Origin of the sequence: Mesorhizobium sp. WSM4906 (assembly GCF_029674625.1) — a bacterium.
Lineage (GTDB): Bacteria > Pseudomonadota > Alphaproteobacteria > Rhizobiales > Rhizobiaceae > Mesorhizobium.
Map to the genome: position 1 here is coordinate 2,960,189 of NZ_CP121355.1, position 56,754 is coordinate 3,016,942.

The window sequence follows — 56,754 nt, forward strand, 5'->3', positions numbered from 1 at the left end:
TCGCCCAGCAGCGCATGGACTTCGCCCTTGCGCAGCGTGAAATTGACGTTCCTGAAGGCGGCAACGCTGCGGAATTCCTTGGTGGCATTCCTGAATTCGACGATGTCGGTCATGACCGGGTGCCTCGCGAAAGGTCCAGGCGGAGCAGGGTGCCGGCGCCGCGCGAGGCGGCATAGAGAAAGCCGTCCATCTCCACAACGGAGGCGATGCCGTGCATCTTTCCGTCGGCACGTGAATGATAGCTCGCGACCGGCGACAGATCGGCATCGAGGCGCACGACCATGCCGTAGGAGCGCGACGGCGCCCAAGGCTTTATGATGCCCATCTGCCGCACGGAGCCGGCCTGCAGCGGCTGTTCCTCGTTGCCGCTCTCGGCAAAGTCCGGGCCGATCCAGGCATCGGGCGGTATGGTCGCCATCATCTCCATGCGGTAGTCGGCCTCGGTGAGCACGAGTTCGGTCAATTGCCGTCGCGGTGCGAACAGGGCGAGCCAGTAGCTGCCATCCGATGATGGAGCGAGCCGGGCAGGGTAAGCGGGCAGTTCGCCCAGCAGGCTCCGAGGGGCTGCGCCGGGCGCCACCGCAACGATCCGGTGCCGCCAGCTTTCCGCCACGGCGACGGCGCCATCGGGCGTATGGGCCAGGCCGTAGGGGAAGGCCAGCCCGCTCTGCACGACATCGGTCTTGCCGCTGGATATGGCATAGCGGATGAGCTCGCCGGTTGTGCCGTGGCTCATCAGGTCGCGCTTCCAGTCCGATATAGGGTGCTGGCGGGAGCCGATGGCGAGCAGCAAGGCATCCTCACCGTCGAACAGGCCGGCGTTGACGCAGGACGTGTATTCGCGCGGAAGGTCGAGCTGTCGCTGCTCGCCCGTCGCCCTGATCAGCTTGAGGCCGGTGGCCTCGACCGCGACGGCGACATCGCCTGTGGGGGAGGCTGCGGTCATCGTAACCGGTCCGTCGAATTGCCGCACGAGCGTAGCGGATTTCGTCTGCAGGTCGATGCGGAACAGGCTGTTGCCGCTGCTGCAATAAAGTCCGGCCGGCGATGCCGCGAGATTGTCGATAGCCGGCAGATCCAGCAGATGTTCGGTCGTATCGAGCAGATTGTTGGGCTTGTAGACGCCGTCCATGGGAGGCACCCTCAGCACATCCTCGTCGCCACGGCCGAGAAAAGCGGAAATGCGGGAAAAGATGCTCATCAGTCCTTCCCCCAATAGTCCTTGCGCGCCGTCCAGCAGGGATCGGCATTCGGCAGGCGGATGCGGCCGATGCGATTGTTGGAGACGCCGCCGAGATAGAGATAGCCCTTGTGCTCGCAGGTCGAAGTGATCGAGGGATGGTTTTCGCCGGCGCGATCCCAGAGCACGTCGAGGATTTCGCCACTTTCGGAAATCTGCACAACGCAGCCGCGATTGACATTGGGAAACAGCCATTCGTCGGCCGCGATCCGCCTGGCCATCCGTTTGCGAAAGCCGGGTTTCTTCATCGCGAGGTCGAACGTCCGGGTCCGGAGACCGAGGAGCGCCACCCAATAGGCGCCGTTCGAGCCGCGATTGATGTTGTCAGGATAGCCGGGCAGGTTGGCGACCAGCACTTCGCGCTTGCCCTTGTGCGGGCCGTCGAACCAGTAACGCGAGATGCGGCAGGCCCAGGTCTCGGCGAAGATCAGCGACTGGCCGTCGCGGCAGATGGTGATGCCGTTCGGGAAGATCAGGCCGCGCAGCAGGGTGCGGGTCCTGCCCGTGCGGGGATCGTGGCAGATCAGCCTGCCATTGCCGCGACCTTCGAGCGCGTCGACCACCCAGTCGGACATTTCGTAGCGGATCGTCGCCTCGCTGAAGAAGATGCGGCCATCCGGCGCGACATCGAGATCGTCGGGCAGCCTCAGGCGGGAATCGTCAATCACCGACAGCCAGCTGCGGTTGGTCTCGTCGGTGACGCGGTCGATCTTGCCGCCCGGGCTGACCTTGTAGACCCCCATGCCGCCGACGCAGGTCAAAAGGTCGCCATTCTGCGCAAAGGACAGGCCGAGCGGATGGCCGCCGATGCGGGCGAAGATCTCATGTCTCCGGTAGTCGGGCGCGAGGAAACGGACGATCGTGCCGTGACGCGTGCCGGTATAGAGATGGTCGTTGCGGTCGAGCACCACGTCTTCCGGCCCTTCGACATCGCCGAGACCGATGATCTCGACATCGGCGAGCCGGTCGTTGAGGGCGAAGGGGTCGTCGGCGGCTTTCCGCCGCTCCGGCAATTCGAGATAGGTGGGCGAGACATAGACCTTGCTCAGGATCTTGCCGCGGTTTTTCACCCATTTCGCGTCGAAGAGCACGGCGAGGATCAGGATCAGGCCGAGCAGCAACTGGTTGACGGAGCCGGGCGTCGACAGCCGGATGAGGCCGTTGGTGAGGATCAGCACCAGGATCGCGCCGATGATGGCGCTGCCGACCGAGCCGCGTCCGCCGCCGAGCGACACGCCGCCCAGCACGACGGCCGTCAGCACCTGGATTTCGAGGCCTACGCCGGTGTCGGCGCCGGTGCTGCCGAGCCGGGCGGAGAACAGGAATGCCGCCACCGCCGTCAGGATGCCTGACGACACATAGGCCATGCAGACGGTCCGCTTGACGTTGATGCCGGCGTTGTAGGCCGATTTACGGGCGCCGCCGACGGCTCTCAGCCGCCAGCCGGGCCTGAGCCGCGACAGCGTGATGTGGATCGCGACGGCGATGACGACGAAGATCAGGAAGGAAACGGGCAAGCCGTGGAAATCGCCGAAGCCGAGCGTGTCCCAGACTGGCGACTCCGGCGTGTTGCCGACGATGGCACTGGCAAGCCTCGGGAAGATGATGTCATAGATGGAGCGGTAGATGACCAGCGTCACAAGCGTGGTGATGAAGGCGCGGAGCCTCAGATACCCGATCAGCACGCCGTTGAGCAGGCCGCACACGAGCCCGGTCACCAGCGTCATTGCTAGCGCCACCGGGAAGGGCAAGCCGAGCACGTTCATGCCGACCAGGGCGGCGAGCACGCAGAGCGCGAACATCGAGCCGACTGAAAGATCGATGCCGCCGGACATGATGACGATGGTGAGCGCCAACGCCACCAGACCGAACTCCGCCAATTGCCGCGAAAGATCGGCGATATAGGCGGCGTTGAGCAGGCCCGGAATGACGGAGGCCATGATGATTGTCACCACCAGCAGGGCGGCGACGGGAATCGCGCTGTCGATCCAGCTCTTCGACAGGATTTCTCCGACCAGGCGGCCGGAGAAATACCTGTAGCGCAATTGTATCAGCGTCTTGCTTTCTGCCATGCTCGCCTACTTCAGCTCATCAAGCGTCCAGCAATTGCGCTGGTTGACGTTCGCCTTGGTGATGAGCGTGAGGGGATTGAAGTACATCGTCTTTGTCTCGCCGGCCGGGCTGTCCGACATCAGCAGGCGGGCGATCTCCTGATTGAGCAAGTCGCCCTGCAGCGGCACGTTGTAGCTGATGTAAAGATTGAACAGGCCCTTGGTGACATTGTCGCAGCCGACTTGATTGCCGCCGCCCGAGGTGACGAGGAAGACCTGGTCGCTTTTGCCCGCTTCCTTGATCGCCGAGGCCGTGCCGGTGTCCTGATTGTCCCAGATACCGATGCCCCCGCAGAGGTCGGGATGCTGCTGCAGCACGGTCGCCATGATCGAGCGCGCCTTTTCCGGATTGTATTCGGTGGCCTGCTGCGACACGACCTGGATGTCGGGATGCTGGCTCAGCACCTTGTAGATGCCGTCGAGCTGGAAGACATCCGACGCCGCGGTCGGCACGCCGGTGTCGATGGCGATCTTGGTGGAGACGCCTTTGCCCTTGTCGCACTTGTCGACGATCGCCTCGGCTGCCTTCTGGCCGATCTCGGTCCAGTCGGCGCCGACATAGGAATCAGTCGTGGTATTGGATTCGAGATTGATCTGGACGATCTTGATTCCGGCAGCCTGCGCCTGCTTCAAGAGCCGCGCATAGGACTGGATATCCGGATTGTGGATGACCATCAGGTCGGGCTTTTCTGTGATCAGCGACTGGATCGCCTTGGTGCCGGCGTCGGTGCTCCAGGCCGGATCACGGATCTCGAACTTGTAGCCGAGACGGTCGGCCTGCTTGCGCATCTGCGCCGCCCAGCCCTCGGTCAGGTCGAAGCCCATGGAAAGCGGCACGAACACCACTTTCTTGTCCTTCATCGACGTGTGGAACGTGGTGCTGCGCGGGTTTTCGAGACCCCTGTCCTGTGCGGCGGACCAGCCGAGCCCAGCGGCGACCATGACGGCTGCGAGGGCGATTGTCTTCAAGGCACGTTGCATATTCTCCTCCCTAGTTATCTTCAGCTACAAAGATCAAAGGTCTCCGGCCTGCGACGTCTGTTCGTCGCGTGGGTTGACAATGGAATCGGCCACGATTGCCAGAAGCAGAACCACGCCTTTCACGAGGTTCTGGATGGTGTAGTCGATGTTCATGATCGTCATGCCGTTGAGCAGGATGCCGACGAAGACCGTGCCCAGAATGACGTTTCGAATGCTGCCGTGGCCGCCATTGAGGCCGATGCCGCCGAGCACGACGACCAGCAGGATGTCGTAGATCATCGTCGAATTGAATAGCCGGGCATTGATCGCATTGGCCGACGAGGCGAGGATCAGCCCGGCGACGAAAGCGATGAAGGCGCTGATGGCATACTGGGCGACGATCATCGGCCGCATCGGGACGCCGGTGGTGCGGGCCGCATTCGGATTGTCGCCCATCGCATAGATCATCCACCCGAAGCGTGTTCGCGACAGGATGAACTGGAACAGCGCACACAGCAGCAGGAAGGCGATCACGGTGACGGGAATGCCCAAGACGTTGCCCTGGCCTATCAATGCGAACCAGTCGGTGTTGACGGGCACGTTCTGCATTTCGAGCGCGAAGAAGAAGGTGCGGCCGGTTCCATAGATTACTGAACCCGCAGCCAGTGTGGCGAAGATCGGCGGCACGTCGCCGAAGGCGATCAGCGCGCCGATGATTACGCCGGAAAGGATGGCAAAACCTGCGCCGATCAGAAGCGCCAGAACGAAGGGATAGCCGGCGGCGGTGATCACGAAAGCCCAGGATACCGAGACGACCATGATCGCGATCATCGACACGTCGATGCCGCGCGCGATCACCACCAGCGCCATCCCCAAGGCGAGGATGCCGAGGATCGAGACGCTGCGCACCAGCACCAACAGATTGCCGGCGCTCAGAAATCCCGGCAGCAGCACCGAGAACAGCACGAAAGCAATCACGGCGAGCGTGAAGACGATGCCTTCCTGCGTGGCAATGATCCCGCGAACGAAGCCTGTCTTCGATGGATTGGGCTGATCGGAGCTGGCGACGGACATCGAACTCAGCCCCCGAAAAGCTTGGCGATCGCCGGCACACTGAGAAGTGCGGCATAGTACCCCATGAATTGCATGCCGGTGTTGAAGCCGATGATCCGGTAAAGCAGTCCGCCGACAAGACCGATCGCGAGGATGACAGCGAGCGCCAGCAGCCCGCCTTCCCACAGCCCGATCACCAGGACCAGGCCGACAAAGGTCCCGATAATCGCTTCATGGCTGACGTAGCGCGACACGAAGGCGGCGGCGGTGCGCGCATGGTTCATCGCGAAGGGATAGGCGATCAGCGCAGCGATCGCGACACCGATCAATCCATAGACGAGAAACTCAAAGGGCGTCAGGAGATTATGGAGGTTATTCACGGCACCGGTCGCGGCATCCACCGTGAAACGGGGGGCTGCGTTGTAGAGTGGCGCGGCCGGGCCTGCGGCGACCGGGCTGAGCGGCAGGCCGAAGGCGACCAATGGGATGAGGGCTTCTCGCACGTCGACCAGGAGATGGACGATCACCATCGGACCGCGAGGGGAGGACCTGAAGACATGGACCTCGACGTCACGGCAACCGCCGCCAAAGCCGACGAGGATAGCGTCCTTCGCATTGGCGCAGTCGACAATTCGATCCTTGGCAGCCAGGATATTGATGCGGACTCCATGTGGATCGCGGATCTGCGCCCTCATGACGGGCGCCGTGCTCGAGGTCGTGAACCCGCCCCCGGAACGCGCGATCCGTGCCATATAAGACGCGGCCGCCACCACGGATGGCTCTTCAACCGCCATCGGGATCAGGTAGTCGCGTCCGTTGACCTGGAAATTCGTGGCAATGCCGAGCGGCAACGCGAAGGTGCCGATCACGTTTTCGATCATGCCATTGGCCCGATGGATGTCGAGCGCGCCGTCCCCGGAAAGGGTTGCTTTCTCGGCATCGGAGAGCGAGACAGCCGCGGCAACTGCCAGCCGTTCGGCAGGCGAAAGGTTGCGCATATTTTCAAGTCGCGAATTGATGGATGGGCGCTGTACGCCCTTGTTCACGTCGGCCAAAGCCGCCTCCCACGTGAATTTTTTTGGATCCTCTTGATGGAGTTATCACCACTTTGGTACCCTAAAGAAAAGGTACACTTTAAGAATATTGTCTGAAATTGTACCCATGGGAGGGATGTGTTTGAGGAACGCGATAGCTGCACCCGCTAGAGGGCCCACCTTGGCGGAAACGGTCGTGGCGAAGTTGCGCGAAGACATTGTCTCCGGCGCGCTTCCCCCCGGAAGCCGCCTTCTTTCCATCCGCAAAGCCGCCGAGGCTTTTCAGGTTTCCAAGAATACGATCGTCGAGGCCTACGACCGATTGGCGGCCGCCGAATTGGTCGCGGCGCGCAAAGGATCCGGCTTCGTCGTGGTCTTCGCGCCCGATGGAACACAGAGACCGAAACATGTCACCGAAGCCGTAGATATTGCTTCGCTCCTCAGCGCGCAGCTCGACCAGGACTTTCAGATCCGTGTCGGTGACGGTCGGCCGCCGCCGTCATGGACCGAGCAGTCGGAGATCAGGCGGCATCTCGCGTCTCCAGGGCGAAGCTTGCTGGCCGAGTCGGACGCCTATGGCTCGGCGCTTGGCTTTCAGCCGCTCCGCCAGCAGATCGCAAGCCGCCTTGGGGCACAGCACATCGACGCTCGTGACGAGAACATCCTGACGACGTTCGGCGCGAACCACGCGCTCGATCTCATCATCCGCAGCATGCTGGTCGCCGGCGACGCGGTCCTCGTCGACGAGCCAGGCTATTATCCTCTCTTCGCCAAACTGGCCTTGGCCCAGGTCCGGATGGTCGGCATACGTCGAAATCCGGACGGACCTGATATCGCGGATCTCACCGCCAAGCTGATATCCGAACGGCCAAAGCTGTTTTTTACCCAGTCGCTCGGACACAATCCGACGGGCGGTTCGATCGCCTTGCCAGTCGCCCACGCAGTGCTCACGGCGGCACTGCGATACAACCTGGTCATCGTCGAAGACGATCCATTCGCCGATTTGCCGTCCCCGTCGATTCACAGGCTTGCGACGCTTGATCAGCTGAACAATGTCATATCCGTCGGTACGTTTGCGAAGACGCTGTCCGCCAGCCTGCGCTCCGGGTTCATCGCCGCCCGTCCGGACAGGATCGCGGCGCTTGCCGAACTCAAGATGCTTACGACAGTCAACAGTTCCGGGCATATTGAACGCCTGTTGCACCGGTTGATAGCGGAAGGCCACTACGACCGGCACCTCAAGCGCCTATGGCAGCGGATTGAAAGCGCCTCCAGCAAGGTTCAGGAGAAACTCCATCTTGGTGGCTGGGCGACCTATTCGGATCAAACCACAGGCTATTACCAATACCTGCTTCTGCCTGAAGGTGTCAGCGACCTAGATCTGGCCCGGGACGGCGCCAAGGAGGGCATCTTCATCGCACCCGGAAGCGTTTTCTGTGTCGACAAACAAACCCCGCTAGCACGGGGGATCCGGATCAACGTTTCGCGTGCCGATGATCCTCGCTTTTACGATTTCCTTCTGCGCAATTTATAAGCTCCGGAAAATGGCCGTCGAGCTCCGCCCCTCGTTGCTCGGCTCGACGGCCCATGCGCGAGCTTGGGAGGATGCGCGCACATCGAGTATAAGCGACAGCCGGCGCAGCGGACACAAGCGTGATTGGCATAGTCCAGAAAAAAGCACCTCAGATTGGTAAAGTGCTTTGATCCGAACTCTAGTGATCCACGGTTTGCTTCCTGATCCCGTTCGATGAGCCGGGACTCCGATCATCACCCATGCGAGCGAGAATTGCTGTAGGAGAGATACCTACCGCAACTTCACAACGAACTCGTTTAGACTTACTGTTTCTTAAATTCTTGCGCCTGCCAGATATCTCGCATTTTTGAGTACGCTTTTTCGTTGATCTTCTTCGGGGGGAAGAATGTTTGGACGATCCACGCTCGTACTTGCCTGCATCGCTTTGAGTTTCGGCGTCGCCAACGCGGCGGATTCCCGTTGCGTGGTCACGAGCTACAATCCGGTCAAGGGAATTCCGCCGGGTTACGCGGAGAGCCAAGGCTTCAAGGGCCGCTTCGATTATCCGAAAACCACCAGTGAGCAGCCGCCGGACTTTCTCGCGAACAAGGACTTCAGGGCCGACTGGCGCGGATACATGAATGCCGTCCTTGATTATGCCTTCGAGGGCAATGAAGACGGTACGGAAGCTGGCGTCCCGACCTCCTTCCGTCATCCATGAAAATACCAAGCGCAAATGGTATCGATGGACCGGGGAGACTCGGGACGGGAGTTTCTGCACGGTCTGACCTCCGAGCGTCCGACACGGCCCAATCAGCTTGGCGATGGAGTTCTGGGAGGCGACCCACCAACTGCTTCATGAGTTGGAGCGCAGCGTTCTCGCTTGCGGTCTAGAAGAGCGTCTCCGCAACGTTTCATCGGAAGAGTGTCCGGGATCTGGAAGTTGCTTCTTTTCTCTCCAAGTAGGTCCAAAACCGAGTTTGCGGCATGGCGTCCCAACGGACCGTTCAATCGGCCCTTCCAACCCATTTCGGGACGACCGTCCCAGCCGTAGGTGACGCCCTTCAGCTGGGCGTTGACGACGCTCTCCTTCAGCGCGTCGTTTGCCGTCGCGTTTGCGTCGTCGCCCCACATCAGCCCAACCGGTTTCAGTCGGCGCCAGGGATCCGATGACGCCACATCAGCAGCGTAAACGAATGTCCCGAAAACCCAACCGCTGGGTCCAGCTCTTGGATCACGAACCGCAATATCGATCTGAAGGAGATGCAGCGGCTGAACGCGCTTTGTAGGGTCGGCAGTGTTCCATCGCCGCTCCGGTCAAAATGGTCCCTCTCCATGCGGCGCATCATCCGGCACGGCTTCATGCGCCACGAGCTCCCTGTCGAACTTGAGGACGGCTCCATCGTGGCAAGCACGTCATCCGCCAGCCAGCATAGGCTTGTCTGGCCGCCGCCGAGCTTCTTCTCCGGCAGCAGGTTCGTCTCGCGCAGATTGTCCGGCACCATCTTCTTGTGGCCGCGGCGAGTCTGGAGGAACAGCCGGTCCGCGGTTATGGGCGACGGGATGTCCTCTTCCAGCACGATGGGTGTCGGCGATCGGGTCACCGACAGCAGCGCCTACTCCCTTGCCGCGCATGGGTGAGCACGCACGGGCGCTTCGCATAGCCAGCAAGACCTCTACGGTCGAAATGGCTGTTCAGAGTGCGCCTGCCTTTGGCGAAGCAAATCGTTGTTGACAGGCGTCGGCCCTTCCATATAGTCTTGGTATATACCAATGATCGCGACCGAGGGGAGGACGTCTCTACGCTCGAAAAGCACCGCAGAGCGGGAAATCCCGCCTGCAGGAGCATCTCGACTTTGCCCCGTCGCGCAGTCGAGCTTCGCATCGGCAGTTGTCCTCGCGGTCCATTGGTATATCCCAAAGGGCGGTCGGATCTCGCTGCGCGAAAAGTGAGTCGCGTCGTTCGTGGGAGCCCGGGATCTTTGAGCCAGAAGCCCGTTGGTGAGCATTTCACTGGTATCTACCAATCGGTAATGCCGTAAACAAGAGGGAGACTGGAATGAATATCCCACACAAGAGGTTCGCGGTGATTGCCGCTGCGGCCGTCATGATCGCCGGAGCGGGTTTGCCCGCACGAGCGGCGGACGTGGTGATTGTCGCAAACGGTGGCCCGCCCCAGGACGCCCACCGCCAAGCGATGTGGCAACCCGCCTCAAAGGCCCTCGGAATGACATTCGACGAGGACACTTCCCAGAGTTGGACCGAGGCCAAGGCGCAGGTCGATTCTGGTTCCGTCACCTGGGACATAGTGAACTTGAACATGGGCGAGGTGCCGCAGGCGGTTGCGGCGGGCATCTTGGTCAAGCTGCCTGCGGACATCGTTGACCGGACCCACTACGCTCCTGGTTCCGTGAACGACTACTGCATGGGAAACACAGTGTTCTCCATGGTCATCGCTTACAATACAGCCAAGTTCGGGAACAACGGGCCGAAGAACATGGTGGACTTCTTCGACGTGACGAAGTTTCCTGGCAAGAGGGCGCTGCTCCGCAGCCCGAGAAGCAATGTTGAGGCTGGTGCTCTCGCGTTGGGCCATTCTCAGAGCGAGCTATACAGCTACCTGCAGACGGACGATGGGCAGAAGGCTGTGCTCGACAAGCTCGCCGATCTGAAACCGACTGTCACTTGGTGGGACAGCGGTTCCCAACTAACTCAACTTATCAAGGACGGGGAAGTCGACCTGGCTTACGGTTTGGATGGTCGCATCAATGCGGCGATCGATGCCGGCGCGCCGTGGAAGATCGTCTATCAGGACGGGCTGCTCAGTGTTGATTGCTACGCAATCCTCAAGGGAAGTCCGCATCCCGAAAACGCTCTCAAGTTCCTCAAAGAGATCCTCAAGCCTCAATACACCAAGGACATGGTGAAGTACGTCGCCTACGGCCCCGCCGACCTGACGGCCTACGACGGCATGGACCCGAAGGTCCTTTCGAGGTTGACTCTGGCGCCGAAGAATCTGGTCGGTCAGTATCCTCAGGATGTGGACTTCTGGGGAAAGAGCGGGGCCAAGCTGTCGGAAGCGTTCGACGCGATGCTTGTGAAGTAGTGAAGACGGCCTTGGTGGCGGAGCTTCCGCCACCAAGGCCAACTCTAAAAAGCAGCCAAGTCTCGAGCACGCCCACCAAACCTCAAGTGCCGAGATAGATCACTTCATCGCCGCGGTCCTAGTCGTCTCGAACAGCGTCGGTCATGGTCCCGCGTCAGGAGACCGGCGACGAAGGGGAGGGAACCGTCAGGCGCTCGCGCAACAACCGGATACCGCAAGTGCTCAGGTCCAGGGCGACGACGTCTACCACCCTTCGAAGGCGTCCCCGATCGGCGGAAGCGAGGTTCGGGGCGACTGGCCACGCGTCGAAGCAGACGACAGCATGTCAGCCTGGATACGCCGCTAAAGCACCTTGCTAAGAAATGCGAGTTGCTCCCGCTCCTGGAATGAGCCGCCACCTTCATGATCATTGAAGGTGTAGGACTTGATCTCCTTGTCGCCCGCATAGGCGTTGAACGCCGCGTAGACCGTTGATGGCGGGCAGACCGTGTCCATCACCGCCACGGAGAACAGGGCTTTGGCCTTCGCTCTGCGCACGTGGTTGACGACATCAAAGTAGTTGAGCGTGGCGAAGGCAATTTCCACCATATCGCGGTGAACGGAGAGGTAGCGTGACACTTCGCCATAGGGATCGCGCGGCGCGAGTCCGACGGCTCTCGGAAAATCGCAGAGGAACGGGACGTCGGCTACCACCGCGTTGACGCTGGGATCGAGGCTCGCAGCGGCCAGCGCCAGCGCACCCCCCTGACTCCCGCCGGCTGTCGCAATCCGCGCCGGATCAATCTCGGCTCGGCTTCGCAACGCCTCGATGGCGCGCACGGCGTCGGTGAACACACGTCGGTAAAAATAGGTCTGCGGGCTCCCGATCCCTCGCGTCATGAACCCCGCATGCGACGAGTCCGACCCGATGGGATCGGGCGTTGCACCGACCGACCAGCCACCGCCCTGGCCGCGCGTATCCATCACCAGCAGCGGCCGCCCGGAAATAGGCCATAGCAAATGGTCCTGCGGGAAACCGCGGCCGCCGTTGTAGCCGATGAACTTCACCACAGCACCAGCGTCAAATGCGTTGCGCGGCTTGATATACCACCCCTTGATCGGATGCCCGCCCCAGCCGGCGAAGGTTACATCGAACACCTCGACTAGCGGGAGTCCGGCATCAACTAGCTCGAACGTCGCGTTAAGCGGCAGCGATCTCGCCTCAGCTAGGGTGGTCGACCAAAACGCGTCGAAATCGGTTGGTGGCACGATGCTGCTGCAATAGGACGGCAGGTCTGCGGCATTGAAATCGAAGAACGGCATTCACTTCTCCAAAATCGGTTCGGCAACCAATCGAGGTTGGCAGACCCCGAAAGTCACAATCAGTTCTGACCGCGGGCGCCCCGGCGCGGATGGCCGATGGGGGCAGCGGCTCGACGGGGCTTCAGCACCGCCCCCGCCCCGTCGGCAGCGCCGAGAAGTAACCGGAAGCTGAGAAATCATCGCCATGACGAACGTTCGCGACGCATCCTCCTAGGCCGACGTCCGGGCGAGCCCGTCACCAATCCATCACCACCTTACCCGAACTGCCGCTCCGCATCGCGTCGAAGCCAACCTGAAAATCGTCGATCCCGATCCGGTGCGTGATCAGTCCCGACACGTCGAGTGGCCCCTGAACGAGCGCGATCATCTTGTACCAGGTCTCGAACATCTCACGGCCGTAGATGCCTTTGAGATGCAGCATCTTGAAGATGACCTTGTTCCAGTCGATCTCGAAGCCGGTAGGCGCGATGCCCAAAATGGCGATCTTGCCGCCATTGTTCATGGTGTCGATCATGTCGCGGAAGGCGGGTGCGGCGCCTGACATCTCCAGGCCGACATCGAACCCTTCGCTCATGCCGATCGAGGGCATCACGTCGCGCAGCAGCTTCTCCTTCGAAGCATCGACGACATGCTGCACGCCGAGCTTGCGCGCCAGGTCCAGCCGGATCGGGTTGATGTCGGTGATGACGACTTTTCGCGCGCCGACGCACTGCGCCACCAGCGCGCCCATGATGCCGATCGGGCCGGCGCCGGTGACCAGCACGTCCTCGCCCACCAGATCGAAGGACAGTGCGGTGTGAACCGCATTGCCCAGCGGATCGAAGATCGCCGCGATCTCATCCGGCACGTCATCGGGGATCGGCACGACATTGTGCTGCGGGATGACCATGTACTCGCCGAAGGCGCCGGGGCGGTTGACGCCGACGCCCAGTGTGTTGCGGCAGAGATGCCCTCGCCCGGCGCGGCAGTTGCGGCAATGGCCGCAGACGATGTGACCCTCGCCCGAGACGCGCTGGCCGACCTTGTATTCGGTGACCGCGGCGCCGAAATCGGCGACCGTGCCGACGAATTCATGGCCCGTCACCATCGGCACCGGCACGGTCTTTTGCGCCCACTGATCCCAATTGTAGATGTGGACGTCGGTGCCGCAGATCGCGGTTTTCTTGACCTTGATCAGCACGTCGTTGGGGCCGATCTCCGGCACCGGCACCTCTTCCATCCAGATGCCGGGCTCGGCCTTGGCCTTCACCAGCGCCTTCATCATGTTGGACATTCTTGTGTTCCTTGAATCGCTTGATCCGGTACCGTTTTTCGGTGCCAGCCGGTCACGAAATCACGCCCAGTTCCTTGCCAACCTCGCCAAACGCTTCGACCGCGCGGTCGATGTCGGCGCTGGAATGGGCGGCCGACATCTGCGTGCGGATACGCGCCTGACCCTTCGGCACCACCGGGAAGGAGAAGCCGATGACATAGATGCCGCGCTTCAGCATGCGCGCGGCCATCTCCTGCGCCAAGGCGGCGTCGCCCAGCATCACCGGAATGATCGGGTGATCGGCGCCGGCAAGCGTAAAGCCGAGCTTGCCCATCCTGGAGCGGAAGCGATCCGCATTGGCATATAGGCGCTGGCGCAAGGCGTCGCCGTGGCGGATCAGGTCGAACACCTTGATCGAGGCGCCGGCGATAGCCGGCATCAGCGTGTTGGAGAAGAGATAGGGCCGCGAGCGTTGGCGCAGCCAGTCGACCACCTGCCTCTTGCCGGACGTGTAGCCGCCGGAGGCGCCGCCCAGCGCCTTGCCGAGCGTGCCGGTGATGATGTCCACCCTGCCCTCGACACCGCAGTGCTCGGCCGAGCCGCGGCCGTTCCTGCCAACGAAACCGACCGCGTGGCTGTCGTCGACCATCACCATCGCATCGTATTTCTCGGCCAAATCGCAGACGCCGCGCAGATTGGCGATGATGCCGTCCATCGAAAACACGCCGTCGGTGGCGATCAGCCGGAAGCGGCAGTCCTTCGCCTCCTTCAGCCGGGCCTCGAGATCGGCCATGTCGTTGTTGGCGTAGCGGAAGCGCTTGGCCTTGGAGAGCCTGACCCCGTCGATGATCGAGGCGTGGTTCAGCGCGTCGGAGATGATGGCGTCCTCCTCGCCAAGCAGCGTCTCGAACAGGCCGCCATTGGCGTCGAAGCAGGAAGAGTAGAGTATGGTGTCCTCCATGCCGAGGAAGGACGAGATCGTCGCCTCGAGCTCCTTATGCTCTTCCTGCGTGCCGCAGATGAAGCGCACCGAAGCCATGCCATAGCCATAGCGGTCGAGCGCATGCTTTGCCGCGTCGCGCAGGTTCAGGCTGTCGGCGAGGCCGAGATAGTTGTTGGCGCAGAAGTTCAGCACCTTTTCGCCGCCGACCTCGATCTCGGCGGACTGCATGGAGGAAATCACCCGCTCGGATTTGTAGAGCCCGGCCGATTTCAGGTCTTGGAGCTCGCTGTCGATATGGGAAAGGAAAGTCTGACTCATGCGCACATCCGCTCCTCGGTGGACGGATCAGGACTCTGATGCGCGTACAGGATCTCGTTGTAGGAGCCGACAATGCCCAGGTTTAGCGAGCCGTTGACGCCGAGCTTGTCGTCATCTGCCGGCGAGGAAACGGCAAAGCTGTGGGCCAGCTTCCCATAAACGAGGACAGAACGGTATGCACCGGTCTGTTTGGCCTCATCGAGGCGACGGAGTAGAGCGCTGCGCATGTCGGCGCTACGTGCCGCGACACGATCGGTCAAGTTCTGATCGCCTTGACGGTGGGCATTTGAGATTCTCCGTGGACAGCAGCAAACGGTCAGATGCCCGGCTTCAAGTAGTTGCCAGCAGGAGCTGCTTTCATGAACTGCGGCACCGGAGACGCCTCGCCAATGTAGACGCGGGCAGGTCGCGTGACGATGAATGCTACGTACTCTGCAACGTCCTCGGGTTGGAGCAGTTTCGAGTGATCATCGACATGGTTTTCGGCTCGCTGTTGAGTATCGACGGCTCCCGGGCAGAGCGCGGTGGCCTTGACGCCGAATTCGATTCCTTCGGAATCGGTCGTCTGGGTGAAGCCAAGCATGCCAAACTTCGACGCGGCGTACGCGCCGAATTTCGCAGAGGCCACTTTGCCGGCACGCGAGACGATATTGACGATATGGCCGCTTCGGCGGTCACACATATGCTGAAAGAAGGCTTGTGTACAAAGGAATGTGCCCTTGAGATTGATCGCCATCATCCAATCCCAGTCTTCCTCTCTTATGTTGGGAATGGCGTTGTGGATCGCCACGCCGGCGTTGTTTACCAGGATGTCCACCGCACCGAAGCGATCGAACGCAGCCTGCGCCAAGGCCGTGACCTGAGATTTATGCTGGATGTCGGTAAGGACGGCCAGCGCACCGGGACCACTCGCCCGGACCTCTGCTGCCACTGCTTCGATCTGGTCCATTTCGGGCGCCGCGAGAACGATGTTACAACCTTCCCTGGCGAGTGCGAGAGCGGTGGCGCGTCCGATACCCCGGCCAGCGCCTGTGATGACGGCGGTTTTGCCTTCCAATTTCACGAAAGATCACCTTTAACGTTGAGATCCCTGTTGCGGCCGTGCTGCAGGGGGGATGTTGAGGGTTAGTCCTGAGCGTCACAGTGATAGCGGCGAGGTTGGGTGCGAACTGCATCAGCGCTATTCAATGCTCCTTTGTCATTGGTATATACCAAATTGTCAAGGGCTTTGCTGCCAAATCTCGCGCACCATGGCTATCAGCGCGGCGCCGGTTGGGCCAAGCGCCTCGCTGGGGCGCTTCATTGGACTGGAGCCTGCACCAAAGTGCTCCGAATGGACCTTCTCCACTGTTTGGTTTATGCCAATGCCGGTTGCTCCGACCGTATTCAGGAATATGGATTGCGGCGGGCTTTGTTGCCCCAGCGTGCCGCCAGCTCTCGGCGGTTGGATAGCCCGGGCTGCCGAAGAAAGATAAGCTTATGGAAGACGCTACTTTGGACAGCGCCCCGTTCTACGTCAGGATCCAGAAAGATCTACTCAAGCTCATCCATGACAAAGAGGTTGAGCCGGGCGGACGCTTCCCCTCCGAAAGAGAGCTTTCGGTACGTTTTGGAGCCAGCCGGATGACCATGCGCAAAGCAGTTGATCATCTTGTGCAGGCGGGTGCGCTCGAGCGACGCGGCACGAGCGGTACGTACGTTCCCGACCATTTGTTTGACCGCCCGTTGAGCGACCACTCGCCATACAGCATCTCCGACGTCGTAAAAAAGGCCGGTCACACCCCAGGATCGAAGTTGCTGTTCTTCGAGCGACGGGAGGCCGATAACCTCGTTGCGTCAAAGCTCGGTCTGGACCTGGGCGATCCAGTTATCGCCATCGAGCGGCAACGGACAGTCGATGGAGTGCCAGTCTGTCTCGAATTCAGCCACATCCCAGCACGTCTCGTGCCAGGGTTGTCTGCAAGCGACCTGCTGGAGAACAATTCCCTCTATAAAGTTTTTCGGGAAACATTCCACGTGGTCCTGCATAGTGGTACCGGGAGCATCGGCATCCACTACGCCACGAAAGCGGAGGCAGAACTCCTTGACCTAAAGCCGGGGGCCTCTGTGCTCTTGTTTGACGCTGTGACGATAACGAGTGACGGCCACCCTTTTGAGTATCTGCGCTCTCTAAATCATCCTGATCGCGTAAGCTTCACAATTAACCAACCGCCGGGGAAGCCGGACGCTCGCCAGGGCAATCCCCCCATCCGCTGGATGTTCAACAGCTAGCCGGAACCAGTTCACGCTTCCTTTTAGGCTGTACGATGTCAAGCACTGGGAAGTGAACGCCTTAGACTCTGTGAGAGTTATGTATGCCGTTGGTGCAGGGCGCGGCCTCACATTTTCGGCAGACTGACAGCGCATTAGACGAGCCTGTCAAACGCGCACGCGTTCGGCAAGCAGGAGTATGCGGCTTGGAACCTGGAGACGCTGCCGCGCAAGCCAATCGGCACTGCACGTTTAAGGCGGCAACCCTGGCCAGCGCCGCAGTCAACCACCATCGACATCTACGCCGAACAAGCTTGTTTCAGCTCGGCCTTCTCGTTGCCGGAAAATCGTTGTTGACAGGCTGCGGGCCTCATGCATAACATTGGTATATACCAATGGCCGCGGGCTATGGAGGAGAATATCTCTACGCTCGAAAAAGAGCCAGCGCAGCAGGTATCAGCTCGCAGAAGCATTTCGATTTGAACGCCTCGCGCCGTCGAGCTTTGCATCGGCAGGCATTTCGGCCACCGCTGGTACATTCCAGCGGCAGGGGAAACTCGTTGCGCCGGAGAGCGGCTCACGTGGTTTGTGGCGGCAGGAGTTCTCGCGGGCGAAAGCCATTTGGTCGAGCACTTCACTGGTATGTACCGTCCGGTAATACCGCAACAGGAGGGAACTGGAATGAATAGCCGACGTCACAGGTTCGCGGTTATCGCCGCTGCCGCCATCATGATCGCCGGAGCGGGTTTGTCCGCACGAGCGGCAGACGTGGTGATTACCGGAAGTGGTGGCCCACCCCAGGATGCCCAACGAAAAGCGATGTGGCAGCCTGCCGCAAAAGCTCTCGGTATCACCTTTGACGAGGACACGTCCCAGGCTTGGACTGACGCCAAGGCGCAGGTGGATTCAGGTTCCGTCACTTGGGACATCGTAAACTTCAACATGGGCGAGGTGCCGCAAGCGGTTGCGGCGGGCATTTTGGTCAAGTTGCCCGCAGATATCGTCGACCGGACCCAGTACGCTCCGGGCTCCGTAAGCGACTACTGCATCGGAAATTCCGCCTTCTCAGAGGTGATGGGATACAACACCGCTAAATTCGGCGACAAGGGTCCTAAGAATATGGCGGAGTTCTTCGACACGAAGAAGTTCCCGGGTAAAAGAGCGATGACCCGTGCCGTGAAAGGCAACGCCGAGGCAGCTGCCCTGGCGCTGGGCAAGCCTCAAAACGAGGTTTACAGTTTCCTGGCTACGGACGAAGGCCAGAAGGAAGCGCTTGATAAGCTCTCGCAATTGAAATCGTCTGTGACCTGGTGGGATAGCGGCTCTCAACTCACCCAGCTGATCGTGGATAAGGAAGTTGACTTGGCCTACGGTTGGGATGGTCGCCTCAATGCAGCCATCACCGCAGGTGCTCCGTGGAAGATCGTCTATCAGGATGGAATCCTCCAGACGGACTGCTATGCGATCCTCAAGGGCAGCCCGCACCCCGAGAACGCCCTTAAATTCCTCAAGGAAATTCTCAAGCCTGAATACAGCAAGGATATGGTGAAGTATGTCGCCTATGGCCCTTCCGATCTGAGGGCCTACAAAGGCATGGACCCGGCTGTCCTTTCGAAGCTGACCCTGGCACCGCAAAACCTAGTCGGGCAGTACCCCCAGGATCCCGCCTTCTGGGGGGCCAACGGCGCAAAGCTGTCGGAAGCATTCGACGCGATGCTTCTGAAGCAGTGAAGATTGGCCTTGGTGGCGGAACCTCCGCCACCAAGGCACCACAAACCTCAAGTCCGGACGAAGCTTCAGAGCCATGCGGCGGGACGGTCCAGAGGGCTTGACCTCACCGAGTTCAGGCATGGGCATCTAGCAGGCGCAGCGCTGCATCGGGCATGCACCAGGGTTGGAACGCATAGGCCCTGAGACAACTTCGAAGTCAGGCTGAAATCAGAACTTAAGGGGATCGACTGACGATGGCCAACAACAGACCAGTTATTCTTATTTCCGGCAGTGACGGTGGTATCGGCTCGGCGATAGTCAGCGAATTGATGGAGCGCGGCTATCGGCTCAGCCTGGGTGCGATGAATGCTCGCGCCCTCGTTGAGAAATTCGGACCAGAGACACCCGACCGCATCTACCAGTCATTCGATGCTTTCGACCGCTCCAGTGCTAAGTCTTGGGTTGATCGAACAGCTAAGACATTTGGACAGATCGACGGGGTGGTGAACGCTATCGGGCTTGGTCTGCGTGTCACCATCATGGACGACAACGATGAAGACCTGGATAAGCTCTGGGAGGTGAACGTCAAGACGCCCCTGCGCCTTGTCCGGTTATGCATGCCGTATCTAGAGGCTTGCGGCAAGGGCCGTGTGGTCAACCTTGTTTCACTGGGTGGCAAGCGAATTAAGAATGTCACGGTCGGCTATGGCACGACGAAATTCGCCGCCATGGGGCTGACACACGCGATCAGGACTTATGGTTGGGATAAAGGAATTCGGGCAACAGCGCTTTGTCCTGGGTGGGTAAAGACGAGCATGAGCGTCAAGTCGCCCACCCTAAAGATTCAGCAGGACGAGATGACGGATCCGTCCACGATAGCCCATCTCGTCAGAACGGCGATCGAGCTTCCGAACAATGCTGCAATGGCCGAGATGGTCGTCAATTGCGAATTCGAAGATATCTTCTGATTTCAATAGTCGAGGATACAATGGAATATCGTCTACTCGGCCGTTCGGGCCTAAAGATCTCAACCGTCACAATGGGAACGATGACCCTAGGTGGCGTGGGTTGGGCGAAGAAGACCGGCGACTTGGGGGTCTCGGATGCCAGGCGACTCGTCGATCTCTGCATCGACGCAGGCGTCAATCTCATCGACACCGCCAATGTCTACTCCAACGGAGTAGCTGAAGAGATTATTGGAGAGGTCCTGGGTGGCAAGCGAAAAGGGGGCGTCCTTCTTGCCTCCAAGGCACGCTTCCAAATGGGTAACGGATTAAATGATGTTGGCTCCTCACGCCATCACTTGATCGCTGCATGTGAAGCAAGCCTGAAGCGGATGAGAACGGACGTCATCGACTTGTATCAGTTACATGAGTGGGATGGGCTGACGCCATTGGAAGAAACGATGGAGGCACTTGATACGCTGGTGCGTGACGGGAAAGTCCGTTACATCGGGTGCTCCAATTTCTCTGGCTGGCACATCATGAAGGCGCTAGGTGTCAGTGAGCGGGACAGACGTCATCGCTTCGTAAGCCAACAAATTCACTACACGCTTGAGTCTCGCGACGCCGAATACGAGCTCCTTCCAATTTCGGTCGACCAGGGACTAGGCGTTCTCGTATGGAGCCCACTCGCCGGCGGCCTGCTCTCCGGCAAACATCGCCGCAACCAGGCGGCGCCACAGGACAGCCGGCAATTTGCTGGCTGGACCGAACCTCCAATCCGCGACGAGAACCGTCTATGGAATATCATCGATGTGCTGGTGTCGATTGCCAATGGGCGCGGTGTATCCGCCGCTCAGATCGCACTTGCATGGTCGCTTGGGCGAAAAGCCATTACGTCGGTCGTGATCGGCGGGCGTACTGATGCACAGTTCAAAGACAACCTGGCTGCGGCCGAACTAAAGCTGACAGCAGACGAGAGGAAGGCTTTGGACGAGATCAGCATGCCACCGGTAATCTATCCGTATTGGCATCAGAGGAACGAGGCCAGCGATCGACTGAGCGAGGCAGACTTGACGCTCCTAGGTCAACATCTTCTTTCTTAGTGCACGGTTGATTAGCTTCGTCGGCCGAAGAAGCAGATGGGTTGTGCTGCAAAACCGCCCGATCTCTTCATGATCCCGGGTGCCTGACTTACATGCGGGTGTGGGCCTGCTGCTTGATCGAGACGATCCATTGAACTGGTAGTGACATGTAGGGGCGCTACGCAGGGCAAGCTCAGCAGACCCTCGACCAAGAGTACCGGGAACATGACGCGACGCGACACAGTAGCGGCGGCGGTGCTATAGCGATCCTAACGAAAGTACTCAGCTGGTCTACTTGAAAGGAAATCTTTGCCAAGACGCACGGGACTGGCGTTATTCGGCCTGATCAACATCCTCCAATGTTACCAGAGCTTTCAACAGGATTGCCGGGATGACAAATTCGTCATTGACACCAGTCACGGCTTTCTCTAGATTGGTATATACCAACTGGCGCAACGCGGCGAGTGGCAATATCGGAGGGCGCATCTCGCCCAACGAGGAAGAAAACGCCGTGCGGTGGCAAAACCAGCAGGTAGCGGGGATGAGGTCGGCGCGGACTATCGTGTCGGACCCTCATCTCCAACTTGACACGACTTTCAATACAGCAGCGGCGCATCCTCCCGTGCCTCTGCGAAATGTGGCCGGCGAACTTTTTGTTCGTCGGCCACCCCATCATTCTGCGGCTGGGCGCACTAATGGACGCTAACGAGAGTTCAGAACACTACGCATACAGCGCTGATGTCGCGTCCAAGTCGCTTCCGATCTCCATTCGGTCTGTGAACAAGGCTTACGGCGCGGTCGCCGCGCTTAAGGACGTCAACCTCGACATCAAGAGCGGGGAGTTCATGACGCTGCTCGGGCCGTCGGGATCGGGCAAGACTACCCTTCTGATGGTTCTCGCGGGGTTTGTGCGTCCGCAAGCGGGATCTGTGATGTTTGGGGATGAAGAGGTCATCGCAAAGGCGCCTCACGAGCGAGGTATAGGGATGATGTTCCAAAACTACGCTTTGTTTCCCCATATGAGCGTGGCAACAAACATCAGCTATCCACTCAGGATTCGTAAATGGTCCAGGGAACGGATCGATGCCGCGGTAGACGAGGTGCTCTCCACGGTCCAACTGTCCGGGTATCAATCGCGCCGCATTTCCGAGCTATCCGGGGGGCAGAAGCAGCGCGTTGCGCTTGCTCGGGCCGTGGTGTTCAAGCCCAAGATTTTGCTGATGGATGAGCCGCTATCGGCACTCGATAAGAACCTGCGGGAGTTGATGCAGCTCGAACTACGCGGCATGCATGAACGCCTGGGCATGACAACGGTTTTGGTGACGCACGATCAACGAGAAGCCCTGACGATGTCAGATCGTATCGCCGTCCTGCGTAACGGCGAAATCGCGCAGGTCGACAGTCCCTCCGCCCTTTATAACGCGCCAACAACAGCATTCATCGCGGGTTTTCTGGGCGAGTCTGCATTCCTGGCAGTAACGTCGCGCGACGGCATGCCCTTTTACCGGGAGCAACCGATCGTGGTCCCTGACGGTAGTGCTGTTTTGGAAGACGGCTTCCTGGTGCTGAGGCCTGAGAAACTCGAGGTGGTCACTACGCATATACGACAGCCGGAATATAACTACTTTGAGGGATCACTGGAGCGTGTTCTTTTCCAAGGCGAGAGTAGCGTGGTCTTCGTTCGCTTGGCCAATGGCGAGCGCGTTGCTGTTCGGCGTCATTTGAATGAGGGAAACAGCACTGGTCTTCCTCCGGCAGGTAGCCGTGTCGCGCTTAGCTTGCATAAGAACGATAGCCGGATCGTTCGCGACGACTTGAAGCGCTGATATGACGACCGCTGCTTCAACCGCGACCACCGACTTCAACGTCGAAGTCCTACGCAGTGCAGAGGGACGGGAGCGCCGGATCCTTCTGTCGCTCACTCTGCCGGGCATCCTGCTTGTCGCATCCGTTATTCTGCTGCCGCTTTGCGTAATGCTGTATGAATCTTTCATCGGGGAGAGCGGTTCCTTCAGTGTGGAGAACTACACAAGGCTGTGGACGAGCCCGGTCTATGGACAGGTCTTCGAACTGACCTTCAAGGTATCCTTGTTTACCACCTTGCTGGTTGCGATCATCGGCTATCCACTGACGTATGCACTCTCGCAGTTGCCCGAGCGCTCGCAGAACCTGGCCCTGCTGTGCGTCCTGCTACCGTTTTGGACGCCGGTACTCGTACGCACCTACGCCTGGTTGGTGCTCCTCCAAGACAACGGCCTGATAAATAAAGGACTCACGGGGCTTGATTTGATCTCGCAGCCCTTGCCGCTCAGCCACAACATGACCGGCGCGCTCGTTGGAATGGTGCAAGTGATGCTGCCTTTTCTCGTGCTGCCACTCTTCGCGTCGATGAAGGCGATTGACCCCAACCTTATGGCTGCCGCGTCCAATCTCGGTGCCAAGCCTTCTCGAGCTTTCAGGGACGTCTTTTTCCCATTGTCACTGCCTGGATTCCTTTCGGGGCTCTTGATCGTCTTCGTCCTCTGCCTTGGGTTCTATGTTACTCCGGCAGTTCTGGGTGGCGGCCGCGTGATCATGGCTGCGATGCGTATCGAAGCCAATGTCCGGGCCTACTCAAACTGGGGCGCCGCTAGCGCGCTTGGAATTGTCCTTCTGCTTATCACTGTCTTTCTGATCCTCGTGGCTGGCTTCGTCGGTCGTAAGGCAGGCAAGGGGATGTTCCGATGAAGTGGCTGCTGCAACCGGCGTCTCTAACCCAGGTCACACATTTGCAGCGGCTTTGGTTGTACGCCCTTACAATTCTGACGCTAGTATTTCTCGTCGCGCCAACGTTGATCGTCATTCCGATGTCCTTTTCGGGGTCGAAGTTCCTTCAATTCCCGCCTAAGGACATTTCTCTCACCTGGTACGTGAACTACTTCACGTCGCGACAGTGGATGCAGGCGACATGGGTCTCGGTTAGCGTCGCCATACTCAGCATGCTTTCCGCGACCGCAATAGGTACTGCGGGGGCTTACGGAATCTGGGTCGGTAAACCGCGCTTCAGAGCGGCGATCTGGGGTCTATTTGCTCTCCCAATGGCAATTCCCGTGATCCTGCTGGCGATAGGATCGCTATTCGTGTTCGCCAGGTTGGGTCTCGTGAATACAACGCTCGGCCTGACCCTCATGCACACGGCAATGGCGCTGCCGTTCGTAATGATCGTCGTTACGGCGGGTCTGGCTTCGTACGACATCAATCAGGAGCACGCTGCGCGCAGCCTCGGTGCTTCTCGTCTGTACGCTTTCTTTACCGTCACCCTGCCGCAGATCAGGTTTTCCGTGATTTCGGCGATGCTGTTTTCGTTCTTCGCATCGTTCGATGAAGTCGTTGTGGCGATGTTTATATCTACTGGACCCGGCTCGACCCTAAACCGCAAGATGTTCAATTCACTTAGGGACGAGCTCGACCCAACGATCGCTGCGATCTGCACCTGCCTGATCGCCATTTCGATCCTGCTAATCGTCATCGGCCAACTCACCAAACCTCGCTCACCGAAATAGCGTCGATCACACGAGATCGATGCGACAAGTCAAACCAGTCAAAACATCGAAGGACTCACGATGATTACCGAACAAACTGACGCTCAAATCAAAAATGCGTTGAACGCCGTGGCTGGTCGCGAAAATGTCACCGACATCTTCTTTGTCGCCTGTGGGGGCTCGTACGCGCACATGCTTCCAAACCAATACATCGTGGAGCGCGAAGCAAAGGCGATCATCGGCAACGCGCTCAATGCGGCCGAGTTCAAGGCGCGGGCGCCGAAACGCCTGGGCAAAAATTCCATCGTCATCGCCTGTTCCCATTCGGGCACGACCCCGGAAACCGTGGAGGCGGTCAAAATCGCCCGCGCCGCGGGTGCTCTGACCATCTCATTGACACATGATCTTGGTAGCCCGCTCGACCAGGAGTCCGAATATATAGTCTCCTACGTCCATGCACCCCTGACCATGTCGCCCATTCATTCGGCAGCGGTGTTGCAGAGGCTGACCTTCGGCATTCTCAAAATCCGAGAAGGCAACCCAAGGGCCGATGATTTCGAGAAGGGCTTGGCGGCGTTCCCCGCTCTCGCGGAGAACCTCGTCGCTGACCACGGTGGCAAGGCCGCTGAATTCGCGGAGACGCATAAACGCGAAGCGATTATCTATACGATGGCGTCGGGAGCGAACTTCGGACAGGCCTACTCATTCGCCATTTGCCTTCTGCAGGAAATGCAGTGGGTTCACTCGGCGGCAATACATGCCGGCGAATATTTCCACGGCCCGTTCGAGATCACTGACTTTGACGTGCCGTTCATCCAACTCATGGGTTTGGGACCATCCCGCGCGATGGACGAGCGCGCGCTCGCCTTCGCGCAGAAATACAGTAAGCGCGTGACGGTGGTGGACGCGAATGATTTCGGCGTGACCTCATTGCCCGAAAGCGTATCCGAGTATCTCGCGCCGTTGGTCTTCTCGCCTGTCTTGCGTGCCTACGCCGACAAGCTGTCCGAGGCCAAAGGTCATCCGCTGACCGTCCGCCGCTACATGTGGAAGATGGAATACTGACTTCCAGGCTTTTTAGGTACCCAGCCTGCCTGCGTGCGACCACCTCAACGCCCAGGCTCGCTGGTCGGCTAGATGATGACGAAAGGATGGCTGAAGCGTGCAAATCGCTTCTGCCACCTACGGTCGAACGCCCAGATCCACAAGATTCGAAGGTTCTGCATCATGTCTTCCGCCTCGCAATTCGAACGTGGGCTCGTCGGGGTCGGTGATAACGTCGTTGACCATTATCTCGATCAAGGCGTCTACTACCCCGGCGGCAACGCCTTGAACGTTGCCATCCTCGCTCACCGGTTCGGGGTGGCCAATAGCGCCTATATCGGCATTTTGGGCTGTGATCAGGAGGGCGCCCATGTGCGGGCCAGCATCCTGGCCGAGGGACTCTCAGATAGCCAACTGCGCGTCGTGAAAGGCGAGACGGGCAAGGCGAAAGTAACTCTGGTCGACGGTGATCGTGTCTTCGTTGGCTCCAATAAGGGAGGTGTGCGCAAGAGGGTGATGCTGCGCATGGACGACGATGATCTCGACCTCATCTCTCGGCTGGGGCACGTGCATTCTTCGTGCTTCAGTTATCTCGAGCCGGAACTCCCTCGCATCCGCGCGATTGCTCATGGCCTTTCGTTCGATTTTTCAACTGGTCGCGATAGGGACTACTTCGCCGCGATATGTCCGCTCGCGACGATCGCATTCTTTTCGGGTTCGGACATGAATGACGCCGAGACAGAGGCGTTCATCCGGGAGGCACATCTGCTCGGCGCGCAGACAGTGTGCGTTACCCAAGGCGAACGCGGCGCCGTCTTTAGCGATGGTCGGTCGACTTTACGTCAGGGAATCGTGCAAGCCAAAGTGGTCGACACGATGGGAGCTGGAGATGCGTTCATCGGAGGCTTCCTTGCCGCTATGCTCCAGGGGGCCTCAAGTGAAGCATCGCTTTTACATGGCGCGACATCTGCAGCGGCAGCTTGCGAGTGGTCAGGAGCCTTCGGCTATCCACATCCCACTAGTTAGCGGCGGGATGCGAGCAGGGTGCTTCTAGCGTTAGGAATCCGGCCCCGTAGACCCGGCCATTCTTGCTCGAAGCATTACGTAGCCGATGACGGTCCGTTGCTCAGCATGAGGTTGAGGCCGGCGAGTTGCACAGGCCCCCGCTAATCGGCAGCTAGCAACGAATGGGAGCTATGATAGTGCCTCAAGCGGATGTCCTAGGGCCTGGTATCGCCCATATTTCATCAATCGGCGCCGCGATAAGGGTGCCGTCGATATCGCCCGATCGTAGGCTCTCCAGACTCTGAGATGCGGACTGCGTATGCACGACGTCTTTCATAGATTTGTCGAGCACCTGTCCGAAAGCACCAATGCGGCTGATCTACGCGATGCCTTGGCCGAGACTGCGTCCTCGCTTGATCTGCCCTCATTCGCTTATCTCCTGCCATCGCTCGGTTCGCGTCGGGGGACCGATCTGATCTCCACCTATCCTCAACCATGGACATCTCACTATCTTAATAGCCGCTACGAACATGTGGACCCGGTAGTCCAGCAGGCCCGGCTAGGCCCGGATGCATTCCGCTGGGATGCGGACGGAGGCGATCTAGACTTGTCGACCCCACAGCGGCAGTTGATGGATGAGGCGACCCAATTCGGCATCCGCTGTGGCTTTACAATTCCGATCCATGACCGTCGGGGGATGTTTGCCGCGCTAACTTTCGTCTCAGATGAACGGCGGCCGCTTTTCTTTCGCATGATTGAGCGCTACGAGAGCGCGCTGCAATTGGTGGCCGTCTTCTTTCACATCCAGGCACGTCGCAGGCTGACGTCGGAGCCAATGGTGGATGGCGTCGCTTTGTCCCGTCGGGAAACTCAGTGCTTGCAATGGGCTGCTCGCGGCAAATCGGATTGGGACATCGGCCGCATTCTGGGAATTAGCCAGCGCACTGCCGCCTTTCATCTGGACAATGCCAAGAAGAAGCTTGGCGTGCGAACCAAAACCCAGGCAGCCATCCGCTTCGCATTATCGAGATCGACAGATCTGACCTGACCACCCCACCACGCTGTATACATGCACAGGTTGTGGCGACAAGGACCTTCGCCTCCAATCACGACCGATATTTGTCGCGAAGGAGAAGGCCGCCATGATGCAGTTGATCACGCCGGATCGTTACGCTGAATTCAGCCACGAGCTCGAGGAGATGCACCGCTTGCGACATCGCGTCTTCAGGGATCGCCTCAAATGGGACGTGCCGGTCAACGGCGGTTATGAAGTCGACTCGTTCGACGCCCTGGGCCCCCACTATCTGCTGCTCAGGGGACCGACTGAACGCATCGAGGGCTGTGTCCGCCTGTTGCCCACCACCGGCCCGACAATGTTGCGCGACAGCTTCTCCATTCTTCTTGGCGGCCGCCAGGCGCCGGCAAGCCCCGGGATCTGGGAGAGCAGTCGCTTCGCGCTCGACGTTCCGCCCTCCGCGCCTAAGGAGGCTGGCATTGCGCTCGGCACTTACGAACTGTTCGCCGGCATGATCGAGTTCGGCCTGTCCCGCAACCTGCACACTATTGTCACCGTGACGGATTTGCGCATCGAGCGGATCCTGCGCCGTGCCGGCTGGCCGCTCGAGCGGTTGTCCGATCCGCAGACGATCGGCGACACGCGCGCGGTCGCGGGCTTTCTCGAAGTCTCTACCGACATCCTGGAGGTCATTCGCGGCAATGGCGGGATCAAGGGCCCCGCGCTGTGGGCGCCGGTCATGAAGAACGGCTGATCGGAAGGCTCATTCCACCCCGTTTGGGAACGTATGATGAGCGATTCGAGTTCTGGTCTAGCCTGGCCGGATTGGCAGGACGAGAATGCCTATCACTATTCCGCGTCGCTCACCAGCCGCGGCTGGGCCTGGGAGTTTTTGAGGCGCAATCGGATTTTCCGAGCTGAGATAGCCGCGGCCTTGCGATGGATTGATTCATCAAAAACGCTGACTGGTACCATATTTCGGATGCCGCCTGGAGCATTCGATCTTTCGTCCTGGGGGCTGATTTTTTGCAAGCTCGATCGAAAGTAGCGCGGACGTCTTCTGGCGTCCGCGGCTATGTCCGCATGTTCTTGACGTTGCTGCCAAGCGGGCGCCGCGATCACCCAAGACGGACATATTCGATGTCTCGACCCTATCCTGCCGGGTGTCCGTCCTTCATGCGGAAGATGGGCATCAGGACGTCCTGTTCACCGACGGTGTCCGGAACCTGCAACTGGCAGTTTCCGGCGCGAATCTCATCGAGCCCGTGCGCTTGACGGCCAACGTCCTCTGGCCATCCGCGGAGACGAAGCAACGTCTGGATAGTCTTGCGTGCTTGAATGCCCTCCGATCGACCGGACGACTTCCACCGAGATTGTTCCCGGCCGAGCCCCGGTGTGCCCGATTGCGATGGGTTCTGCGCGCGCTCGACGGCTCGATTGCCGGCGCCTCGCATCGCGAGATCGGCCTCGCCCTGTTCGGGAAGGCTCGCGTCGAGCAGGATTGGGCCGATCCCGGCGACCATCTCCGTGACATGGTGCGTCGTGCGGTCAAACGCGGGCGCGTGCTCATGAACGGTGGATACAGGCGGTTTCTGCTGTAAGCTCGCCTTCGGCCGGTCAGCTGGGGAACAATTCCTTATACCCGCTCTCTATCAGCCAGCGCGTGCGCTCAAGATGACTTCGAACCGCTTTGCGGGCTCGAACCGGCTCCCGCTTGGGATCGATGCCCAATATGGTCAGCGCCATCTCTTCTTCGCTGGCATTGTCGGCGCACGCGTCGATGAGACTGAGATAGATGGAGAAGTGTCTGCTGTCGTAGGCGGTCAGGTGATCCGACCAGGGCACTTCGCTTTGGATTTCCGTTTTCATCTTGTCTGTTAGTTCAGCCTTCGGGTGGCTTGCGATCCAGAATGACGTCCTCTGACCGGCTCATCATAGCGAATAGGAACGATCATTCCTAGAACGATAGTTCCCGTTCTGGTCGGTATCTGGCCATGGATCTCAAGGAGGTCATGGCGGTCAACATGCGTCGTGTGCGCCATGATCAGGGCCTGACGCAGGAAGAATTGGCGGCACGCGCAGACCTGAGCATGCGCTATGTCGGGTCAATCGAGCGTGGTCGGGTCGCGGCAAGCGTGACAGTTTTGGGACGACTTGCAAAAGCCCTCAACGTTGATCCTTGTGATCTAATCAAGCAGTTGTAGTAAGCGGCTCAACTGGCTTGTCCGTTCGCATCTCTCGAATGAGGGCGCCTGCGCGCTGATGGCGCGCACCGGTTGCTCGTGAACCGAGCCCGCTTTCCTTCGACAGGCTCAGGCGGTCTCGGCCATACGGCTTCGCCCCTTGGCGCATGCAGCCCTTGCGGGCTGTGACGGTCGCCGGCCCTTCGGGCGGCGCAGTCTTTTTGGGTTGGCCTTTCCGGCGGCGCGGTGTGGGCGGCTCTCCCTTCTAGGCCCGCCGCGACGGCCCGCAACCCTGCGCTTCGCTCCGGGTCCTCCACTTCGTTCCGGTCCTGCGGATGCCGGCCGCCTCTGACGGCGGGCCTTTCCGGTCGTTTTCGCCGCCCACCCCGCTTCCGGGGAAGGGCGCAGCGAGAGTTGCGAGCGGAGATCAGATCATGCGCAAGACTGGCAAACGTGGAGCCCGTGGTGAGGTCGGCGCAAAACAGGGCGAGCCGCTTAAGCGCACCCTCTATTCCGAAATCACCGACCGCATTATCGCCGATCTCGAGCGGGGTTCGGTGCCTTGGGTCAAGCCATGGGGGAGGGCGAAGGCGGCGCTTGGTCTGCCGAAGAATGCCGCCACAGGGCGCAGCTATTCTGGCATCAACATCCTGATCCTGTGGGGTGCGGTCATCGAGCGCTCATACCCGGGCCAGAACTGGCTGACCTTCCGGCAGGCGCTTTCGCTCGGCGGCAATGTCCGCAAAGGCGAGCACGGCACGACCATCGTTCACGCCGATCGCTTCATCCCAAAGAATGAAAAGGAACGCGCCAAGGCCGAGGACACCGAGCCGCACGCGGTACCCTTCCTCAAGCGCTTCACCGTGTTCAACGTTGCGCAATGCGATAGCCTGCCGGAGCACCTTTACAGCAATGCCGAACCGCTGCCCGAGCGCGAGATCGTCCCGAAGGCCGAAGCGCTTATGCGCGCGAGCGGCGCTGATATTCGCATCGGCGGTGACCGCGCATTCTACTTGCCTGCCGGCGATTTCGTGCAACTGCCGCCGCAGCCGGCCTTTTTCGAACCGGTCAACTACTATCGCACCGCTCTGCATGAATTAGGCCATTGGACGGGTCATCCGACCCGGCTCGCGCGTGATTTGTCCGGTTCATTCGGCTCCAAGGCCTATGCGCGCGAAGAACTGGTCGCCGAGCTCACGGCCGCCTTCACCTGTTCGAGCCTCGGCATCGAGCCGACCGTGCGCCACGCCGATTATATCGGCTCATGGCTGACCGTGCTGCGGGAGGATAATCGCGCCATTTTCCGCGCCGCCAGCCTTGCCTCCAAAGCCGCTGATTTCCTGCTCGCCTTTCAGGCTGACGAGAGAAGCGGCGCGCAAGAAGGGATGGCGGCATGACCGCGCGCGATCCCGTTCCGCTGCAGAGCGAGCCGACGCCGGAAGGCGAGCAGACGCTCGTTCCCGGCGTCCGCCCAATCACCGCGCGTGACCGGCTGGCGCTGTTGATAGACGCGCCGATGCGCCCGCGCACGGCACAGAAGCCGCTTGATATCGGCCTCTTCGATGAGGCCCGGCGCAATCAACTCGACCTCTTCTGACAAGGAGTGTTGCCATGATCCTGATCACCGAAGACCTGCGCGCGCGGCTGCTCGCCAACGGCGCGACCGATACGGAAACCGACCACGTCCCCGTCATGAAACTGTTCAATCCGGCAGGTGCCGCGACCTGGCTTCTGACCGAACTCGACGCAGACGGCGACACGCTGTTCGGACTTTGCGATCTCGGTTTCGGGTTCCCGGAACTCGGCAGCGTCAGCCTTGCGGAACTTGAGGCTGTAAAAGGGCCGCTTGGGCTTGGCATCGAACGCGACGTTGATTTCGAAGCGCGTTTTCCGCTGTCCGTTTATGCCGAAGCCGCTCGGCTATCCGGCCACATTACCGAGACCGAGCGGCTTTTGCGGCAGGCTGCCGCATCCCTCGAAATCCCAATGCCCGAGTTTCCGCCCGACAGGACGGAATGACCGCGCCGATAGGCGCAAAACCCGCCCGCCGCTCGGCCTTTGGCCTCGCGGGAAAGGGCAATTTCAACCAGTGCAAACAAGGAGACAGAACCATGCAGCTTGCCCACGTTTCTATCGACCATTTGAGTATCTCGGCGGCCAACATGCGGCATTCCAAACGCGCGCCCGATATCTCCGACATCCTGCCGTCGGTGCGGGCACGCGGCGTGCTGGTGCCGCTGCTGGTGCGGCCGAACGGATCGCCGGACAGCTTCGAAATCGTCGCCGGACGGCGGCGCTATTTCGCGGCCAGAACCGTCGCCGACGAACGCGGCGAGGTCGACCCGCTGCCATGCGCCATCATGGAGGATGGTGACGACGCCGATGCGCTGGAGGCCTCGCTGATCGAGAATACCGCGCGGGACGATCCCGACGAGGTTTCGCAATGGGAAACCTTCACACGGCTCATCAAGGAGGGGCGCGGCGTCGCCGATATTGCCGTCACCTTCGGGCTCACCGAGCATCAGGTGAAACGCATCCTGGCGCTTGGTGATCTGTTGCCCAAAATTCGCGAGGCCTATCGGCGCGAGGAGATCGATACCGAGACGGTGCGCCATCTCACGATGGCCTCCAAAGCGCAGCAGAGGGACTGGCTGGCGCTCTACGCCGATCCCGAGCAACATGCGCCGCGCGGCTGGCAATTGAAGCAATGGCTGTTCGGCGGCCAATCGATCTCCACCAAAGTCGCGCTCTTCGCCATCGAGGATTTTCCCGGCTTGATCGTGTCCGACCTGTTCGGCGAGGAAAGTTATTTCGCCGACGCGGACCTCTTCTGGCAGAAGCAGAACGAGGCAATTGCCGCCAAGCGTGATGCCTATATCGAAGCCGGATGGTCCGAGGTGGTGGTGCTGGAACCCGGCCAGTACTTCCATTCGTGGGACTACGAGAAGACGCCGAAGAAGAAGGGCGGCAAGGTCGTCATCACCGTCTCGCAGCGCGGCGAGGTCGAGGCTCACGAAGGCTACCTGTCGCGCAAAGAGGCGCGCCGCGCTCGTTCCAACGGCGAGGCAGGCGAGGAAGCAGAGACACCGGCGAAACCCTCACGGTCCGAGCTCAGCGGACCGATGCAGAACTATGTCGATCTGCATCGCCACGCAGCCGTGCGGACAGCCTTGCTTGACCATCCGAGCATCGCCCTGCGCCTGATGGTGGCTCATACCATTACTGGTTCGAGCCTTTGGCAGGTGCGTCCTGAGCCGCAGCGCGCCGCAAACGAGTCGGTGGCCGCAAGCATCGCCAGCTGCAAGGCCGAAGCCGCTTTCGCTGAAAAACGGCGCGAGGTTCTGGCACTGCTCGGTACGATCGACGAGGAAGGTCCCGTCGCCGGCGGCAATGGCGACGACTTCGCGCTCGCCAGTGTCTTCGCGCGTCTGCTGGTTCTTTCGGACGAGGATGTCTTCAGCGTCCTGACCCTCGTGATGGCCGAAACGCTCGCCGTCGGCAGCGCCATCATCGAGGCGCTCGGCAACCATCTTGACGTCGATATGCGCGACCATTGCCAGCCGGACAACGCCTTCTTCGAGCTGTTGCGAGACAAGGAGGTCGCCAATCAAATGCTCGCCGATGTCGGCGGCACACACGTCGCCGAAGGCAATGCTTCGGAGAAGGTGAAGACGCAAAAGAAGATCATTCGCGATTTTCTTGCCGGCGAGAACGGCAGGCAGAAAGTCGAATTCTGGCTGCCGCGCTGGATGAAATTCCCGGTCGAATCCTACACGGATCGCGGCGGCTTCCGCACCGCCGATCAGTGGTCCAAGGTCCAGTCGCTGTTCGTGTCTGAATGATCATTTCCGTAAGGCGGGTGGCGACGTTGCGGACGTCGCCGCTCGTCCGCATGCCGGGCTGTATCGAGCGCGCGGCAAGTGCCTTCGGTGTCGCCGGGCCGCTCCAGTTCTCACCCGGCGCACCATCCTTTGATCTTGGGGCGAAACCTTGGCCGCTGGTCTGGATCGGCGCTGGCTGCGTGGGCAGGATTGCGTTGGCACGGCACCGGAGTGCCGGTGGTCTCAACAGTAGCTTGGCCTTTGTCTGGCTCCGTGACCGCGTCTCCAGTCCATCTTCGTTGCTTGTTGCCAGGACCATTCCCCTGCGGCTGGCTTGTCGACCTATGGGCGGATCCGGCCCGCCCGAAACCCTCGCCAGCAACTTCTTTCCCCGCCGCCTGCGGCGGCTCCTCGCGCCGCTTCGCTTCAAAAAAGCTCCCCGCTCGGGTCCTCCGCTGTCGCTTCGGCCCTTCGGGTTCGGGCGGGTCGGACGCGCCCATCACGGTCCGCCATCGCAGGGGAATGGTCCCCGGCGACAGCAAAAAGGAGACTTTCAAATGACCGCGATCGGATATGTCACCAAGCAGGAGAACGGCAGCTACAAGGGCCAGCTCAAGACGCTCAGCGTTCGTGCTGACATCGACATCGTGCCCAACCAGGCCAAGGGCGCCGACAGCCATCCCGACTTCCGGGTGCTGACCCAAGGCGTCGAAGTCGGCGCCGGCTGGGTCCGGACCGGCGAGGCTTCCGGCAAGGATTATGTGAGCCTGTCGATCGCCGCCCCCGAGTTCGGACCGCGAAAACTCTACGCCAATCTCGGCCGCGCCGCCGGCCAGGACGATGATGACACCTATGCCATCATCTGGAACCCGGCCGACTGACCGGCACTGAGAAAGCCCCCGCGCCGCCACCGGCGCGGGGGCACTTCCAAAGCTCTCCATCCCCGCCCCAAAGGGGCGGCGAAAACTCCCGACCGACTCTTCGCCCGTCCCGCAAGCGCTCTCGCTCGCTGATCCTTGGCACGGCCTTCCATCGGCGAAACGAGGATCATCATGGACGACGAAAACGAACGCGCTGCCCGCGCCAAGAAGGGCAGTCCGTTCCTCAACACGGCGCAGGCTGCCTTCTATATCGGCCTTTCACAACGGACATTGGAGAAGATGCGGATCAAGGGCTACGGCCCAAAGTTCCGCAAGCACGGCCGCTTCGTCCGCTACCACATAGACGAGCTCAATGAGTGGTCGAAAGGCCGCCAGAACGAGATCGATACCGATGATGGAGGCCGCTCATGAGCCGGCGCCCGTCCATACATCTGGCCGGCAGTGCTCTGCGTCGAATTCGGGCACGCAAGGTGATCGCCGTTGCTGCGATCGGCCTCAGCCTGATTGGCATCACGGCCTTCGCCAGACCGGCGCCTTGGCTCGTCTGGAACGCCTCGGCGAGTGCGCCGATCGGCCTCTACCGCGTCGTCACTGGAGCGCCATCGCGTGGCGATCTCGTCCTCGCACGCGCACCGGAATTCATTGCCGATGTTGCTGCTGAGCGCGGCTATCTGCCTCGCAATGTGCCGCTGGTCAAGCGCGTCGCAGCACTACCGCGCGAGCATGTCTGCGCTTTCAACGAAGCGATCATCATTGGCGGCGAGATCGCCGCGCGGCGGCTCGCAACCGATACCCAAAACCGTCCGCTGCCTTGGTGGAGGGGCTGCCGTTTGCTGGCAGGCGACGAGGTTTTCCTGCTGAACGGCGACGCTCCTCGCTCCTTTGACAGCAGGTATTTCGGGCCAGTTCCGATCCAAAACATCATCGGGAGGCTCGTGCCGCTATGGACCGAGTGACCCTCCTCATGCTTGGCATGATCGCTGTCGCGCCATGCGCCTGTTCCGCCTCGACCGACGCTGAGCCGGTCGCCATCTCCCTAGGTCCGCAGCTTGGAAAGTGGCAGCAGTTCGTTACTGAAGCAAGCCAACGTTTCCGTGTCCCGCAGGTCTGGATATACGCTGTCATCGATGCCGAGAGCGGCGGCAGGACCATGCTCCACGGTCGTCCACTCACCTCGCGCGCCGGCGCCATGGGCCTCATGCAGGTGATGCCCAAAACATATAACGAGATGCGGATCGAACACGGTCTCGGCGCCGACCCGTATGATCCGCTCGACAACATTCTGGCTGGAACCGCTTACCTGCGCGCCATGTATGACCGGTTCGGATTCCCTGGTTTGTTCGCTGCCTACAACGCCGGACCGGAGCGCTACGACGACCATTTGCAGCGCGGACGACCGCTGCCGTCCGAGACGGTCGATTATCTCAGAAAGCTCAATGCGGCCGGCGTTTCGGCTGCGGATATCAACGTGTTCAAGAGCAAATCTCCACCCGCAAAGGCGCCCAAAGCGTCCTCCGGGCGGTCACTCTTCTTCCTGCGCGACGGCGTTCGCGCGGGCAATCCGAACGGGCAAATTCTGGTGCCGCTCGGATCAGATCGAGCTGGATCGGAACGGCCGGACGGCAGGTGAGGTCCGAGTGTGGCGAATTTGGTTGGAGGCGGGTGGGGGGAGGTTCGCGGAAGGCAAGATAAAGGGACCGCCTCCCGGAGGCGGTCAAGTCTTTGTCTGCACATCGTTTTTGCCGGAGGCTGTTCACGTGCCTTGGAGGCTGATGACGGCAACCCTTTGATCTGGCGCCAGATTTCCGGGAAGCTTCACGTGAAGAATGATGAATTCAGGCCGAAGCTTGGCAAAATCGGCTCGCAGGGCTCGAAGGCAGGAAAGCGCTTCGCCGGCCAGGTCCGGGCGGCGATCAACCGAGCCGGCGGCAAACCCCGTCGTGGCGGCCGCTTCACAGGAAGCCGGGCAGGGCGTGGTGGCGCTGCTGCGGCGCTGCTCAAATCACGCGATCGCTACGCCGCCTTTCGGCTGCGACGTGTCGTCGTCAAGGCACGGGTCGTCAAACTGGCCGGCAAGGGTTCGGACGGAGCGCGCGCACACCTGCGCTACCTCCAGCGCGACGGCGTCACCCGCGATGGCGAGTCTGGCCAACTCTATGGTGCTGACAAAGATCGGGTCGATGGCAGAGCCTTCCTCGATCATGCCGACGGCGACCGGCATCAGTTCCGTTTCATCGTCGCTGCCGAAGACGGCATTGGGTATGACGACCTCAAGCTACTGACCCGGCGCCTTATGGCGCAGATGGAAGAGGACCTCGGCACGAAGCTCGACTGGGTTGCCGTGGACCATTTCAACACAGGTCATCCGCACACCCACATCATCGTCCGTGGCAAGGATGATCGTGACGAGAATCTGGTGATCGCGCGCGAGTACATCTCCTCTGGTCTGCGAGAGCGGGCGGCCGAGCTGGTGAGCCTCGACCTTGGTCCGCGCACGGATCGCGAAATAGAGCAGCGCCTGCGCCAGGAAATGGAGCAGGAACGCTTCACCAGCATCGACCGCCAGCTGCTACGCAATCGAGATCACGACGGACTTGTTGCGCCGGATGGGCGGGATGCATTTCGCCAGACGTTGCAGCAGGGACGCCTGCGTAAGCTCGAGCGGATGGGTCTTGCGGCGGAAATCAACGCGGGCCGCTGGCGCCTGGACGATGAGCTCGAAGCAACACTGCGCCGGTTGGGCGAGCGTGGCGACATCATCAAGACCATGCATCGTGAACTGACTGGCCGGGGGCCTGCTCGCAGTGCCGCAGACTATGTTGTCCATGATCGGCCGGGACAAGAGACCCAGCCTATTGTCGGGCGCGTTGTCGCGCGCGGACTGAGTGACGAGATCAACGACCGGCATTACCTCATCGTCGACAGCCTGGACGGTAAAAGCCACTATATCGACATCGGCAAAGGCGATGCCAACGAACCGACCCCTGACGGCTGCATCGTCCGGGTCACACCTCGGAATACTGAGCCCAGACAGGTCGATCGCACGATCGTCGACGTCGCGGCGGTGAACGGCGGCCGCTACAACAGCGATATCCATCTCAGGCACGATCCATCAGCCACCGAACGCTTTGCCGAGACCCACGTCCGTCGGCTTGAGGCGATCCGCCGTGCCACCGGTGGCCTGGAGCGAAAGCCGGATGGCACTTGGATCATCGCGCCGGACTATCTGAAATGCGTTGCGGACTACGAGCGCCAGCGGGCAAGGGCCGAGCCTGTTATGGTCGACAAGCTTTCTTCATTACCATTGGAACGGCAGGTCGGCTTCGACGGTGCCACCTGGCTCGACAGTGAGCTGGTTTCCGACAAAGCGGAGCCCTTGCGCAATTCTGGCTTCGGACGCGAGGTACGGGAGGCACAAGCCCGTCGGCGCCAGTGGTTGATCGCGCAAGGGCTAGCGCACGAGGAGCAGGACCGGATCGTCTGTCGCGCCAACATGCTGGCGGTCCTGCGTCAGCGCGAGCTGAACCGCGTTGCCGGTCAACTGTCGGACGAATTTGGACTGTTGTATTCCGAAGCGAAGCTTGGAGTTCGGGTAGAAGGCACGCTGCGCCAATCGATCGAACTTGCCAGCGGCAAATTTGCCGTCATCGAGAAATCGCGCGAGTTCACCCTCGTGCCATGGCGGCCGGTGCTCGACCGTCAAATTGGCAAAGACGTCTCTGGCATCATGGGGCGGGAGGGGATTTCATGGACCATCGGCCGGCAGAGGAGCGGGCCGAGTGTTTCGTGATATGGCTGCACGGAATCTTCGTCCAAATGTGCCTGCAGGGTGCTCCGTCGAGAGTTTAATGATTAGCCGGCCAATTTAATGGGGATGGAAGTAATGAAGGCTTAAGCGACTGATAAGGCAACATTATCATTCGTTTTGTCTTGCCGACAAGCTGTGCGTTTTTGGCCGAAATTGATGGCATAAAGCGCACCGCCGCTTTACCCTGGAAAGCATGATTCGCCTCGATCCAGCGATCGCTACGTCCGTCCTCACGCCGCCCACCGTTCCGGCCTGGGCGCTAGGCCGGGACGCGCCCAGTGACGCGGCCGCCGCCTTCCAGGCGGGAGCCGCACTGGCTTCGCTGGACACGCTTGCCCGCGCGCAACCTGCTTGGGCCGGCGCCTGGCGCCAGCGGCTGGCGCTCAACTGTGCCGCCGCCTCGATGCGGCTCGCCGGCCGCGCCGAGGATGAAGCCGCGCTGCGCGATGCCTGGCAGCTTTGCCCGGCCGGCGCCGATCCGGGTCCGGCCGGCACCATTTTTGGCGCCTGGCGCCAGTTGGTGCTGCAGCCGCCGGCGGTCAGCGCCGATCGGCTGGCAAAAGTGGCCGAGATGCTCGGGCTCGCCTGGGACAATGAGGCTCTCACCGACCTCTGCGCGCAGATCGAGCAACTGGCGGGCTCCCAACGCCCGGCGCCGTTCGCGGCGGCGGCGATCGCCACTCACGTCGTCGCCATGCGGCCCGATGCCGAGCTGTTTGCCTGGTGGCTCGCCGACCTGGTGCTGGCGCGGGACTTGCGCTGGCCGCGGCCGTTGCCGCTGTTGATAGCGCGGGCTTTTGGCCCGGTCTTCCGCGCCGAGGCCGGCGGCGGCACGCGCATCCGACCCGGGCAAAAGGGTTTTGAGCGCGCGGTCTGCGTCGCGCTGGTTCAGGGAGCGGCCGAGGCTTGTCGGTTGGCGGCCGAGTTGTCGCGCCGCGCTGAAAAACTGCTGGCGGTGGCGCCAAAACTGCGCGCCAAGGGCGCCGGCGACGTGATCGTTTTGCTCCTGAATGAAGATGCCGTGGCCGGATCGCTTGTGACAAAGAACCTGTCGCGCTTTGCGGCGCGGCGGCTGTTCGAGCGCCTCCAGCACCTCGAGGCCGTGCGCGAGCTCTCCGGCCGTCCGACCTTCCGGCTGTTTGGGCTGTAGCGATGAGCCAAGCCTCCGTCCGCCGCAAGATAGACGATCAGCCGGCGTTGCTGGACACCGAGCTGGAACATCTGCCGCCGGAACTGCGCTGGCGCGAATGGATGGGCCGCGTGGAAGCGGTGATCTTTGCCGCCAGCGAGCCTGTGCCGCGCGAGGTGCTGGCGCGGGTGGTGGGAAAAAACTGCAATCTCGACCTGGTCATCGACGACATCCGCGCCGAGCTCGCCGGCCGCCCCTACGAGTTGGTTTCCGTCGCCGGCGGCTGGCAGCACCGGACCAAGAAACTCTTTGGCGACGCCATCCACGCCGCCTTCGGCACCCCGGCGGGGCAGGGTACAAAAGAGCTGACGCAGTCGGAGGCGCTCGTGCTGATGTGCATTGCCTATTTCCAGCCGATTACGCGTGGCGAGCTGTCTTCCTTCTTCGGCAAGGAGGTGTCGCGCGACCTGATCGGCGTGCTGCGCGGCCAGGACCTCATCGCCTCGGGGCCGCGCAGCCCGCAGCCCGGCGCGCCCTATACCTATGTGACAACCAAAACCTTCCTGTCGCAGTTCGGGCTCGACACGCTGCGCCAGTTGCCGGATTTTGAGGCGCTCGAGGACGCGGGCCTGCTGTCGAAGGAGAAGCTCCTGGCAGGAGACACCTCTCTGGGGTTCATAGGAGCACAGTCGGATAAGAGCGATATTTTTTTCTGACGGTTAGCGCCGATAACAGATGCGCATGACAGCCATCGGCGCCATCTTTCATCGCGGACAGAACACCTATTGCAAAACGATCAGTATCGGGCGGTACTGAAGCGGGAAAGGGGAGTGCTTCGAGTGATTGCTTTTGAAAGGCTTCGACAAAAGAGAGTGCGCTCTGCGCCCAGTAATCTCCCCCCGGCACTCCGAGAGATTATCGATTACCGCAAATCCGGGCTGAGCCTTAATCACATTGTAGGCTGTCCTTTGGATTGCGGCTACTGCGTCAGGCACATCTTCGCAAACTACGAGATGAAACGCCCTCACCTGATCGTGGACGATGAGGTGGCGGTTGAGCAACTGGTCGGTCATTGGGCGTTCGTGCCGCATCGAACACCTCTGCAGATATTCAACCGGGCGACAGACCCATTTCTCCCCGGTGTCAAAGATCATCTCTTTGCCACTTTGAAGCAGATCGATGATCGTGGTCTTTCAAACCCGGTGCTCGTGATCACCAGATGGGAAATCGATGCCTCGGACGTGGCTTGGCTGGAGACGCTAAGGAATGTCAAGCTGACGATCCTGGTGACGTGGTCGGGGATCGACAACGACAGGATCGAACCCGTCTCGTCACGCATCGCGGAACGATCGCTTGAGGTCTTGCGGAGCGCGGCCAGCCGAACGAAAATCGTGCTGTATTGGCGGCCGTTGATAGCGGGATTGAACGATACGTTTGCCCATCTGCAGCACGCGCGCGCACTCGCGCAGTATGCCGATGCGACCGTTTTTACCGGTTTGTTTTTCAGGGAGGAAATCCGGGAACATTTCCGGGCTGCCGGAATCCCTGACCTTTACCAGGAAGTTGCTCGGCGCAAAATCCTTCCCAGCTCGGTCGAGCGGCGCGTGCTTCGCGCGTTTGAAGGTGTCCCGATATTTCGCAAGACCTCGTGTGGCGTTGCATATGCCCACGGAACGGCGGATTACAACGGTCATTTCGGGATAAGCGAGATCTGCGATATCTGTCCCAACGACCAACGAGCACTCTGCGGCAAGGCGCATCGCCGCCCAGATATTGATGAGGTGCGGAAACTGGCGGAAATGGTCAACCTACCAACCGACAACGCTCTAGTGACGGACCGGGCCGTAGAGGTGAGCGGCAGCACCGAGTATCAGCGCTACTTCATCCAACACGCGTTGAACTACCAAGTGCACGATCGCGCCCAACCTCATCGACCATATCGTCACGGCAGAGCGGAGGTCGGTTGGGAATGAGTTCGGACCGATATTGGGTCATAGATGTCGAAGGCAACGGCGCCTCCCCCCCGGAGATCGTGGAATTGGCCATGATAGAGCTCTCAGCGCTGGTGCCGACCGGAAAGCAATTCCATTGGCTGGTGAAGCCTTCGCAGCCCATCCAACCAGCGGTGACCAGGATCCATGGGCTTACAGATGATGACATCGCCGATGCGCCGGAGATTGCAGACATAGCCGATGAAATTCTGACTTGGACTCAAAATGGGAGGATCATAGGTCACAATGTCCGTGTCGAGTTGGAGACCATCCAGCGCGAGATTCCGGAGTGGAAACCGGTCGCCGCGATAGATACGCTCAAGCTGGCTCGGTCCTTGAAACCGGGCCTAGATTCCTATGGCTTGGAAAAGCTCGGTTCATTCTTCGGGCTTATCGATGAGGCCGCCCGGCGAACGAACCGCAAGCATCATTCCGCCCTCTTTGATGCGATGCTTACCGCGCTGATCTTTGCTGACCTATTGATGCCACTGGAGCAAAGCGCGCGCGAGGATTGCCTTCGCGACGCCGATGTCCTCTTTAGCCGACAGAGCAGCTTCTTATGACACGAACCGTCGTGAAAATCGGGGTAGCAGGAACACACTCGACCGGAAAGTCCACTTTCCTGGAGAGGCTTAGGTCTCGGTTGTCTGATGGTGGGTACAAGACCGGACAAATCGAAGATCTTGCAGCGCGCGCCCGCGCCCGGGGCTTTCCGATTCTGACCCAACACACGTTCGAAAGTACACTCTGGATCATGGCAGAGGGTATGAGGCTGGAAGCTGAAGCCTCTCTGAATGAAGATGTTATCTTGATCGACAGGCCGGTCTTCGACGCTCTGGGCTATCTTCAAGCTGCGTTGCAGATTTCCGGCCGATCGCTTCCTCCTCGGCGAGTCGAAGAGCTGCAGACCATCGCCGCCGCTCACGCTGGCGACTACGACATCATTCTCCTTACGGAACTCGATCCAAGCATTCCCCTTGGCGAGGGTCGAGATGAAAATCAAGCATTTCGTATTGCGGCTGGCGAGCACATCGCAGCGATCGCCGATAGATTTGGGTTGCAGCCACTTCGTCTCACCTCTGGAAATGCAGATGAGCTCCTGGAGACTGTTTACGGCATGATCATCAAAAGTCTCCCGCAGGCACAGATCTCCTGCCATTGCTGCACAGAGTGACAGCACCAACGCCGCCACATCCATTTTAGTAGGTCCTAGTCACTTCTGGCGCCGGCCAAACGTTTAATCTGAAATCATGCCGCTCTGGGCGAGCCGTCAGTAGCGCTTCTGAGTATTGCGTTCGGGCAACTGAATAGCCGGCGGCGTCAATCCATTCGATGCCGTCGTCGCGGACTACAGGGCGCACATCATAGGACCCGCGCCGACCGTCCGTTGCCGTGAGCCGGGCTGCGCTTCCCCGTACGGCCTCTGCAGCATCTCCTTGCCTCACGAGCGTCCTTTGCCATTCAAGGAACCGTTGCGGATCGATCAGCGTCTCAGCGCCACGATCGTAGCCTTCTTGTGCGAGCCATGCTTCGAATGCCAAACGTCTCGCCGCCGCCTCCTCGCGGGTCTGCGCTATCCCTTGTGCGAGAGCGAATGCGACGAAGGGATCGAGCGTGCCCCAGCGCAGAAGTTCGCGGAACCAAAAACCTACCCACGGCAAGCGGGTCGTCGCTCGCCATGTATCGAGAGTGGGCGTTTCTAGACCGGCCGCATTCTCGCCCCAGGCTCGTGCCACCGCTGCACCAACTGCAACTCCCAGCTTAAACTCGATGTTGTCAGCGACAAAGCGTTGCCAGGAGCGTAAGCGCTCGGCCTCCGGGGCTTGAGAGCTGGGTAGCTGCATCCACCAGCCCATGATGCCGCGCCAATTCGCAAGCGAAGCTTGATCGTTGACGGTGTCTCGCACGCGGAAGCCAATCCCGGGCTCCGCCCGGACGCGCTCTCCGAGACGGATGAAAAGTGCGAATTTTTGTTCTGTTGGCCACGCGCCATACTCGACTGCTCCTTGCAGCTCGGCGATCAGCTGAGGTGCCACAAGTTCGAAGCGCCGTCCGATATAAGGCGTGAAGCCGTACTGGTACAGCCGTTGACGCTGCTCCGTGTTTGGGTAGAGCCGCTCAACAAAGGCCCGTCCCCGCCTCACGAAGCTTCGTTCCAACCAAGCCTCTTCGGCAGCGGCAACGCGGGCGAATGTTCGTTGCCACAGGTCCTGCAACAGCGCCTCGGTTCGCGCCCCATCCAAAACCTGCTGGTCCGCCCGAGCGAGTTCTTCGATCGCGCTGAGCAGGAACCCGTCCAGCTCGTCAAGACTGTCGCCGAGCTGATCCGCCGGAATGCGCGATGCGACGCCGAGATTGGCGCCGGCGCCTTCAGGCAGTGTCGCTTCCAGCCAGGAGAGAAACTGTTCTTCCGTTCGAAGTCCGGATTGCGCCGCAGCCTTTTGCCAGATGGAGCGCAGGAGTACGACAAGCGGACTGTGCACAGGACCGGCCGCTTGCTCCGCCTGAAGTCGGCCGAGCAGATTGTTATAGTCGGCCTCTGCTCGCCGGATTTGACGCGATTGCTCTCTGCGCTGGCCGCGCGCGGTGGTCGAGACAGCTTCCGGGAGCGCCACCAGCGTCATGCCCTCGATCGACTCCGCTGCGCCCGGCCGACCCGCACGGCCCGCCAAGTTGCGGAACTCAGCAGTCGACATTGGCACTACGATCGGCTGACGAGCTTGGGCGTCGTAGCTGCGACGCTCCAGGCTGGTCAGGAATATGATGTCGAATGGCAGATTTACTCCTTCCGTCAGCGTTGCCGTGGCGATCGTGACCGGACAGATCCTGCGATCGATAAGGTCGGTCATCAGCCGCCGCAGGCGCTGTGGCATCTGACCATGACTCGTCGCGATGCCGCGATCGAGCAGGCGGAGTTCGAACGACTGCTGGCCACAATAATCGATGCAAGCTGCACGGGCTTCCTCAAAGCGCGCCTGCCCCTCGGCGTCGATCGGCGGGACGAAGGGCGGGACAGTTTGCCATCCGGGAAGGTCAAACGCCTCAACATAGCGTTTCATCAAGCGCTCCGGCGATTGAGCGACCGAAATCAAAACGCGCCGGTTTCCCTCAAGCAGGTGCAGCGCCGTCCACAAAACATACAACTCGTTGTAGTGCGGCAAGCTGTTCCGAATACCGGCTGCAGGAAGCGGCATGGCTGGGAGGCGTAGCGGAAGGTAGACTGGCGCGTCTCGTCCTCGGACATAGAGCGGCTGACCATTCACGATATCGAGGACGGCTTCAGGCGCGCGTCGTGGATTTACCCGCAGGCCGCCAATCAGCTGCCGGCTGCTGCGATAACCCAAGCCAACCGGCATGGCGTCTGCACGCCCCTCTATCCATCGAGCAACGGGACCCGCCGCGCCGCCAGCGACCGCGGTCAAGGCTATTCGCGCCATTCCCGGCTTCACCGAGAATAGTCGCGATACCATTGCCTCCAGTCGCATCGCTCGGCTGGTGTGGGCGGCGAGCGCCTCCTGCGCGTTGGCGTCATTCTCGCTGACGACCTGATGTGCCTCGTCAAGGATGAGCAGTCGCAGCCGCTGGACCAGCAGGTGACCCACATAGCGCATCAACGCCTCGGCCTTCTCGACCGTGGCGATCAGTACCACTGGACGGTCAGCGGTGAGCCAGTAGTCGGTGATCCCCCAGTCGGCACCGCCGTAGAGCCCTGTCACAATCAGGTCGCTACCCAACTCTGCCGTCAGCTTTGCTTCCACCTCGCTCGCCAGCGCACGTGAGGGAACTAGGTAAAGCGCAAGTGGTGCGGCCCCTGGTTGTGTGTCAACCAAAAGGAGTTCCTTCACGAGGGCCAGATTGGCAACCAGAGTCTTGCCTGAACCGGTCGGAGTGCAGAGTGCAAAGCTGTTGCTCGTGATGAGGCGTTCGAGACCTTGAATCTGCGACGTCCACAACACACCTCGACCGCGAGCATACTGCTCACGCGCGAACCTCCACATCCGCGCTTGCAGTCCCGGTACGTTTGCCGTCAGTCGCGAGACGCGGCCATGAAGGCTGTTGTCGGAATACCGCTTTGCGGTCGCCTCGATCAGATTGATCAGTATCCATAATTCGTCGCTGGCGAGGCGTGTCGCCAATGCGCTCAGGCCCGACAGTTTGTTCGCCGCATGCTCGATCCGGGAACTATTGCCTCTGCGGAGACTGTCGCCAATCAGACCGACAGCGCGCACCAATTCGACCACGACATACCAGCCAATCTTGCTCGCGGGGGGCGCGGGTGCGCCCGCGTCCCGATCGTCTGGCGCGCGAGCAACCTCGACGCCGTCCTCGGCCGGTTCGTCGCTCTCAATGTCCGCCTCGTCCTCCGCTACAAGGAGCGGGCCCGAGCCGTCCCGCCCCGTAAGCGCGGGGTTGTCTCTCCAGAATGCGGCAGAACGCTCGAGCAGACGGTCAAAGTCGGTACTCAAAAACGCAGCGAAGATTTCTGCAACACCCCGACCGTACCCCCCCTGACGCAGCAGACTTGTCGCCATCGCGGGCAGGCCAGCCAACTGATAGGCGCCGGCAGCAAGCAACCCGACGGGCACGTCGCGGGTGACTGAGTCAGACGATCGTGCCAGCCATTCGAGTAACTCGGCGGCACGTCGGTAGCATCCGAGCGCGTCCACTGAGCCTTGTCCCTCTATCTCCCGGAAGATCCCTGCGGCATGTAGCAGCCGACGAGCATCGTCGAACTGCTCATGTGACTCGCTCTGGGCCCACCCGATAGTTGGCACGTGCCAAGAGTTCTGCAGACTTCGAACGAACAGACGCGCCTGTGCCGGCGTCAGCTCGTTTTCGGCGGCCCGGCCAAGGCGGATATTCATCGCCAGTTCGCGACGCTGTTCGTCGAGCCGAGCCATCATCGATTATTCCATAGAGACCGATAGATTTGCTCGATGAGCTCGACGCCGCCCTCAAGCACCAGCTCGACGACCTGCAGTGGCCGCCCAGCGGTATATTCCGGCGGCGGCGCCGCCACCGGAAGATAGGCTTGGCCCGCGCCTCTCCGCGCTGCCCGATTGCCGGCGACGAAGACCAGATCGGTTCGAGGAAGAGGTGCTGCCCCGATCAGCAGGGCCCGATCGAGAGACACGATCGCTTCTGCATACTCATCGCGCGCCTTTTCGCAAAGTAGTCGGTGCATTTGCTCAAGGCCTTGTGGCGCCGGGAGGCCACGGTTCATTTCATTCCAAACGCCGTCGTTGCTTCGCACTCTCGCCCCTGCCGGGCCAGTCCAGCTGCCAAGCATCATGTCGTTCATGGCACTCGGCGTGAGCGCAGCGCGCCACTTCGCCTCCCCGGCAATGAACCGTACGACCTCACCACTGACCGGATCAATTCCAAGCGCAATGAAGTCATTCCCATGACGTCCGGAAACCTCGCGAACGCGAGCCGGGTCGCGAGCCAGATCAAATATGTAGGCCTCCACTTCGGCATGGTACCGGAACAGGAAGATAGGAATCGTCCATTGGTGGCCGCCGATGAACCGATAAGCTTGGGTCATCAGACCGGCCATTACCTCACCGAACAGTCCTTTTTTCGCGGTCGCTGGGAGGCAGCTCGGATACTGTGCATCCGCGCCTGGGCCATCCGCGTCTGGATGGAGGTCGATTCTGGCGGCACGATGAAAGACTTCCCGGGCGTCGAGGTGAGCGGACTCGAAATACGGGCGCAACTCCTCGACGACAGTGTTGTCATTTGCGACCGCCTGTTCGAACAGCAGGTGTCCATAGTTTCCGTTCATCTGCGCGGCCCCTCGGAGCCAGCGATTAAGAAGAGGCATTGGCGGCGGGTAATTATGCAGCATCGGATATTCGTCCGCCCAGCCCGATCGTCGTAATCTCGATCCGCCCCAAATCAAGCACGTCACTGACGGTCACGGCTGCACCTGATACCGGCCATCTCGTATGCGCTCGCATCCCTAAGATCATTCCCTCCAGTCAGGCGCAGGATCTCGGCGACATAGTCTTTTGTCAGCAGGGTTTCCACGCCGGCCTTGACGGCATCATCGAGGTAAGAGATGCCGTCGGTCCCATCGCTCAGCCCTCTGGCGCTGGCTACGGCCATCTCGGCAAGGCTCGTCGCTGTCGGATGGAGAATGGTCGCGCCGATTCGGGTATAGATTACCGTCGCGATGCCTTCGAAATTCGTTAGGCTCTCGATGATGATACTGTTGGGCGTCGGCTGCTTTGGTGGCGCATAGCTTTTGGTCGATCCAACTTCGTGTAGTTCCCTTCGGTAAAGGCGGTCGGCCGCCTCTTTGGCATCGAGCTCGACCACGAGTATCTCGGCTTTTACCGGGCAGCCGAGTTCGCTAGGGACCAGCGTTGGCGCCCCTTTTCTTGTTCGACTCTGCCGCGCGAACTCCACGGGAAATGGCGTTTGACTGGCAATGCGCGAGGTGATGAAAGGCTCGATTTCGTCACCAGGATCGCCGATCAGCGATCCATACGCCAATATGCCGACCGTCCCGAGCATGCTTTCGGTACCTCCTGACCGCCCGCCGTCCTTGATCAACGGCAATCTGCCGTCTATATTTATGGCAAGTTGCCATTTGCAGCAAGGAGGCTGTCATGTCGATCGCTATCGTCGAGGAAGTCGCACGAAAGCTCGGCGGCCAGAGCGTGCTTGGCCGGGTCGTGCGTTCGCAAGCCGACCTGGCCTTGGCCGTGCGCAATAGGCTACCGCTCTCTGCCCTTCGGGGGCTTAGCCAGGCCGGAATGTCCGAGCAGGAAATTGAGACATTTGTGATCCCGCAGCGCACCCGCCGTCACCGCGCGGACAAGCAGCAGCCATTGACCGTGGATGAGTCGGATCGCGCTGTCCGGCTCTTGCGAGTCCAATCTCTGGCCGAGCAGACCTTCGCTGATCAGGAGAAAGCGAACCGCTGGCTTCGTCGGCCGCTCCTCGAACTCGGCGGTGAGACGCCGCTCGTGGTGGCGCAAACCGAAGCCGGCGCGCGTGTCATCGAGACCATCCTCGGCAAGATCGCTTGGGGCGCCGCTGCCTGATGTTCCTCTGGCGTTTGTCGGGCAAACAGTATGCTCAGGCACTCGACGGCGGCTATGGTCTTCACTTTGACGGACGCTGGAACACTGTCGGCCATGCGGTCACTTACTGCGCGACGTCTCCTGCACTCTGCGTTCTCGAGAAGCTCGTTCATGTCGAGGACCCGGCGCTCCTGCCGGAACTTGTCATGGTCACGTATGAGCTGCCAGATTCGGTAGCGATAAAGGACATTAGACTCCCGGATTTGCCGCCGAACTGGCGTCGTCACGAGGCCTGGAGTCAAGACAGGGGAGACGAATGGCATGGGGGACGCTCCACCCTGTTGTTACGCGTACCTTCGGCCATTGTGCCGGTAGCTAATTCACCGGACGTAAATGTGTTAATAAATCACAGCCATCCGGCTGCGGCCGACGTCCGAATCGTTGGCCAGGAACCCTTCTCACTCGATCCCCGACTGTTTTGAAGGCGTTGACGCACAAGACACGACTTGATCCTCCCATTTGCGAGCCTTCGTCGTGATAGTGATGGAAATCGGCGGGCACTTCTTGTTTTTCTCCCTCATCTGAGGCAGAAAAAGCGGAACTTTGGGCGATTCGAGGATTCGATGACGACACCTTCCCCGCTAGTTCTGTCGCAGCCCGATCAGGTGATTGGGCGTCTTCAGGGGCTCGGCCTGACGGAAGAAAACCTACTGCACGCTGCGCGCCGCTGGCATGTAGCCTGGAGTGGATTCACGGCGAACCACCCGCCGTTCGGAATCGGCATCGCAGCTTGGATGGAGGCGGTGGCGGCATTGCGCGAGACGACTATGCCCTTGGGCTGGGTGCGATCAGATGAGCGCAACTATGCACTTGTGATCAGCCCCGACGGCGCGATGGCAATCAGTGTTGCCACCGGCGACGCCGGAACCGGCCGGCCTGATACCAGCCCGAGCAACAAGGCCCCCAAAGGCGTCAGCACAGCTGATGCGATCTCGGTCAATCAAATCCAGTTGGAACTCGATTTGCCGGTGCCGGAACTTCCGTCATCAGATGACGATGGACCGCTGACCTGGTTCTTACTCCTCCACCGTGCACACGACGAAATTCGCTGCGAATTGTCCTTGCCTCTCGAGATGTCGCCCGATGGCAGGATCAGTCGCTGGAAAGAGCGGTTGATCCTGTCTTCGATCCCGCTCGATGGAGATATTATCGAGGTTATCGCACCGGAGGGGCCCGATCTGGATATCGACGTGAAGCGAAAGGCATGAGCACCATCGAGATTTTTAACTCGTCTCGATTGACATGGGCGCGGCGCCGCCGTGGCTTAACGAAAACGAAGCTCGCCGTCTCACTGGGCGTCGATCTGCGGTCAGTCTCCGCGTATGAGACCGGGGAATTCGCTCCGGAAGCGGACAAGCTGACCCGAATCGCGCGCGTGCTTAAGTTTCCCGAGAACTTCTTTTTCGGCGACGATCTCGAGGAGCCCGCATTCGATACCGCCAGCTTCCGATCGATGTCGAAGATGACCGCCTCACAGCGGGACACAGCGCTCGGGAGCGGCGCGATTGCGTTGCTACTCAACGAATGGATCGAAGGGCGTTTCGATCTTCCTCACGCCGATGTTCCCGATCTTGGGCGTGACGGCAGTCCTGAGGGCGCCGCAGAAGCTGTGCGGCGAGCTTGGGGCCTCGGCGAACTGCCGATCAAGAACATGGTTCACCTTTTGGAAGCGAAGGGCGTGCGGGTCTACTCGCTCGCCATCGACGCCGTTGAGGTCGATGCATTTTCTATGTGGCGGCAGGATCGTCCGTTCGTGTTCCTCAACACTTTGAAGTCCGCTGAGCATGGGCGTTTCGACGCGGCGCATGAGCTTGGACATCTCGTACTGCACCGCCATGCTGCGCCGAATGGTCAAGAGGCGGAGCAGGACGCCAATTCCTTCGCCTCGGCATTCCTAATGCCGGCAGCGAGCGTTCGTGCACACGCGCCTCGTTTCCCGACCATCGACAATCTTATCCGACTGAAGAAAATCTGGGGCGTTTCGCTCGCTGCCATCACATATCGTCTGCACAAGCTTGGTTTGCTGACAGATTGGCATTACCGCAAACTCTACATTGAGATCGCCTCGCGCGGATATCGCAAGACCGAGCCTGCCGAAGGGCCGCGGGAGGTCTCGCAAATCCTTCAAAAGGTCTTCGCAGCGTTGCGGGAAGACGGAATCGGGAAGCACGATATTGCTTGCGCCCTGAATGTGCATGCCGAGGACGTCGATGAGCTCGTCTTCGGTCTCGCCCTTACCGGTCTCAACGGATCCGGCCGTCCTCCCACGCCGAAACGTCGGCCGGAGTTAACGGTCGTATCTTCGCGGGAGTAAGTCGATGCTGGGCTTTCCTGAGGCGCAGGCCATCGAAGATCTTGCAGACCTCCTCTATGACTTCTTGCCGGGAAGCGGAAACAATCGCACGGCGTTTCCACTGGCAGCCGCGCAGGCCGGCGTCGGCGACTTGTGGGTTCCCGGCAGCAAGCGTCCGGCGATCGTTCAACTCCTCACCGCTACTCTAGAGCGACGCCGTCACCTGTTCACGAAGCTGATCATGTCGATTGTGCGCCAAGCGATGACCTATCGCCGTGGCAAAGGCAATCCGTTGACCCGTGCCGAGATCGAACGGCTGAATAGCGTGCTCCCGGGCGTCTCGTTCAAAATTCCCGAACTGCTGGATCGCGCGTTCCTTGAGAGTCTGAGCGGCACATCAGAGGTACGGCGCGAGCCGCAATCGGGCCCCCTCAGCGTAGAGCGGAGCAAGGTGCTCGCTTCACTCCTAATCGAAATCGGTCGTCTAAATCCCCAAGAGCGCGGCCTGCGTTTCGAGGGCTTCCTTAGTGAACTCTTCGGCGCCTTCGAGTTGGCGCCGCGCGGCTCGTTCCGGCTCGTTGGCGAGCAAATTGACGGGAGTTTTCGACTGGATGGGCAAACCTACCTTGTCGAGGCAAAGTGGCACGGACCGCAGATCGGCTTCGCCGACCTGATGACATTCTCTGGCAAGGTTGGAGGAAAAGCATCCTGGTCGCGCGGCCTGTTTGTGAGCAATTCCGGCTTTACCGCGGAGGGGCTTGAAGCGTTTGCGCGCGGCCGCCAGACCAATCTGATCTGCGTTGATGGCCTCGATCTTTATGAAGTGCTGGATGGCCGCGTGAGCCTAACCGAGGTATTGCGCCACAAGGACCGGCGTGCAGCAGAAACCAACCGGGCCTTCGTGCCGGTGCGCGACCTGAACCTAAGGCGAGCCTAGATGAGAAGGGCGAAAGGCTCCGCTCGTCACATGTTCCCTTCATCGAGACCTCATCATCATTGGCATTTTTCCGGGTGGATGCCCTATATTGAGGGGTAGTTGGCGTGGTCGGACGGTCAGCCGGCCACCGAACAAGAATACCTGCACCGAGGATATTCGGAGCAGCCCAGAAATTCGCCGAACCTGCCCCTCTTTCTAACGAGGTGGCCGCCACAGTTTTCTGTCGGGCATGAGGGCTTTGGCGCCTTGCTGCGATATTTCTGTTTCTTGAATTCCCAAGGATGGATGTTGTCCTTGAAGGCCCATATGCCTCGCTTTGCGCGTCTGGCCTCTTCGAGGGCATCGAGGTAACGCTGATCGGGTCCGTATCGCTCCAGAACCCAAGCCCAGCCATTGACGACCATCTCTAGCTCGATGTTTCTCGTCACGCGGAAGGGCGCCCCAAACGTTGTTATGACATGAGGGCGTGACGACGGTGTTCTGAACTCGCCGGCGGCGTAATCCAGCGTCAGATAGGGAACGCAGACGACACGGCCGTACGTGTCTACTGGCCGCCCGGTATTCATCTTCATCAAGATAGCAAGTTCGACCCACTTGCCGCCGATCAGGTCGGTGAGGAAATCCTTGGCTTCGCGGCCGCCGGGCTGTTCCATCTCCGGAGCATCGATGAATCCGAATCTTGCGGTTACCTCGATCTCGGCTTGATCCTTAGGGTTTCCTGTCACCTCGGAAACCCTGACCCGAGTTAGAAACCCGTCGCCGTCGAACACCTTCAGCACCGGAACCCTGACTGTGTCCGTTTGTGGATCCTCAGGCACAATGATGATGGGATCTACTTCTTGAGCCATTGTGTCGGCGGCAAAGGAAAACGAGACTATACCGTCCCCGTTCTTCGTTTCGGAAGAGCTAAATTAGGCCAAAATTCTGGATCCGGAGCGGGCGTTCTCGTCACCCTGGGGGCTCATCGAGCATTATCGGGCCAGAAGGGCCTATCCCTTAACAGTGCTCGCCGGAGCCGCAGAACGGACCTAGGGATATTGAAACGGACATGTTCGCTTTTTGTGCTTCGAAAGTCGCATAAAGGGCAGTCTGGAACTGGCGGAAAGACGGTTTCCTCGACCGGGATCTGTCAGCTTGCGACGGCGCTGCGCAGCAGCATGAGCTCGCCGATGTTTTCGATGATGATATAGCCGACCAAACGGCCCTTGCCATCCACCACACCGACGGCAGGTGCGGCTCCACTCTTCAGGTGTTCGAGCGCCCTGATGAGCTTATCATGGTCGCGCACCACCGGGATATTTGCCGCCATTGCCTCGATCACAGGAGTCTGACCGCCGTGCTGCTGCAGGCCGGTGACGAGCCCCTCCCGCGTCAGCACACCGCGCAGCACGCCGGCAGCATCGACGATCGGGAACTCGTGTTGCGTCGTGCGCAACAGGCCCTGTGCTGCCTCGTCGAGGGTCGCGGTCGCCGGCAGGCTTTCGAACCGGCTGATCATGACGTCGCGGACGTTAACGGCACGCGCCGCTGCCTCGAGCCCCATCGCCTGCGTTTCCGCAGTGGCGGCGAGGTAGACGAAGATGGCAACGAATATGAGCAGCACGTTGCCGGCGACGAGACCGATGAAGCCGAAGGCGAAGGCGGCGAACTGACCAACGGTCCCCGCAATCTCCGTCGCGCGCTGGCGGTTGTAGCGCGTGGCGAGCAAGGCCCGCAGCACACGTCCGCCATCCATCGGAAAGGCCGGAATGAGGTTGAACAGGACCAGCCATATGTTGACGGCAGCGAGGCGAGCCACGAACGCGACATGCGGGTTATCCATTGACATCAGCGCGTCGATACCGACGGCGGTCCCGAGCGCGACGACGAGGAAAGCGGCAATGACGACATTGACCAACGGGCCGGCGAGCGCCACGACGATCTCTTCCGACGGCTTCTCGGGTAGGCGCTCCAGCTCCGCGACGCCGCCGATCGGCAAGAGCGTGATCTTTGGAGTTCGGATGCCGTAGCGACTAGCGGCAGCGGCATGGCCGAGCTCATGCAATACCACGCAGGCGAACACGGCGCCGATGAAGCAGACGCCCTCGATCGCAGCCGACGTTCCACCCTCCTGGAAATAGGCGATACCGATCCAGGCAAGCAGCAGCAGGAAGGTCAGGTGGATGCGGATCTCGGTGCCGCCGACACGGAGGATCGGGTAGGACCACTGCATGGTGTGACTCCGTGGGGTCGGGAAGTGCCGGAGAAATAAGTACGAGCTATTCGCCGCGAAGGCTAGATTGTGAACTGCCTCCACTTAGAGCAGTATTGCAGTCTGCGTTACGGTGCCGTATATACAGTTGCAGCACAGGAGCGAGATATGGCCACCACAGTCCCGAGAAAGGAAACACCTGTCTCGATGCGATTCCGCGACGATGATCTGACGATCATCGATCGTGGCGCGGAACTGCTCGGCTTGTCGCGCACCGAATTCATGCGCCGCGCCGCATTGCACGAGGCGCAGGCGGCGATCCTCAACGAGACCGTCATCCGCCTCTCGCCCGACGCCTATGACGCCTTCATGCAGGCAATTTCCGCCCCGGCGGCCGCTCCGCCGCCGAAGGTGGCCGAACGGCTGCGACGGGCAGCACCCTGGAAACGCTAGGTGGCGCTTTCCGGCATTGAACTGCTCGGCAACACGCATCGGCTTGACGCTTTCGACTGCGGCAAGCCGGCGCTGAACGCGTGGCTCTCCGGCTTTGCCCGTACCAACCAGCAGCGAGGTTTCACCCGCGTTCTGGTCGTTCACGAGGACGGGGACGTTGTCGGGTATTATGGTCTTGCGCCAGGCGTGATCCAGCCGAACAGCGCGCCTCGGGCGATCCGCACCGGGCGGCCACCTGACCCCATCCCCTGCCTCCTGATTGGACAGCTTGCCGTCGATCATCGCTATGCTGGGCAGGGCATCGGCAGCGGCCTCGTGAAGGATGCCCTGCAGCGCTGCATCGCCGGGGCCGATATCGTCGGCGGCCGCGCAGTCGTTGTCCGGGCGATTGACGCCGAAGCGGAGCGCTACTGGCAGAGCTGGGGCTTCATCGCTTCGCGTGACAACCCATCCGTGCTTATGCGGTCAATCCAGGACGTGCGCCTCTGGATGGCGGACAAAGGGCCACTAGATTCGCGTCAATCGGTTCTTTAAGGCTCGAGTGAATCGCCCTCGCCGTCTCCAGTGTACCGCACGGAACGCATGGACAAGCCGGTTCCGACCACTCGGCGCAGCCAGCTTACCGATGCCGGTATGCCCGACAGACACCTGTGGTTCGCCCGCGCGTTAGCAAGAACGAGTCGACGAAAGATCGCGCGTCTAGCTGCACCGGAGCAAAAAGGTCTTTGCCGACGTCATTTCAGGGTGCGTTCGGCTCGGCCGCGGGGCAGGGCAGAAAAGAGCTGTCGCCCGTGGCTCTCGGCTGATGTGCTTTCCAGCCGATCACCCCAGCGTCGTGCTTCTTCGGCAAGAAGGTACGCAAGACCTGATCGGCGTGTTGCGCGCGCAGGATCTGATCGCCGCCGGGCCGCGCAGTCCGCAGCCGGGCGCGCCCTACACCTATGTGACGACGAGAACTTGTCTATCGCAGTTCGGGCTCGACACGCCGCGCCAGCTGCCGGACTCGAGGCGCTCGAAGACGCCGGCCTGCTGTCGAAGTAGAAGCATTTGGCCGGGGATACATCGGCTTGGTCGGGGAGGGCGACGGCGAAGACGGCGATCGAACGAGAGGCGTCGTTCAGGATGAGGCGCTCTGAACTGTTCGAAAAAGGGGTCACTACGACAACCAACTTAGGGCCACGCAACGGATCCAGCGTCAATGTCCTCTTCCATTGGGCTCGATCGTACGTGAGGAGTATTCCAGTTACCGCTGGCAGGCGCGATGCTTGATACATTTTCCAAACGGAGAAAGCACATGACGCCTACGAAACTACTCGTCGGCCAGATTGCTCTCGTATTTGCCATTGTCATTCTTGGCATGTGGACCGCGACCCAATGGTGCGCCCACACGCTGGACTATCAAGAGCAACTTGGAGCGCCATGGTTCGTGGCGGCTGGCTGGCCGATTTACAAGCCATGGCGACTGTTCGAATGGTGGTTCCATTTCGACGCCTACGCGCCCGAGGTCTTTGACCAGGCAGGTGCGCTTGCCGGTGCCAGCGGGTTCTTGGGCTGTGCGGCCGCAATCGCCGGTTCGCTCTGGCGCGCACGACAGTGCGGGCTGGTCACCACTTATGGCTCTTCACGGTGGGCCAAGACGCAGGAGATTGCGAAGGCAGGGCTATTTCGACCGACCGGCGTTTTCCTCGGCAAGCTGGAGGACCGATATCTGCGCCATAGTGGCCCGGAACACGTCATGGCCTTTGCCCCGACACGCTCAGGCAAGGGCGTTGGCTTGGTTGTCCCAACGCTCCTTTCCTGGACTGGTTCAGCTGTCATTCATGACATCAAAGGCGAGAATTGGCAGCTGACCTCCGGGTGGCGATCGAAGTTCTCATACTGTCTTTTGTTCAATCCGACCGATCCAAGGTCGGCGCGCTATAATCCATTGCTGGAAGTCCGCAAGGGCTCGGACGAGGTTCGCGATGTCCAGAACATCGCCGACATCTTGGTCGATCCGGAAGGTGCCCTGGAAAGGCGAAATCATTGGGAAAAGACTAGTCATTCACTCTTGGTCGGCGCCATCCTCCATGTGCTCTACGCCGAGGAGGAAAAGACGCTCGCACGCGTCGCCAACTTTCTGTCGGATCCGCAACGTTCTTTTGCCGCAACGCTGCAGCGCATGATGACGACGAACCATCTTGGAGCCGCAAACAAGCCTCTGGTCCATCCCGTCGTGGCTTCCGCGGCGCGTGAGGTGCTGAACAAGTCTGAGAACGAGCGTTCGGGTGTTCTCTCGACCGCTATGTCGTTTCTCGGTCTCTATCGCGATCCAACCGTGGCCGCGGCAACGTCGGTCTGCGACTGGCGTATTGCTGACCTCATGGATGCCCAGCGACCTGTGTCGCTCTACCTGGTTGTGCCGCCGTCAGACATCTCGCGCACCAAACCGCTGGTGCGACTGGTGCTGAATCAAATCGGCCGGCGGCTCACTGAGCGCCTCGAGGGCGATCCAAAGAAGAGCCGCAGGCATCAACTGCTCATGATGCTCGACGAATTTCCGGCGCTCGGTCGGCTGGACTTTTTCGAGACTG

General features: G+C 60.5%; 56 protein-coding genes and 1 pseudogene (2 of these 57 only partly in view). 39 read left to right on the top strand and 18 right to left on the bottom strand.

The annotated features are described in order from the left end of the window. The 6 genes in view from QAZ22_RS14140 to QAZ22_RS14165 are tightly spaced (at most 45 nt apart) and all read right to left on the bottom strand, a layout consistent with a single transcriptional unit that may run on beyond the window. Positions 1–113, bottom strand: the 5' portion of a protein-coding gene (locus QAZ22_RS14140) for a sugar ABC transporter ATP-binding protein (protein ID WP_278207374.1). 1,378 nt of this gene lie to the left of the window's left edge; only the first 113 of its 1,491 coding nucleotides appear in the window; its start codon is at positions 111–113; its stop codon lies beyond the left edge, outside the window. Then, positions 110–1,201, bottom strand: a complete 1,092-nt coding sequence (locus QAZ22_RS14145; RefSeq protein ID WP_278207375.1) for a hypothetical protein — start codon at positions 1,199–1,201, stop codon at positions 110–112. The genes QAZ22_RS14140 and QAZ22_RS14145 overlap by 4 nt, the downstream gene beginning before the upstream one ends. Further along, entirely contained in the window at positions 1,201–3,312 is a 2,112-nt protein-coding gene (locus QAZ22_RS14150; RefSeq protein ID WP_278207376.1) for an SMP-30/gluconolactonase/LRE family protein, read from the bottom strand. Before QAZ22_RS14150 ends, QAZ22_RS14145 begins: the two co-directional genes overlap by 1 nt. A gap of 6 nt (positions 3,313–3,318) precedes the next feature. Next, positions 3,319–4,320, bottom strand: a complete 1,002-nt coding sequence (locus QAZ22_RS14155) for a sugar ABC transporter substrate-binding protein (RefSeq protein ID WP_278207377.1) — start codon at positions 4,318–4,320, stop codon at positions 3,319–3,321. 45 nt (positions 4,321–4,365) lie between these two features. Then, positions 4,366–5,385 (bottom strand): ABC transporter permease, encoded by a 1,020-nt coding sequence (locus tag QAZ22_RS14160; protein ID WP_278207378.1) that lies wholly within the window; start codon positions 5,383–5,385, stop codon positions 4,366–4,368. Positions 5,386–5,390: 5 nt separating this feature from the next. Continuing rightward, the gene (locus QAZ22_RS14165) at positions 5,391–6,410 is read right to left on the bottom strand and encodes a hypothetical protein (RefSeq protein ID WP_278207843.1); all 1,020 of its coding nucleotides are present in this window, start codon (positions 6,408–6,410) and stop codon (positions 5,391–5,393) included. A gap of 184 nt (positions 6,411–6,594) precedes the next feature. Between QAZ22_RS14165 and QAZ22_RS14170 the strand changes: the two genes are divergently transcribed. Both QAZ22_RS14170 and QAZ22_RS14175 read left to right on the top strand, forming a co-directional pair. After that, a complete protein-coding gene (locus QAZ22_RS14170) occupies positions 6,595–7,932 on the top strand; it encodes a PLP-dependent aminotransferase family protein (protein WP_278207379.1) in 1,338 nt (445 codons plus the stop codon). A 385-nt stretch (positions 7,933–8,317) separates the two neighbouring features. After that, on the top strand, positions 8,318–8,632 hold the full coding sequence (locus QAZ22_RS14175; protein WP_278207380.1) for a hypothetical protein: 315 nt from the start codon (positions 8,318–8,320) through the stop codon (positions 8,630–8,632). A 427-nt stretch (positions 8,633–9,059) separates the two neighbouring features. Here QAZ22_RS14175 and QAZ22_RS32210 read toward each other — a convergent pair whose 3' ends face one another. Continuing rightward, on the bottom strand, positions 9,060–9,515 hold the full coding sequence (locus tag QAZ22_RS32210; protein WP_347566943.1) for a hypothetical protein: 456 nt from the start codon (positions 9,513–9,515) through the stop codon (positions 9,060–9,062). Positions 9,516–9,970: 455 nt separating this feature from the next. On the opposite strand from QAZ22_RS32210, the gene QAZ22_RS14185 reads away from it, so the two are divergent. Next, the gene (locus QAZ22_RS14185) at positions 9,971–11,017 is read left to right on the top strand and encodes an ABC transporter substrate-binding protein (RefSeq protein ID WP_278207381.1); all 1,047 of its coding nucleotides are present in this window, start codon (positions 9,971–9,973) and stop codon (positions 11,015–11,017) included. A gap of 342 nt (positions 11,018–11,359) precedes the next feature. Here QAZ22_RS14185 and QAZ22_RS14190 read toward each other — a convergent pair whose 3' ends face one another. The 5 genes from QAZ22_RS14190 to QAZ22_RS14210 form a co-directional block, all read right to left on the bottom strand. Then, entirely contained in the window at positions 11,360–12,319 is a 960-nt protein-coding gene (locus QAZ22_RS14190; RefSeq protein WP_278207382.1) for an acetylxylan esterase, read from the bottom strand. 235 nt (positions 12,320–12,554) lie between these two features. Continuing rightward, positions 12,555–13,592, bottom strand: a complete 1,038-nt coding sequence (gene tdh / locus QAZ22_RS14195) for an L-threonine 3-dehydrogenase (RefSeq protein ID WP_278207383.1) — start codon at positions 13,590–13,592, stop codon at positions 12,555–12,557. 52 nt (positions 13,593–13,644) lie between these two features. After that, a complete protein-coding gene (locus tag QAZ22_RS14200) occupies positions 13,645–14,832 on the bottom strand; it encodes a glycine C-acetyltransferase (RefSeq protein WP_278207384.1) in 1,188 nt (395 codons plus the stop codon). Continuing rightward, positions 14,829–15,092, bottom strand: a complete 264-nt coding sequence (locus QAZ22_RS14205) for a hypothetical protein (protein WP_278207385.1) — start codon at positions 15,090–15,092, stop codon at positions 14,829–14,831. The genes QAZ22_RS14200 and QAZ22_RS14205 overlap by 4 nt, the downstream gene beginning before the upstream one ends. A 56-nt stretch (positions 15,093–15,148) precedes the next feature. Continuing rightward, positions 15,149–15,895 carry an SDR family oxidoreductase gene (locus tag QAZ22_RS14210; RefSeq protein ID WP_278207386.1) on the bottom strand — a complete coding sequence of 249 codons (747 nt, stop codon included), beginning with the start codon at positions 15,893–15,895 and terminating at the stop codon, positions 15,149–15,151. A gap of 416 nt (positions 15,896–16,311) precedes the next feature. Between QAZ22_RS14210 and QAZ22_RS14215 the strand changes: the two genes are divergently transcribed. The 12 genes from QAZ22_RS14215 (at position 16,312) to QAZ22_RS14270 (ending at position 29,004) form a co-directional block, all read left to right on the top strand. Beyond that, the gene (locus QAZ22_RS14215) at positions 16,312–17,103 is read left to right on the top strand and encodes a GntR family transcriptional regulator (protein ID WP_278207387.1); all 792 of its coding nucleotides are present in this window, start codon (positions 16,312–16,314) and stop codon (positions 17,101–17,103) included. Between the two features lie 660 nt (positions 17,104–17,763). Beyond that, complete coding sequence (locus tag QAZ22_RS14220) at positions 17,764–18,813, top strand: ABC transporter substrate-binding protein (RefSeq protein WP_278207388.1); 1,050 nt, start codon at positions 17,764–17,766, stop codon at positions 18,811–18,813. 233 nt (positions 18,814–19,046) lie between these two features. Beyond that, positions 19,047–19,760 (top strand): SDR family NAD(P)-dependent oxidoreductase, encoded by a 714-nt coding sequence (locus QAZ22_RS14225; protein ID WP_278207389.1) that lies wholly within the window; start codon positions 19,047–19,049, stop codon positions 19,758–19,760. Between the two features lie 20 nt (positions 19,761–19,780). After that, positions 19,781–20,839: an aldo/keto reductase gene (locus QAZ22_RS14230; RefSeq protein ID WP_278207390.1), complete on the top strand. Its 1,059-nt coding sequence runs from the start codon at positions 19,781–19,783 to the stop codon at positions 20,837–20,839. Positions 20,840–21,471: 632 nt separating this feature from the next. After that, positions 21,472–22,644, top strand: a complete 1,173-nt coding sequence (locus QAZ22_RS14235) for an ABC transporter ATP-binding protein (protein ID WP_278207391.1) — start codon at positions 21,472–21,474, stop codon at positions 22,642–22,644. 1 nt (position 22,645) lies between these two features. Then, a complete protein-coding gene (locus QAZ22_RS14240) occupies positions 22,646–23,545 on the top strand; it encodes an ABC transporter permease (RefSeq protein WP_278207393.1) in 900 nt (299 codons plus the stop codon). Continuing rightward, positions 23,542–24,360 (top strand): ABC transporter permease, encoded by an 819-nt coding sequence (locus QAZ22_RS14245; RefSeq protein ID WP_278207394.1) that lies wholly within the window; start codon positions 23,542–23,544, stop codon positions 24,358–24,360. Before QAZ22_RS14240 ends, QAZ22_RS14245 begins: the two co-directional genes overlap by 4 nt. A gap of 60 nt (positions 24,361–24,420) precedes the next feature. Next, positions 24,421–25,404, top strand: coding sequence for an SIS domain-containing protein (locus tag QAZ22_RS14250; RefSeq protein WP_278207396.1), 984 nt, complete (start codon positions 24,421–24,423; stop codon positions 25,402–25,404). 72 nt (positions 25,405–25,476) lie between these two features. Then, the gene (locus tag QAZ22_RS14255) at positions 25,477–26,409 is read left to right on the top strand and encodes a PfkB family carbohydrate kinase (protein WP_278207398.1); all 933 of its coding nucleotides are present in this window, start codon (positions 25,477–25,479) and stop codon (positions 26,407–26,409) included. Between the two features lie 298 nt (positions 26,410–26,707). Next, the gene (locus QAZ22_RS14260; protein WP_278207399.1) at positions 26,708–27,436 is read left to right on the top strand and encodes a LuxR family transcriptional regulator; all 729 of its coding nucleotides are present in this window, start codon (positions 26,708–26,710) and stop codon (positions 27,434–27,436) included. A gap of 94 nt (positions 27,437–27,530) precedes the next feature. After that, positions 27,531–28,157 carry an acyl-homoserine-lactone synthase gene (locus QAZ22_RS14265; protein ID WP_278207400.1) on the top strand — a complete coding sequence of 209 codons (627 nt, stop codon included), beginning with the start codon at positions 27,531–27,533 and terminating at the stop codon, positions 28,155–28,157. Positions 28,158–28,668: 511 nt separating this feature from the next. Next, on the top strand, positions 28,669–29,004 hold the full coding sequence (locus QAZ22_RS14270; protein ID WP_278207844.1) for a DUF2285 domain-containing protein: 336 nt from the start codon (positions 28,669–28,671) through the stop codon (positions 29,002–29,004). A gap of 16 nt (positions 29,005–29,020) precedes the next feature. On the opposite strand, the gene QAZ22_RS14275 is transcribed toward QAZ22_RS14270, so the two are convergent. Continuing rightward, the gene (locus QAZ22_RS14275) at positions 29,021–29,272 is read right to left on the bottom strand and encodes a DUF2285 domain-containing protein (RefSeq protein ID WP_278207401.1); all 252 of its coding nucleotides are present in this window, start codon (positions 29,270–29,272) and stop codon (positions 29,021–29,023) included. A gap of 125 nt (positions 29,273–29,397) precedes the next feature. On the opposite strand from QAZ22_RS14275, the gene QAZ22_RS14280 reads away from it, so the two are divergent. The 15 genes from QAZ22_RS14280 to QAZ22_RS14350 all read left to right on the top strand — a co-directional run bounded on the left by QAZ22_RS14280 (position 29,398) and on the right by QAZ22_RS14350 (position 42,390). Beyond that, a complete protein-coding gene (locus tag QAZ22_RS14280) occupies positions 29,398–29,607 on the top strand; it encodes a helix-turn-helix transcriptional regulator (protein WP_278207402.1) in 210 nt (69 codons plus the stop codon). A 413-nt stretch (positions 29,608–30,020) separates the two neighbouring features. Beyond that, positions 30,021–30,983 carry a zincin-like metallopeptidase domain-containing protein gene (locus QAZ22_RS14285; protein WP_278207845.1) on the top strand — a complete coding sequence of 321 codons (963 nt, stop codon included), beginning with the start codon at positions 30,021–30,023 and terminating at the stop codon, positions 30,981–30,983. Then, complete coding sequence (locus QAZ22_RS14290) at positions 30,980–31,183, top strand: hypothetical protein (RefSeq protein WP_278207403.1); 204 nt, start codon at positions 30,980–30,982, stop codon at positions 31,181–31,183. The genes QAZ22_RS14285 and QAZ22_RS14290 overlap by 4 nt, the downstream gene beginning before the upstream one ends. Before the next feature lie 14 nt (positions 31,184–31,197). Beyond that, positions 31,198–31,605, top strand: coding sequence for a DUF2958 domain-containing protein (locus QAZ22_RS14295; RefSeq protein WP_278207405.1), 408 nt, complete (start codon positions 31,198–31,200; stop codon positions 31,603–31,605). A 92-nt stretch (positions 31,606–31,697) separates the two neighbouring features. Continuing rightward, positions 31,698–33,428, top strand: coding sequence for a ParB/RepB/Spo0J family partition protein (locus QAZ22_RS14300; protein ID WP_278207406.1), 1,731 nt, complete (start codon positions 31,698–31,700; stop codon positions 33,426–33,428). A gap of 536 nt (positions 33,429–33,964) precedes the next feature. Next, a complete protein-coding gene (locus tag QAZ22_RS14305; protein WP_278207407.1) occupies positions 33,965–34,288 on the top strand; it encodes a DUF736 domain-containing protein in 324 nt (107 codons plus the stop codon). Positions 34,289–34,459: 171 nt separating this feature from the next. Beyond that, positions 34,460–34,699: a helix-turn-helix domain-containing protein gene (locus QAZ22_RS14310; RefSeq protein WP_278207408.1), complete on the top strand. Its 240-nt coding sequence runs from the start codon at positions 34,460–34,462 to the stop codon at positions 34,697–34,699. Then, positions 34,696–35,244, top strand: coding sequence for a S26 family signal peptidase (locus QAZ22_RS14315; RefSeq protein WP_278207409.1), 549 nt, complete (start codon positions 34,696–34,698; stop codon positions 35,242–35,244). Before QAZ22_RS14310 ends, QAZ22_RS14315 begins: the two co-directional genes overlap by 4 nt. Next, positions 35,232–35,918, top strand: a complete 687-nt coding sequence (locus tag QAZ22_RS14320) for a lytic transglycosylase domain-containing protein (RefSeq protein WP_278207410.1) — start codon at positions 35,232–35,234, stop codon at positions 35,916–35,918. The genes QAZ22_RS14315 and QAZ22_RS14320 overlap by 13 nt, the downstream gene beginning before the upstream one ends. 189 nt (positions 35,919–36,107) lie before the next feature. Next, the gene (gene rlxS / locus QAZ22_RS14325; RefSeq protein WP_278233626.1) at positions 36,108–38,078 is read left to right on the top strand and encodes a relaxase/mobilization nuclease RlxS; all 1,971 of its coding nucleotides are present in this window, start codon (positions 36,108–36,110) and stop codon (positions 38,076–38,078) included. 211 nt (positions 38,079–38,289) lie between these two features. Continuing rightward, positions 38,290–39,246, top strand: coding sequence for a DUF1403 family protein (locus tag QAZ22_RS14330; RefSeq protein ID WP_278207412.1), 957 nt, complete (start codon positions 38,290–38,292; stop codon positions 39,244–39,246). 2 nt (positions 39,247–39,248) lie between these two features. Further along, positions 39,249–39,941 (top strand): SMC-Scp complex subunit ScpB, encoded by a 693-nt coding sequence (locus QAZ22_RS14335; RefSeq protein ID WP_278207413.1) that lies wholly within the window; start codon positions 39,249–39,251, stop codon positions 39,939–39,941. Positions 39,942–40,064: 123 nt separating this feature from the next. Next, complete coding sequence (locus QAZ22_RS14340; RefSeq protein WP_278207414.1) at positions 40,065–41,198, top strand: radical SAM protein; 1,134 nt, start codon at positions 40,065–40,067, stop codon at positions 41,196–41,198. 71 nt (positions 41,199–41,269) lie between these two features. After that, positions 41,270–41,779 carry a 3'-5' exonuclease gene (locus tag QAZ22_RS14345; protein ID WP_278207415.1) on the top strand — a complete coding sequence of 170 codons (510 nt, stop codon included), beginning with the start codon at positions 41,270–41,272 and terminating at the stop codon, positions 41,777–41,779. Further along, a complete protein-coding gene (locus QAZ22_RS14350; protein ID WP_278207416.1) occupies positions 41,776–42,390 on the top strand; it encodes an AAA family ATPase in 615 nt (204 codons plus the stop codon). The genes QAZ22_RS14345 and QAZ22_RS14350 overlap by 4 nt, the downstream gene beginning before the upstream one ends. A gap of 25 nt (positions 42,391–42,415) precedes the next feature. Here the strand turns inward: QAZ22_RS14350 and QAZ22_RS14355 are convergent, their stop codons facing one another. From QAZ22_RS14355 to QAZ22_RS14365, 3 genes are all read right to left on the bottom strand, one after another. Beyond that, entirely contained in the window at positions 42,416–46,120 is a 3,705-nt protein-coding gene (locus QAZ22_RS14355) for a DEAD/DEAH box helicase (protein ID WP_278207417.1), read from the bottom strand. Further along, positions 46,117–47,001: an aminotransferase gene (locus QAZ22_RS14360; protein ID WP_347566944.1), complete on the bottom strand. Its 885-nt coding sequence runs from the start codon at positions 46,999–47,001 to the stop codon at positions 46,117–46,119. The genes QAZ22_RS14355 and QAZ22_RS14360 overlap by 4 nt, the downstream gene beginning before the upstream one ends. 122 nt (positions 47,002–47,123) lie before the next feature. Further along, complete coding sequence (locus tag QAZ22_RS14365; RefSeq protein WP_278207419.1) at positions 47,124–47,735, bottom strand: hypothetical protein; 612 nt, start codon at positions 47,733–47,735, stop codon at positions 47,124–47,126. 95 nt (positions 47,736–47,830) lie between these two features. Here QAZ22_RS14365 and QAZ22_RS14370 point away from each other — a divergent pair, with 95 nt between their 5' ends. The 5 genes from QAZ22_RS14370 to QAZ22_RS14390 all read left to right on the top strand — a co-directional run bounded on the left by QAZ22_RS14370 (position 47,831) and on the right by QAZ22_RS14390 (position 51,537). Beyond that, positions 47,831–48,268 carry an antitoxin Xre/MbcA/ParS toxin-binding domain-containing protein gene (locus tag QAZ22_RS14370; RefSeq protein WP_278207420.1) on the top strand — a complete coding sequence of 146 codons (438 nt, stop codon included), beginning with the start codon at positions 47,831–47,833 and terminating at the stop codon, positions 48,266–48,268. After that, positions 48,268–48,729 carry an RES family NAD+ phosphorylase gene (locus tag QAZ22_RS14375; protein WP_278207421.1) on the top strand — a complete coding sequence of 154 codons (462 nt, stop codon included), beginning with the start codon at positions 48,268–48,270 and terminating at the stop codon, positions 48,727–48,729. The genes QAZ22_RS14370 and QAZ22_RS14375 overlap by 1 nt, the downstream gene beginning before the upstream one ends. A gap of 141 nt (positions 48,730–48,870) precedes the next feature. Then, positions 48,871–49,515: a hypothetical protein gene (locus QAZ22_RS14380; RefSeq protein ID WP_278207422.1), complete on the top strand. Its 645-nt coding sequence runs from the start codon at positions 48,871–48,873 to the stop codon at positions 49,513–49,515. Next, complete coding sequence (locus QAZ22_RS14385; RefSeq protein ID WP_278207423.1) at positions 49,512–50,621, top strand: XRE family transcriptional regulator; 1,110 nt, start codon at positions 49,512–49,514, stop codon at positions 50,619–50,621. Before QAZ22_RS14380 ends, QAZ22_RS14385 begins: the two co-directional genes overlap by 4 nt. 4 nt (positions 50,622–50,625) lie before the next feature. Beyond that, positions 50,626–51,537, top strand: a complete 912-nt coding sequence (locus QAZ22_RS14390) for a restriction endonuclease (RefSeq protein WP_278207425.1) — start codon at positions 50,626–50,628, stop codon at positions 51,535–51,537. Between the two features lie 116 nt (positions 51,538–51,653). Here the strand turns inward: QAZ22_RS14390 and QAZ22_RS14395 are convergent, their stop codons facing one another. Both QAZ22_RS14395 and QAZ22_RS14400 read right to left on the bottom strand, forming a co-directional pair. Beyond that, positions 51,654–52,385, bottom strand: coding sequence for a topoisomerase DNA-binding C4 zinc finger domain-containing protein (locus tag QAZ22_RS14395; protein ID WP_278207426.1), 732 nt, complete (start codon positions 52,383–52,385; stop codon positions 51,654–51,656). 281 nt (positions 52,386–52,666) lie between these two features. Next, positions 52,667–53,749, bottom strand: a complete 1,083-nt coding sequence (locus tag QAZ22_RS14400) for a site-2 protease family protein (protein WP_278207427.1) — start codon at positions 53,747–53,749, stop codon at positions 52,667–52,669. Positions 53,750–53,896: 147 nt separating this feature from the next. Between QAZ22_RS14400 and QAZ22_RS14405 the strand changes: the two genes are divergently transcribed. The 4 genes and pseudogenes from QAZ22_RS14405 to QAZ22_RS14420 form a co-directional block, all read left to right on the top strand. Next, positions 53,897–54,181: a DUF1778 domain-containing protein gene (locus tag QAZ22_RS14405; RefSeq protein WP_278207429.1), complete on the top strand. Its 285-nt coding sequence runs from the start codon at positions 53,897–53,899 to the stop codon at positions 54,179–54,181. Further along, positions 54,182–54,715, top strand: a complete 534-nt coding sequence (locus QAZ22_RS14410; RefSeq protein ID WP_278207430.1) for a GNAT family N-acetyltransferase — start codon at positions 54,182–54,184, stop codon at positions 54,713–54,715. It begins immediately after the preceding gene. A gap of 172 nt (positions 54,716–54,887) precedes the next feature. Beyond that, a pseudogene (locus QAZ22_RS14415) lies at positions 54,888–55,222 on the top strand (segregation and condensation protein B); the annotation flags it as partial. Positions 55,223–55,475: 253 nt separating this feature from the next. Continuing rightward, positions 55,476–56,754, top strand: partial view of a conjugal transfer protein TraG gene (locus tag QAZ22_RS14420; RefSeq protein ID WP_278207432.1) — the 5' portion only. The gene runs 752 nt beyond the window's last position; only the first 1,279 of its 2,031 coding nucleotides appear in the window; it begins with the start codon at positions 55,476–55,478; its stop codon lies off the right edge, out of view.

Bases quoted from the DNA above. Each gene is read 5' to 3' on its own strand.
- QAZ22_RS14295 (WP_278207405.1), top strand. From the start codon at position 31,198: ATGATCCTGATCACCGAAGACCTGCGCGCGCGGCTGCTCGCCAACGGC.
- QAZ22_RS14145 (WP_278207375.1), bottom strand. From the start codon at position 1,201: ATGAGCATCTTTTCCCGCATTTCCGCTTTTCTCGGCCGTGGCGACGAG.
- QAZ22_RS14250 (WP_278207396.1), top strand. From the start codon at position 24,421: ATGATTACCGAACAAACTGACGCTCAAATCAAAAATGCGTTGAACGCC.
- QAZ22_RS14315 (WP_278207409.1), top strand. From the start codon at position 34,696: ATGAGCCGGCGCCCGTCCATACATCTGGCCGGCAGTGCTCTGCGTCGA.
- QAZ22_RS14390 (WP_278207425.1), top strand. From the start codon at position 50,626: ATGCTGGGCTTTCCTGAGGCGCAGGCCATCGAAGATCTTGCAGACCTC.
- QAZ22_RS14365 (WP_278207419.1), bottom strand. From the start codon at position 47,735: ATGCTCGGGACGGTCGGCATATTGGCGTATGGATCGCTGATCGGCGAT.
- QAZ22_RS14280 (WP_278207402.1), top strand. From the start codon at position 29,398: ATGGATCTCAAGGAGGTCATGGCGGTCAACATGCGTCGTGTGCGCCAT.
- QAZ22_RS14330 (WP_278207412.1), top strand. From the start codon at position 38,290: ATGATTCGCCTCGATCCAGCGATCGCTACGTCCGTCCTCACGCCGCCC.
- QAZ22_RS14335 (WP_278207413.1), top strand. From the start codon at position 39,249: ATGAGCCAAGCCTCCGTCCGCCGCAAGATAGACGATCAGCCGGCGTTG.
- QAZ22_RS14200 (WP_278207384.1), bottom strand. From the start codon at position 14,832: ATGAGTCAGACTTTCCTTTCCCATATCGACAGCGAGCTCCAAGACCTG.
- QAZ22_RS14245 (WP_278207394.1), top strand. From the start codon at position 23,542: ATGAAGTGGCTGCTGCAACCGGCGTCTCTAACCCAGGTCACACATTTG.
- QAZ22_RS14345 (WP_278207415.1), top strand. From the start codon at position 41,270: ATGATAGAGCTCTCAGCGCTGGTGCCGACCGGAAAGCAATTCCATTGG.
- QAZ22_RS14225 (WP_278207389.1), top strand. From the start codon at position 19,047: ATGGCCAACAACAGACCAGTTATTCTTATTTCCGGCAGTGACGGTGGT.
- QAZ22_RS14395 (WP_278207426.1), bottom strand. From the start codon at position 52,385: ATGGCTCAAGAAGTAGATCCCATCATCATTGTGCCTGAGGATCCACAA.
- QAZ22_RS14240 (WP_278207393.1), top strand. From the start codon at position 22,646: ATGACGACCGCTGCTTCAACCGCGACCACCGACTTCAACGTCGAAGTC.
- QAZ22_RS14305 (WP_278207407.1), top strand. From the start codon at position 33,965: ATGACCGCGATCGGATATGTCACCAAGCAGGAGAACGGCAGCTACAAG.
- QAZ22_RS14385 (WP_278207423.1), top strand. From the start codon at position 49,512: ATGAGCACCATCGAGATTTTTAACTCGTCTCGATTGACATGGGCGCGG.
- QAZ22_RS14160 (WP_278207378.1), bottom strand. From the start codon at position 5,385: ATGTCCGTCGCCAGCTCCGATCAGCCCAATCCATCGAAGACAGGCTTC.
- QAZ22_RS14150 (WP_278207376.1), bottom strand. From the start codon at position 3,312: ATGGCAGAAAGCAAGACGCTGATACAATTGCGCTACAGGTATTTCTCC.
- QAZ22_RS14405 (WP_278207429.1), top strand. From the start codon at position 53,897: ATGGCCACCACAGTCCCGAGAAAGGAAACACCTGTCTCGATGCGATTC.
- QAZ22_RS14375 (WP_278207421.1), top strand. From the start codon at position 48,268: ATGTTCCTCTGGCGTTTGTCGGGCAAACAGTATGCTCAGGCACTCGAC.
- QAZ22_RS14300 (WP_278207406.1), top strand. From the start codon at position 31,698: ATGCAGCTTGCCCACGTTTCTATCGACCATTTGAGTATCTCGGCGGCC.
- QAZ22_RS14230 (WP_278207390.1), top strand. From the start codon at position 19,781: ATGGAATATCGTCTACTCGGCCGTTCGGGCCTAAAGATCTCAACCGTC.
- QAZ22_RS14320 (WP_278207410.1), top strand. From the start codon at position 35,232: ATGGACCGAGTGACCCTCCTCATGCTTGGCATGATCGCTGTCGCGCCA.
- QAZ22_RS14285 (WP_278207845.1), top strand. From the start codon at position 30,021: ATGCGCAAGACTGGCAAACGTGGAGCCCGTGGTGAGGTCGGCGCAAAA.
- QAZ22_RS14380 (WP_278207422.1), top strand. From the start codon at position 48,871: ATGACGACACCTTCCCCGCTAGTTCTGTCGCAGCCCGATCAGGTGATT.
- QAZ22_RS14190 (WP_278207382.1), bottom strand. From the start codon at position 12,319: ATGCCGTTCTTCGATTTCAATGCCGCAGACCTGCCGTCCTATTGCAGC.
- QAZ22_RS14360 (WP_347566944.1), bottom strand. From the start codon at position 47,001: ATGAACGGAAACTATGGACACCTGCTGTTCGAACAGGCGGTCGCAAAT.
- QAZ22_RS14310 (WP_278207408.1), top strand. From the start codon at position 34,460: ATGGACGACGAAAACGAACGCGCTGCCCGCGCCAAGAAGGGCAGTCCG.
- QAZ22_RS14215 (WP_278207387.1), top strand. From the start codon at position 16,312: ATGGAAGACGCTACTTTGGACAGCGCCCCGTTCTACGTCAGGATCCAG.
- QAZ22_RS14290 (WP_278207403.1), top strand. From the start codon at position 30,980: ATGACCGCGCGCGATCCCGTTCCGCTGCAGAGCGAGCCGACGCCGGAA.
- QAZ22_RS14220 (WP_278207388.1), top strand. From the start codon at position 17,764: ATGAATAGCCGACGTCACAGGTTCGCGGTTATCGCCGCTGCCGCCATC.
- QAZ22_RS14355 (WP_278207417.1), bottom strand. From the start codon at position 46,120: ATGATGGCTCGGCTCGACGAACAGCGTCGCGAACTGGCGATGAATATC.
- QAZ22_RS14400 (WP_278207427.1), bottom strand. From the start codon at position 53,749: ATGCAGTGGTCCTACCCGATCCTCCGTGTCGGCGGCACCGAGATCCGC.
- QAZ22_RS14175 (WP_278207380.1), top strand. From the start codon at position 8,318: ATGTTTGGACGATCCACGCTCGTACTTGCCTGCATCGCTTTGAGTTTC.
- QAZ22_RS14255 (WP_278207398.1), top strand. From the start codon at position 25,477: ATGATGACGAAAGGATGGCTGAAGCGTGCAAATCGCTTCTGCCACCTA.
- QAZ22_RS14370 (WP_278207420.1), top strand. From the start codon at position 47,831: ATGTCGATCGCTATCGTCGAGGAAGTCGCACGAAAGCTCGGCGGCCAG.
- QAZ22_RS14260 (WP_278207399.1), top strand. From the start codon at position 26,708: ATGCACGACGTCTTTCATAGATTTGTCGAGCACCTGTCCGAAAGCACC.
- QAZ22_RS14265 (WP_278207400.1), top strand. From the start codon at position 27,531: ATGATGCAGTTGATCACGCCGGATCGTTACGCTGAATTCAGCCACGAG.
- QAZ22_RS14185 (WP_278207381.1), top strand. From the start codon at position 9,971: ATGAATATCCCACACAAGAGGTTCGCGGTGATTGCCGCTGCGGCCGTC.
- QAZ22_RS14350 (WP_278207416.1), top strand. From the start codon at position 41,776: ATGACACGAACCGTCGTGAAAATCGGGGTAGCAGGAACACACTCGACC.
- QAZ22_RS14275 (WP_278207401.1), bottom strand. From the start codon at position 29,272: ATGAAAACGGAAATCCAAAGCGAAGTGCCCTGGTCGGATCACCTGACC.
- tdh (WP_278207383.1), bottom strand. From the start codon at position 13,592: ATGTCCAACATGATGAAGGCGCTGGTGAAGGCCAAGGCCGAGCCCGGC.